This is a genomic window from Staphylococcus sp. NWU MK-U1 (genome assembly GCF_033283505.1).
Lineage (GTDB): Bacteria > Bacillota > Bacilli > Staphylococcales > Staphylococcaceae > Staphylococcus > Staphylococcus haemolyticus.
In genome coordinates this window covers 461,371-519,041 of the sequence record NZ_JAVSMG010000001.1, presented here as the reverse complement: position 1 = coordinate 519,041, position 57,671 = coordinate 461,371, and the positions used below count along the sequence as shown (strand labels likewise).

The 57,671-nt window shown below is 32.0% G+C and carries 55 protein-coding genes and 3 pseudogenes (2 of these 58 only partly in view); 38 read left to right on the top strand and 20 right to left on the bottom strand.

Features of this window, described 5'->3' with window-relative positions:
* A protein-coding gene (locus SBL16_RS02650; RefSeq protein WP_162838998.1) for a YwhD family protein crosses the window boundary here: on the top strand, positions 1 to 210 show its final stretch. The gene continues 327 nt to the left of window position 1, outside the view; only the last 210 of its 537 coding nucleotides appear in the window; its start codon lies beyond the left edge, outside the window; its stop codon occupies positions 208 to 210.
* A gap of 129 nt (positions 211 to 339) precedes the next feature.
* Here the strand turns inward: SBL16_RS02650 and larC are convergent, their stop codons facing one another.
* From larC to larA, 4 genes are read right to left on the bottom strand one after another with little or no spacing between them, the layout of a single operon-like run.
* Positions 340 to 1,530, bottom strand: coding sequence for a nickel pincer cofactor biosynthesis protein LarC (larC, locus tag SBL16_RS02645; RefSeq protein WP_107611795.1), 1,191 nt, complete (start codon positions 1,528 to 1,530; stop codon positions 340 to 342).
* Positions 1,531 to 1,545: 15 nt separating this feature from the next.
* Entirely contained in the window at positions 1,546 to 2,304 is a 759-nt protein-coding gene (larB, locus tag SBL16_RS02640; RefSeq protein ID WP_053017138.1) for a nickel pincer cofactor biosynthesis protein LarB, read from the bottom strand.
* A 12-nt stretch (positions 2,305 to 2,316) separates the two neighbouring features.
* Positions 2,317 to 3,144: an ATP-dependent sacrificial sulfur transferase LarE gene (larE, locus tag SBL16_RS02635; protein ID WP_182703531.1), complete on the bottom strand. Its 828-nt coding sequence runs from the start codon at positions 3,142 to 3,144 to the stop codon at positions 2,317 to 2,319.
* A gap of 17 nt (positions 3,145 to 3,161) precedes the next feature.
* Entirely contained in the window at positions 3,162 to 4,430 is a 1,269-nt protein-coding gene (larA, locus tag SBL16_RS02630; protein ID WP_107611794.1) for a nickel-dependent lactate racemase, read from the bottom strand.
* 296 nt (positions 4,431 to 4,726) lie between these two features.
* Between larA and adhP the strand changes: the two genes are divergently transcribed.
* The 3 genes from adhP to isaB all read left to right on the top strand — a co-directional run bounded on the left by adhP (position 4,727) and on the right by isaB (position 7,163).
* Positions 4,727 to 5,737, top strand: coding sequence for an alcohol dehydrogenase AdhP (gene adhP, locus SBL16_RS02625; RefSeq protein ID WP_317952635.1), 1,011 nt, complete (start codon positions 4,727 to 4,729; stop codon positions 5,735 to 5,737).
* Positions 5,738 to 5,841: 104 nt separating this feature from the next.
* A complete protein-coding gene (locus tag SBL16_RS02620) occupies positions 5,842 to 6,363 on the top strand; it encodes a VOC family protein (protein WP_053041195.1) in 522 nt (173 codons plus the stop codon).
* A 257-nt stretch (positions 6,364 to 6,620) separates the two neighbouring features.
* Positions 6,621 to 7,163: an immunodominant staphylococcal antigen IsaB family protein gene (gene isaB / locus SBL16_RS02615; RefSeq protein WP_107611792.1), complete on the top strand. Its 543-nt coding sequence runs from the start codon at positions 6,621 to 6,623 to the stop codon at positions 7,161 to 7,163.
* Between the two features lie 205 nt (positions 7,164 to 7,368).
* On the opposite strand, the gene SBL16_RS02610 is transcribed toward isaB, so the two are convergent.
* Positions 7,369 to 8,040: a type 1 glutamine amidotransferase gene (locus SBL16_RS02610; protein ID WP_107611791.1), complete on the bottom strand. Its 672-nt coding sequence runs from the start codon at positions 8,038 to 8,040 to the stop codon at positions 7,369 to 7,371.
* 167 nt (positions 8,041 to 8,207) lie between these two features.
* Between SBL16_RS02610 and SBL16_RS02605 the strand changes: the two genes are divergently transcribed.
* On the top strand, positions 8,208 to 8,876 hold the full coding sequence (locus tag SBL16_RS02605; RefSeq protein WP_107611790.1) for a DUF5079 family protein: 669 nt from the start codon (positions 8,208 to 8,210) through the stop codon (positions 8,874 to 8,876).
* A gap of 608 nt (positions 8,877 to 9,484) precedes the next feature.
* On the opposite strand, the gene SBL16_RS02600 is transcribed toward SBL16_RS02605, so the two are convergent.
* A complete protein-coding gene (locus SBL16_RS02600; RefSeq protein WP_107611789.1) occupies positions 9,485 to 9,586 on the bottom strand; it encodes a type I toxin-antitoxin system Fst family toxin in 102 nt (33 codons plus the stop codon).
* A 361-nt stretch (positions 9,587 to 9,947) separates the two neighbouring features.
* On the opposite strand from SBL16_RS02600, the gene SBL16_RS02595 reads away from it, so the two are divergent.
* The 12 genes from SBL16_RS02595 to SBL16_RS02540 all read left to right on the top strand — a co-directional run bounded on the left by SBL16_RS02595 (position 9,948) and on the right by SBL16_RS02540 (position 20,776).
* The gene (locus SBL16_RS02595) at positions 9,948 to 10,364 is read left to right on the top strand and encodes a DUF1934 domain-containing protein (protein WP_016930880.1); all 417 of its coding nucleotides are present in this window, start codon (positions 9,948 to 9,950) and stop codon (positions 10,362 to 10,364) included.
* Entirely contained in the window at positions 10,361 to 12,022 is a 1,662-nt protein-coding gene (gene argS / locus SBL16_RS02590; protein ID WP_107611788.1) for an arginine--tRNA ligase, read from the top strand. The genes SBL16_RS02595 and argS overlap by 4 nt, the downstream gene beginning before the upstream one ends.
* Positions 12,023 to 12,115: 93 nt before the next feature.
* Positions 12,116 to 12,763, top strand: coding sequence for an endonuclease III domain-containing protein (locus tag SBL16_RS02585; RefSeq protein ID WP_317952629.1), 648 nt, complete (start codon positions 12,116 to 12,118; stop codon positions 12,761 to 12,763).
* Between the two features lie 88 nt (positions 12,764 to 12,851).
* Positions 12,852 to 13,616, top strand: a complete 765-nt coding sequence (locus tag SBL16_RS02580; RefSeq protein WP_317952628.1) for a MerR family transcriptional regulator — start codon at positions 12,852 to 12,854, stop codon at positions 13,614 to 13,616.
* 65 nt (positions 13,617 to 13,681) lie between these two features.
* Positions 13,682 to 14,179: a DUF805 domain-containing protein gene (locus SBL16_RS02575; RefSeq protein ID WP_053017164.1), complete on the top strand. Its 498-nt coding sequence runs from the start codon at positions 13,682 to 13,684 to the stop codon at positions 14,177 to 14,179.
* Between the two features lie 228 nt (positions 14,180 to 14,407).
* Positions 14,408 to 15,274: an ABC transporter substrate-binding protein gene (locus tag SBL16_RS02570; protein ID WP_182477439.1), complete on the top strand. Its 867-nt coding sequence runs from the start codon at positions 14,408 to 14,410 to the stop codon at positions 15,272 to 15,274.
* A gap of 303 nt (positions 15,275 to 15,577) precedes the next feature.
* A complete protein-coding gene (locus SBL16_RS02565) occupies positions 15,578 to 16,531 on the top strand; it encodes a FecCD family ABC transporter permease (protein ID WP_107611783.1) in 954 nt (317 codons plus the stop codon).
* Positions 16,532 to 16,629: 98 nt separating this feature from the next.
* Entirely contained in the window at positions 16,630 to 17,334 is a 705-nt protein-coding gene (locus SBL16_RS02560) for an HAD family hydrolase (RefSeq protein ID WP_053017166.1), read from the top strand.
* 1 nt (position 17,335) lies between these two features.
* Positions 17,336 to 18,130, top strand: coding sequence for an alpha/beta fold hydrolase (locus SBL16_RS02555; protein ID WP_011276544.1), 795 nt, complete (start codon positions 17,336 to 17,338; stop codon positions 18,128 to 18,130).
* 153 nt (positions 18,131 to 18,283) lie between these two features.
* Positions 18,284 to 18,790 carry an SA0570 family protein gene (locus SBL16_RS02550; protein ID WP_107611782.1) on the top strand — a complete coding sequence of 169 codons (507 nt, stop codon included), beginning with the start codon at positions 18,284 to 18,286 and terminating at the stop codon, positions 18,788 to 18,790.
* Positions 18,791 to 18,973: 183 nt separating this feature from the next.
* Positions 18,974 to 19,690 (top strand): hypothetical protein, encoded by a 717-nt coding sequence (locus SBL16_RS02545; RefSeq protein WP_053017168.1) that lies wholly within the window; start codon positions 18,974 to 18,976, stop codon positions 19,688 to 19,690.
* A 276-nt stretch (positions 19,691 to 19,966) separates the two neighbouring features.
* Positions 19,967 to 20,776 carry an alpha/beta fold hydrolase gene (locus SBL16_RS02540; protein ID WP_053018601.1) on the top strand — a complete coding sequence of 270 codons (810 nt, stop codon included), beginning with the start codon at positions 19,967 to 19,969 and terminating at the stop codon, positions 20,774 to 20,776.
* 244 nt (positions 20,777 to 21,020) lie between these two features.
* Here the strand turns inward: SBL16_RS02540 and sarA are convergent, their stop codons facing one another.
* From sarA to SBL16_RS02515, 5 genes are all read right to left on the bottom strand, one after another.
* The gene (gene sarA / locus SBL16_RS02535) at positions 21,021 to 21,395 is read right to left on the bottom strand and encodes a global transcriptional regulator SarA (protein ID WP_053017170.1); all 375 of its coding nucleotides are present in this window, start codon (positions 21,393 to 21,395) and stop codon (positions 21,021 to 21,023) included.
* 323 nt (positions 21,396 to 21,718) lie between these two features.
* Entirely contained in the window at positions 21,719 to 22,654 is a 936-nt protein-coding gene (locus tag SBL16_RS02530; RefSeq protein ID WP_241958627.1) for an efflux RND transporter periplasmic adaptor subunit, read from the bottom strand.
* Positions 22,655 to 22,794: 140 nt separating this feature from the next.
* Positions 22,795 to 23,721, bottom strand: coding sequence for a DMT family transporter (locus SBL16_RS02525; protein ID WP_107611933.1), 927 nt, complete (start codon positions 23,719 to 23,721; stop codon positions 22,795 to 22,797).
* Positions 23,722 to 24,032: 311 nt separating this feature from the next.
* Entirely contained in the window at positions 24,033 to 24,254 is a 222-nt protein-coding gene (locus SBL16_RS02520; RefSeq protein WP_011276537.1) for a DUF2922 domain-containing protein, read from the bottom strand.
* A 34-nt stretch (positions 24,255 to 24,288) separates the two neighbouring features.
* On the bottom strand, positions 24,289 to 24,495 hold the full coding sequence (locus SBL16_RS02515) for a hypothetical protein (protein ID WP_011276536.1): 207 nt from the start codon (positions 24,493 to 24,495) through the stop codon (positions 24,289 to 24,291).
* Between the two features lie 142 nt (positions 24,496 to 24,637).
* Here SBL16_RS02515 and SBL16_RS02510 point away from each other — a divergent pair, with 142 nt between their 5' ends.
* From SBL16_RS02510 to SBL16_RS02475, 8 genes are read left to right on the top strand one after another with little or no spacing between them, the layout of a single operon-like run.
* Positions 24,638 to 25,195: a tyrosine-type recombinase/integrase gene (locus SBL16_RS02510; RefSeq protein ID WP_107611934.1), complete on the top strand. Its 558-nt coding sequence runs from the start codon at positions 24,638 to 24,640 to the stop codon at positions 25,193 to 25,195.
* Positions 25,196 to 25,223: 28 nt separating this feature from the next.
* Entirely contained in the window at positions 25,224 to 27,626 is a 2,403-nt protein-coding gene (locus tag SBL16_RS02505; RefSeq protein WP_107613336.1) for a DUF4040 family protein, read from the top strand.
* Positions 27,613 to 28,038 (top strand): Na+/H+ antiporter Mnh2 subunit B, encoded by a 426-nt coding sequence (mnhB2, locus tag SBL16_RS02500; protein ID WP_011276533.1) that lies wholly within the window; start codon positions 27,613 to 27,615, stop codon positions 28,036 to 28,038. The genes SBL16_RS02505 and mnhB2 overlap by 14 nt, the downstream gene beginning before the upstream one ends.
* On the top strand, positions 28,035 to 28,385 hold the full coding sequence (gene mnhC2 / locus SBL16_RS02495) for a Na+/H+ antiporter Mnh2 subunit C (RefSeq protein WP_011276532.1): 351 nt from the start codon (positions 28,035 to 28,037) through the stop codon (positions 28,383 to 28,385). Before mnhB2 ends, mnhC2 begins: the two co-directional genes overlap by 4 nt.
* Positions 28,375 to 29,874, top strand: a complete 1,500-nt coding sequence (gene mnhD2 / locus SBL16_RS02490) for a Na+/H+ antiporter Mnh2 subunit D (protein WP_107611936.1) — start codon at positions 28,375 to 28,377, stop codon at positions 29,872 to 29,874. The genes mnhC2 and mnhD2 overlap by 11 nt, the downstream gene beginning before the upstream one ends.
* Positions 29,871 to 30,353, top strand: coding sequence for a Na+/H+ antiporter Mnh2 subunit E (mnhE2, locus tag SBL16_RS02485; protein WP_011276530.1), 483 nt, complete (start codon positions 29,871 to 29,873; stop codon positions 30,351 to 30,353). The genes mnhD2 and mnhE2 overlap by 4 nt, the downstream gene beginning before the upstream one ends.
* The gene (gene mnhF2, locus SBL16_RS02480) at positions 30,350 to 30,652 is read left to right on the top strand and encodes a Na+/H+ antiporter Mnh2 subunit F (protein ID WP_011276529.1); all 303 of its coding nucleotides are present in this window, start codon (positions 30,350 to 30,352) and stop codon (positions 30,650 to 30,652) included. The genes mnhE2 and mnhF2 overlap by 4 nt, the downstream gene beginning before the upstream one ends.
* The gene (locus SBL16_RS02475; protein WP_053017178.1) at positions 30,627 to 31,148 is read left to right on the top strand and encodes a Na+/H+ antiporter subunit G; all 522 of its coding nucleotides are present in this window, start codon (positions 30,627 to 30,629) and stop codon (positions 31,146 to 31,148) included. The genes mnhF2 and SBL16_RS02475 overlap by 26 nt, the downstream gene beginning before the upstream one ends.
* Positions 31,149 to 31,640: 492 nt before the next feature.
* On the opposite strand, the gene SBL16_RS02470 is transcribed toward SBL16_RS02475, so the two are convergent.
* The 4 genes from SBL16_RS02470 to SBL16_RS02455 all read right to left on the bottom strand — a co-directional run bounded on the left by SBL16_RS02470 (position 31,641) and on the right by SBL16_RS02455 (position 35,140).
* On the bottom strand, positions 31,641 to 32,246 hold the full coding sequence (locus tag SBL16_RS02470; RefSeq protein ID WP_107611938.1) for an FMN-binding negative transcriptional regulator: 606 nt from the start codon (positions 32,244 to 32,246) through the stop codon (positions 31,641 to 31,643).
* Between the two features lie 274 nt (positions 32,247 to 32,520).
* Complete coding sequence (locus SBL16_RS02465; protein ID WP_053017181.1) at positions 32,521 to 32,760, bottom strand: DUF3923 family protein; 240 nt, start codon at positions 32,758 to 32,760, stop codon at positions 32,521 to 32,523.
* 98 nt (positions 32,761 to 32,858) lie between these two features.
* A complete protein-coding gene (locus SBL16_RS02460; protein WP_107611939.1) occupies positions 32,859 to 34,100 on the bottom strand; it encodes an ArgE/DapE family deacylase in 1,242 nt (413 codons plus the stop codon).
* A gap of 134 nt (positions 34,101 to 34,234) precedes the next feature.
* Positions 34,235 to 35,140, bottom strand: coding sequence for a phosphatase PAP2 family protein (locus tag SBL16_RS02455; RefSeq protein ID WP_107611940.1), 906 nt, complete (start codon positions 35,138 to 35,140; stop codon positions 34,235 to 34,237).
* Positions 35,141 to 35,555: 415 nt separating this feature from the next.
* Here SBL16_RS02455 and SBL16_RS02450 point away from each other — a divergent pair, with 415 nt between their 5' ends.
* Complete coding sequence (locus SBL16_RS02450) at positions 35,556 to 37,598, top strand: cation:proton antiporter (protein ID WP_053018616.1); 2,043 nt, start codon at positions 35,556 to 35,558, stop codon at positions 37,596 to 37,598.
* A 172-nt stretch (positions 37,599 to 37,770) separates the two neighbouring features.
* Positions 37,771 to 38,418, top strand: coding sequence for a metal-dependent transcriptional regulator (locus SBL16_RS02445; RefSeq protein ID WP_107613339.1), 648 nt, complete (start codon positions 37,771 to 37,773; stop codon positions 38,416 to 38,418).
* A 77-nt stretch (positions 38,419 to 38,495) separates the two neighbouring features.
* Here the strand turns inward: SBL16_RS02445 and SBL16_RS02440 are convergent, their stop codons facing one another.
* The gene (locus SBL16_RS02440; RefSeq protein ID WP_107611942.1) at positions 38,496 to 39,239 is read right to left on the bottom strand and encodes a M50 family metallopeptidase; all 744 of its coding nucleotides are present in this window, start codon (positions 39,237 to 39,239) and stop codon (positions 38,496 to 38,498) included.
* 219 nt (positions 39,240 to 39,458) lie between these two features.
* On the opposite strand from SBL16_RS02440, the gene tarA reads away from it, so the two are divergent.
* The gene (tarA, locus tag SBL16_RS02435) at positions 39,459 to 40,220 is read left to right on the top strand and encodes an N-acetylglucosaminyldiphosphoundecaprenol N-acetyl-beta-D-mannosaminyltransferase TarA (protein ID WP_107611943.1); all 762 of its coding nucleotides are present in this window, start codon (positions 39,459 to 39,461) and stop codon (positions 40,218 to 40,220) included.
* A 442-nt stretch (positions 40,221 to 40,662) separates the two neighbouring features.
* Here the strand turns inward: tarA and SBL16_RS02430 are convergent.
* The 3 genes and pseudogenes from SBL16_RS02430 to tagH all read right to left on the bottom strand — a co-directional run bounded on the left by SBL16_RS02430 (position 40,663) and on the right by tagH (position 43,511).
* Positions 40,663 to 41,689 (bottom strand): annotated as a pseudogene (locus SBL16_RS02430) (NAD-dependent formate dehydrogenase).
* 254 nt (positions 41,690 to 41,943) lie between these two features.
* Entirely contained in the window at positions 41,944 to 42,306 is a 363-nt protein-coding gene (locus tag SBL16_RS02425; RefSeq protein WP_233641300.1) for a DUF2294 domain-containing protein, read from the bottom strand.
* Positions 42,307 to 42,716: 410 nt separating this feature from the next.
* The gene (tagH, locus tag SBL16_RS02420; protein WP_053041177.1) at positions 42,717 to 43,511 is read right to left on the bottom strand and encodes a teichoic acids export ABC transporter ATP-binding subunit TagH; all 795 of its coding nucleotides are present in this window, start codon (positions 43,509 to 43,511) and stop codon (positions 42,717 to 42,719) included.
* 326 nt (positions 43,512 to 43,837) lie between these two features.
* Here tagH and SBL16_RS02415 point away from each other — a divergent pair, with 326 nt between their 5' ends.
* From SBL16_RS02415 to tagD, 4 genes are all read left to right on the top strand, one after another.
* On the top strand, positions 43,838 to 44,650 hold the full coding sequence (locus SBL16_RS02415) for an ABC transporter permease (RefSeq protein WP_037548273.1): 813 nt from the start codon (positions 43,838 to 43,840) through the stop codon (positions 44,648 to 44,650).
* Positions 44,651 to 44,759: 109 nt separating this feature from the next.
* On the top strand, positions 44,760 to 45,848 hold the full coding sequence (gene tarB / locus SBL16_RS02410; protein ID WP_107611944.1) for a teichoic acid glycerol-phosphate primase TarB: 1,089 nt from the start codon (positions 44,760 to 44,762) through the stop codon (positions 45,846 to 45,848).
* Positions 45,845 to 46,909: a glycosyltransferase family 2 protein gene (locus SBL16_RS02405; RefSeq protein ID WP_107611945.1), complete on the top strand. Its 1,065-nt coding sequence runs from the start codon at positions 45,845 to 45,847 to the stop codon at positions 46,907 to 46,909. The genes tarB and SBL16_RS02405 overlap by 4 nt, the downstream gene beginning before the upstream one ends.
* A gap of 98 nt (positions 46,910 to 47,007) precedes the next feature.
* On the top strand, positions 47,008 to 47,406 hold the full coding sequence (gene tagD / locus SBL16_RS02400; protein ID WP_011276515.1) for a glycerol-3-phosphate cytidylyltransferase: 399 nt from the start codon (positions 47,008 to 47,010) through the stop codon (positions 47,404 to 47,406).
* A 187-nt stretch (positions 47,407 to 47,593) separates the two neighbouring features.
* Here tagD and pbp4 read toward each other — a convergent pair.
* A pseudogene (gene pbp4, locus SBL16_RS02395) lies at positions 47,594 to 48,886 on the bottom strand (penicillin-binding protein PBP4).
* Between the two features lie 140 nt (positions 48,887 to 49,026).
* On the opposite strand from pbp4, the gene SBL16_RS02390 reads away from it, so the two are divergent.
* The 6 genes and pseudogenes from SBL16_RS02390 to SBL16_RS02365 all read left to right on the top strand — a co-directional run.
* Positions 49,027 to 50,754 carry an ABC transporter ATP-binding protein gene (locus tag SBL16_RS02390; protein WP_107613328.1) on the top strand — a complete coding sequence of 576 codons (1,728 nt, stop codon included), beginning with the start codon at positions 49,027 to 49,029 and terminating at the stop codon, positions 50,752 to 50,754.
* 168 nt (positions 50,755 to 50,922) lie between these two features.
* Positions 50,923 to 52,422 carry a glycosyltransferase gene (locus SBL16_RS02385; protein WP_107611947.1) on the top strand — a complete coding sequence of 500 codons (1,500 nt, stop codon included), beginning with the start codon at positions 50,923 to 50,925 and terminating at the stop codon, positions 52,420 to 52,422.
* A gap of 19 nt (positions 52,423 to 52,441) precedes the next feature.
* Positions 52,442 to 54,610, top strand: a complete 2,169-nt coding sequence (locus SBL16_RS02380) for a bifunctional glycosyltransferase family 2 protein/CDP-glycerol:glycerophosphate glycerophosphotransferase (protein ID WP_107611948.1) — start codon at positions 52,442 to 52,444, stop codon at positions 54,608 to 54,610.
* Between the two features lie 220 nt (positions 54,611 to 54,830).
* Entirely contained in the window at positions 54,831 to 56,063 is a 1,233-nt protein-coding gene (locus SBL16_RS02375; protein ID WP_011276509.1) for a NupC/NupG family nucleoside CNT transporter, read from the top strand.
* A 491-nt stretch (positions 56,064 to 56,554) separates the two neighbouring features.
* Positions 56,555 to 57,387 (top strand): annotated as a pseudogene (locus tag SBL16_RS02370) (YitT family protein).
* 207 nt (positions 57,388 to 57,594) lie between these two features.
* Positions 57,595 to 57,671, top strand: the 5' end (the start) of a protein-coding gene (locus SBL16_RS02365; RefSeq protein WP_053017195.1) for an ABC transporter ATP-binding protein. 721 nt of this gene lie beyond the right edge of the window; only the first 77 of its 798 coding nucleotides appear in the window; its start codon is at positions 57,595 to 57,597; the stop codon falls past the right edge of the window.

Below are 57,671 nucleotides of genomic sequence, written 5' to 3'. Positions count from 1 at the left end.
GCATGTTATTTATTAGTTAACAAAAGTATACGACGTGGTTATAAAAGTATGCCTGAACATGTTAATATGATGGATAAATCTATGAAACATAAAATTATCATTGACCACATTGGCGAGGAAAATAAAAAAGTTTTAGCAGACTTTTTAAAATCTCATAATGAAGAGATGTGGAATAATTCTAGTGAGGAATTATTCAAAGCTTTTGAATAATATAAACAGTATTAGGAGTAGGACACTACGCTTAAAATAGCCAGTAAGTGCATTTGTATAAATGTACTTACTGGCTGTTTAAATTAAGATCTTTTGTTTCAATTAAATCTGGTTATGAATACTCAGTAATTATTTTAAAGGTTCACCAATGTGATATTCACTATCTATCGTGCTCATTACGGTGTTATACACTTGTTGTAATGGTATGTTTTTGTGTTCACTGATTGATTTAATATCTTCAAACTCGGGTTTCATTTTTAAGATTTGCCCATTTTTTAATGCGAATTTGACTTTAATTTGACCATATGGTGTATCTACATCACGAAAGGCTCTTGTTAAAATATGTCTATTCACCGTGTAACTTCGAATGCCTAGGGATGATGTATGTGTTAATACTAAGTTCTCCATGGTTTCTTTATCGTTAACTTTACATAGAACTGTCAATTGAATCGCAGGGCGGTTCTTTTTCATTGTAATGGGTGTATAGTAAACATCCAATGCACCATGATTGAGAGACTTATCCATAAAGTGACCTAACATTTCAGGAGTCATATCATCAATTTGGCACTCCATTACCTGTACTTTGTCGTGAGAAGATTGTTGATTATCTTGAAATTGGATGAAACGTAAAACATTTGGGAAATCAAAGTCTTTATTACCAGCTCCATATCCAATTTCCTGCATAGTTGCAGATGGAAAAGGACCAAATTGTGTGACTAAACTTTTAGCAAATGCAGCTCCTGTAGGTGTAGTTAATTCGCTTTGTACATCAAATTCTGCTAACGGAATATTTTTTAAAATTTCAGCAGTAGCAGGTGCTGGTATTGGATAAATACCATGTGCAATATTAATTTTCCCATTACCTGTAGGGATTGGTGAACAATAAAGTGTATCGATACCAAGTTGTTCAAGTGCGATACAACCACCTATAATATCTATAATTGAATCCATTGCACCGACCTCGTGAAAATGAACATCTTCTATTGTCATACCATGGATTTTAGCTTCTGCATGAGCGATAGTATTAAAAATAGCTTTACTACGTTGTTTAACACGTTCGGATAATCGACTATCATCTATTAACTTAAAGATATCAGAAGCTTTACGATGATGGTGATGTTCATGAAAATCAATGTTCAATGTCATAGCGTTAATACCCTGTTTAACTTTCTTTTGAAAGTGAAGGGCAAAGTCATCAATAGGTAGTTGTTTTAATTCACTCTCGATTATTTTAGGATCGGCACCTAAGTCAACCAGTGCAGAAAGTAGCATGTCACCAGCAATGCCGGCATGACAATCTAAATATAAAGCATTACTCATAATTGTAGCTCCGTTCTATTGATTTTCTAGCATCTTAATAATCATTGCAGCGTTATAACCTGCGCCAAAACCATTATCTATATTAAGTACACTTGTTCCTGGTGCACATGAATTAATCATTGATAGTAGCGTTGTTATACCATTAAGATTGGCACCGTATCCAACACTAGTAGGTACAGCATAAACAGGGTGATCAACTAAACCACCGACCACACTAGCAAGTGCGCCTTCCATACCAGCAATTACAATCGATACTTTACCATTGCGAATATCCTGGATTTGTTCAAATAGACGATGGATACCAGAAACACCTACATCATAATGACGTTTAACTTGAATACCCATTACTTCAGCTGTGATTGCAGCTTCTTCAGCGATAGGTAAGTCGGATGTGCCGGCACAAAGTATTGAAATATAGTGATGTGATTTTTCAATTGATTCAAGAGAAGTGCAGACTATATTTGCTTCGGTATAGTAGTCTAGGTTTGGATGATGTTGTAATACATAAGATGCTTTTTCTGGATTAATACGTGTGACCAAAATCCTATTGTGATGATTAGACAAACTTGTAATAATTTGATTGATTTGTTCTTTTGTTTTACCTTGCCCAAATATTACTTCAGGAAATCCTTGGCGCTTTGCTCTATGTAAATCAATTTTAGCAAAGCCCAATTCGTCATAATGACTGAGTTGGGCTTTAGCTTCATCAATTGATATTTGATTTGATTTTACACCTTCGAGCAAGTCTTCAATAAAGTTAGAATCTTTACTCATGGGTATACGTCCTTACACTAATTTTGTCGCTTTTGTATCAATGACTTCGTTCATACTACCAGTTCTGTATCCTTCTAAATCAACAGTTACATAGTCGAAACCAAGTTCTTTTAAGCGTAATGTAATCTTGTCTTTATTTTTAATTACAGTTGTTAAGTCATCTTCTGATACTTCAATACGTGCAATATTTTGATGGTAACGTACACGCACATTATTAACGCCTAAACTTAAAATATGTTTTTCAGCTTCATTTACTTTATTCACTTTTGTGAAACTTAATTCTTCACCGTAAGGAATACGTGAAGCCAGGCTACATAAAGCAGGTTTATTCCACACTGGTAAATCGTGTTGTTTACTCAATTCTCTAATTTCTGATTTATATAGTTGTGCTTCTTGTAGCACACTACGTACATCATATTCATCTCTTGCTTTTAAACCTGGGCGGAAATCTTCTAAATCATCCATAATCATTCCGTCTAAGACATAATTGAAACCTAAATCTTCTTTGATTTGAGTTAATTTGCTATACATTAAACGTTTGCTATAGTACCAACTTTCAGGTGTGTTTTTAACGATATTGGCATCTTCTAATTCCGCCATTTCAGTTTCCATTACTCCTATACCTAATTCATGACCTAAAGAAATAGCTTGATCAAATTCTTCGTTTCTGAAAAGTTCAGACTTAACAACCACAGGTTTAACATGATCTATGCCTAAAACGTCAATAGCTTTTTTAAGTACTAAACTACTATCTACACCACCTGAAAAAGCGATTACTACACTACCCATATCTTCTAATAATTGATTTAATTTGAGTTCTTTATTTTGTAATTCAGTCATATTTATCAATCCTTTCATTATGCTTCATCTTCTACGTAAGGAATAGTTAATGGACCTTGAGGCATAACACCAATACTTAATTTTCTGCCATATTGTTTTTCTAAATCAGCAATTGTTTGTTCGATGTCTGATGTTGGATTCAGCATAGAATCTTTAAGTTGTTGGTCTGTTAGCTCTGAATACACATATACATTTGCGAATGTTTGAATGCTTGCTTGTTTTTGAACTTGCCATTGATCTACTTCTGAAAAGTTAGGATCATGAATCAAGTCTAAAATGCCTTGTGGTGTGTCAGCCATTTTGAATATCTCGGCGAATTTACCGTGATCAGGGAAACCATCCGCGCACTCAGATACCATAATGATATTGCCGCCTTCTTTCACAACTTTACTAGCAGCACTCATACCTTTAACGGTTTGATATAAGTTTTGATCAAGAGGGTAGCCGGAATTTGAAGCTATAACGACATCGAAGCGGTCATCACATTTGAACATTGCGTGTTCTTTAACGTAAGCACAGCCTTCTTTATGCGCTTCAAATACATCACCACCAAATGCAGCTGTAATGTGTTTATCTTTATTTAATGCCACATTTAACATGAAGTCTGGTTTGCACATCGTATTGACTTCACGGGCCATATCTTGAACAGGATTATCTTCTAAATTGCCCCATGTTGATCGTGGATCGCCAATCATTTTGACATTGTGGAAGGTCTTAATGGTTTCAAGACCTGCTATACCAGGCATGATTCCTTTAGGTCCTCCAGAGAATCCGGCAAAGAAATGAGGTTCGATAAAGCCAATCACAATTTTGAAATCAGATTCGACATAATCTTTATTTAAATAGGCATCACAACCATACTTACTATGTCCAACTTTGACTAAACTTTCTTTTTCATCGCAGTGGTTATGAACAATTTTTACGCTATCAACAATATCTTCACCTAACATTTGAATAAGCTCGTCACGTGTTTGATCACGATGCGTACCCGTACCGTTAATAATTACAAAATTCTCACGTGGAACATGGCTTAATTCTTCAATTAGTAATGGTACTAGAATATGATTAGGTGTTGGTCGAGTGATATCACTAATGACAATTGAAACAATGTCATCTCTTTTAACAATTTCTTTGAGTGGTTTAGAGCCAGTTGGTTGTCGCAAAACATTTTGAATTGCTGAAGTATAATCATCTAATGCTTCGATTTTTTGAGGTTCTATTACTGTACTATCATCAGGAACATTGACTTCTACTTCAGACTTCCCGTATAGGACATGTGTTTTCACTGAAAATCCCTCCATAAGTCTTGATGCAATCGTTAATATAAAGTAATTATATAATTGTTATATGTAAAATTATAGCATATCTATATAGAGATTCTAAATGCAATACGTGGAGTTATAATGTGTTGAAAGTAAGTGATATCAGCAATTTGATAAATTTAAGGAATTGAAACTTAAAGATTTAAAAAATTAAAAAAATTATAAGATAAAGTATTTCCATTTTTGAAAGCGATTGCATATAATAAGTGTAGATTTACAGATTCATCATTAAATGTTAATTGAACAAGGAGTGATTTACCATGAAGGCAGCAGTAGTAACACATGATCACAAAGTGAGTGTAGAAGATAAAGAAGTACGTGACTTGAAACCCGGTGAAGCTTTAGTTCAAACGGAATATTGTGGTGTATGTCATACAGATTTACACGTTAAAAATGCAGACTTTGGTGATGTTACAGGTGTAACATTAGGCCATGAAGGTATTGGACGTGTCATTAAAGTTGGTGAGGGCGTTGAATCTCTTAAAGAAGGGGATCGCGTTTCGATTGCTTGGATGTTCGAAAGTTGTGGACATTGTGAATACTGTACGACAGGTCGTGAAACATTATGCCGTGATGTTAAGAACGCAGGGTATACAGTAGATGGTGCTATGGCTGAACAAGTTATTGTTACAGCTGATTATGCAGTAAAAGTGCCTGAGAACTTAGATCCTGCAGCAGCATCTTCAATTACATGTGCTGGTGTAACGACTTATAAAGCTGTAAAAGTAAGTAATATTAAACCAGGTCAATGGATTGGTGTATTTGGTATTGGCGGCTTAGGTAACTTAGCTTTGCAATACGCTAAAAATGTATTTAACGCTAAAGTTGTGGCATTCGACATTAGTGATGAAAAATTAGATTTCGCTAAAGAATTAGGTGCTGATGCCGTTGTTAATACTAAGCACCAAGATGCCATTGAAGAAGTAAATAAATTAACTGATGATAAAGGATTAGACGCAACAGTTATTACAGCTGTAGCAAAAACACCATTTAACCAAGCGGTTGATGTTGTGAAAGCAGGCGCACGAGTAGTAGCAGTAGGTTTACCTGTTGAAAAAATGGACTTAGAAATCCCTCGTTTAGTGTTAGATGGTATTGAGGTTGTAGGTTCATTAGTAGGTACGCGTCAAGACTTAAAAGAAGCGTTCCAATTTGCGGCTGAAGGAAAAGTAATTCCTAAAGTGCAAACACGTGAATTAGAAGAAATTAATGATATCTTTGAAGAAATGGAACAAGGTACAATTACTGGACGTATGGTAATTAAATTTTAATAAATACTATAAATAGTCGAGAGAGTGAGTTCAATTTGAATTCACTCTCATTTTATTTCCATTAATTTAGGGTAAATAAATATTGAAAAGAAAGGAAGATGTTTATGAGTCATATTAAAGGAATCAATCATATTGGTTTAACAGTACTAGATATTGAAGAAGCAACAACATTTTTAAAAGAAGCATTCGGCGCAAAAATTGCATACGATGCATTAACTTACGAAGATGAACCGAGAGAGGGCGCAGAAGTTGAACGTATGTTAGGTTTATCGAAAGGTGCTAGAATTGTACGTCAAAGAATGATTGTCATTGGAAATGGTCCAAATATTGAAATGTTCGAAGTAGAAAGTAATAATCAAAAAGATCCACTTAAGTTAGAGGATTTAGGATTTAATCATATCTCATTAATGGTGGATGGCATTGAAGATGTACTAGAAGATGCTAGACGTGCAGGTGCTGAACCTTTATCTGAAACACATGATAATTCAACTTATGAAGATTCAGAAGGTAGTAAAAGTGTTTACGTTAAAGCACCATTTAATGCCTTAATTGAACTACAAGCTATACCAAATGGTTATTATTATCCTGAAGATAGTGAAGCTAAAGTGTTTATACCAGGGGAGTAATATTGCCATTAGCAACTACTTAACTATTTGAAATTTTAAAAGCTACTCTATAAATACTATGGAATAGCTTTATTTTGTGTATGAAGATATTTAGTTTATTAGCGTTTACCCTAGATTGCAATAATAGTTATTAACAAACTGAAAAAATTTATAATTAATGTAAAATTGCATTTTAAGTAATATTGTTGTAATATTGTAATCGAATCGTAACATGTTAAATGTAAGGCGATTCGATTAAAGATGAGAGGAAGATTCATATGAATAGAACTGCCAAAGCAATTGTTAGTGCAACTTTAGCCATGGGAACAGTATTCGGAGTCGGAGCCTCAGTAGAACAACCACATCATAATCAAGCACATGCAGCTACTACACCATATTATACTTATAGTGGCTACGTTAATAACGATGGGTCATTTTTATTAAACAAGACATTTAAAAATGCTGTTAAGTATGGAAATGTTACTTTTAATGGAACGAAAATTGTGCCGCAATCAGGTACTAGCAGTAAATTGAATAATTTCAATAAGTACGATCAATCATTCTTCTCAGTGAAGTCCGGGAAAAAGACTGCAACATCTGTCCAAATTAAAGTGAATAACGTAACTATTAAACAAATAAAATCTGTATATGGTAAAGATTTAGTAGAGCAAGCAGATGTTCACGGTCATAAAAATCCTAATACTGATGTATACAAATTAGTTGGCGGTCAAAATGGTAATTATCATACGCCAGTAACATTTGTACAAAAGAACGGTAAAGTTCAATCAGTTAATATTGGATTTGAAGGCTCAGGGGCTTAGAATGTGTGTAAAATATAATGTCCATAAATAGTTGAAGTAACTACATTTTTCTATAATTTAGTTAACATGGAAACTAGCATAGATGCAGAAATTCCCTCACTATTGGTGTAGTGAGGGGATTTGTTAGTGTAGCTAAAGTCGCATATTTTTAATTATTAATATTTTATTTTTTGAAGTGATTGTGTGAAAAATACTTAAAATTAGTCTATCTACCAGTTATATGATCAAGTAATTTAAACATAACTTCTTTATTCTCTTTAGGAACTTCGCGTTCAATAATTTCTTGTGGAGTTTGGTTTAATACAGAATCAACCGCATAAGAAAAATCATTAGTTACAATTTCTTTAACTTCAAAAGGCCCTGGTTCGAAATGAAATTGCAAACCAATAACATTGTTATTTAACAAAAACCCTTGATTAGTTAAATATTCACTAGAGAAAAGTAATTCTGCATTTTTAGGTATTTGGAACATTTCTTCATGCCAATGCAATGCCATTAATTCTTTTGGTAAGTCTGGTATTGTATTTGTTTCAAGATATACTTTATCCCAACCTACTTCTTTTACTGGTGCCTTACTTACTGTATACCCAATTGCTTTCGTTATTTGTTGAGCACCAAAACAAGCGCCAAATATTGGCTTTTTCTCTTTTAACAATACTCTTATCAATTCTCTTTCTTTAAGAATCCAATCATCTAAATCATTCGGACTCATAGGACCGCCTAAAATGATAAGTAAATCTGTTTCTTCTGCTTTCGGTAGAACACCATTATAAAAATAAGGGTGATAAATATATAAATCATGCCCATTCTCTTTAGCCCAATCTCCAATAGCGCCTACACCTTCATTAGGTGTGTGTTGTAAAACGTTGATTCTCATTTCCTTAACTCCTTAAAATAATAACTAATTATACAGTAGGATATCTTTTATTACTATGGTTTAATTATTTATTGATGATGAGTATCGAAATAACAATTGAGCAAAATGGCAATGATACTTATTATAAGTATAGATATTTTGAAATTGATAAATGAAAGGTGAATATTATGGAGAAAAATCTACAAAAAAAAGCAATAGAATCAATTCAACATTCACATTTAATAGGATTGTCATTAGTGAATTTCATTATTTTCGCATTTTACTATTTTATATATACAGGTCCAGGTATAAAAGGGCACATGCCTCTATATATGAAAATATATTTAATAGGGTCATTATTATTATGGTTGCTTCTTTATTTACAAGAACGCGAGTATATTTTTAAAAATTATAATCGAAAAAATTATAAGTTTAGAGTTGCAATATATATGACTATCAATCTACTTTCAGGATACAATATTCCATTTTTAATTAGTTCTGCTTATGCTTTTTATTTTGCAGATTCTAGAGACGATACTTTTACATATTGGTTGTTAATTTGTGGGATCATAACGGTCTCTGCTATAGGACTCTTCTTCTTTTGTTTAGGCGAATTTCAGATGTTTGGTATCCAAAAGGGTAGTTTTATTAGAATGATTGGAATTTTAATTGTTTTATTATCATTTGGACTGTTGTTGTATGTATCATTAATTGTTCCTGTTGATTCTGAAGAAAATAGAACGATTTGGATGGGAATGATAATGTTATTTTGTAGCCATATGCTTATTGTACGAACATATTTTTATTTAGGTCTTTTAGATTATGACATTAGAGAAGATGGGGTGAAATTACAATAGAATTAAGTATGCTCATATTATCCAATAGCGTCAAAATAACATTTGAAATTGATAAAGAAGAAAATGGGTTAGAAAGTTTAAATATGATAAGTGGATTTTTTAATTGTTAAATATAAATACCTAATTGGATCTATAGCATTTTCAAGAGTGCTAGTATGGAATAATGAGTATCAGTATACAGTATTTATTTCTTTAAATGATTAATTGCAACATATCCCTGAATTAAACATAGAATATATTGATATGTTAGAAGTTGGATCTACTCTATTAAAAATATTTTAATATTTGAAATATTAATTTTGCTATAACACAATTAGAATTAGAAGAAAGAATGGATTTGGATGTTTTTGCATCAGTAAAATTAAGAAAAGAAATACACAATATTAAAATACGCAATCTTATCTAGTATCGAATATATCGCACATCTCAATTTCTACCGTTGTTTAATATGTTTCTTCTCATTAGTTGAGTCATTGTGTGAAATCATTTTGCATTTCTCCACTCACCAGTGTTATAATTTAGCTAACAAGAGCTTCGTGCATTATATGCACCAATCCCCTCACTATTGCGAGTAGTGAGGGGATTTTTTAGGTGGTGGCTAATATCGCCTATTTATTCTTATTGTTACGTGTACGTAGCCAATGCGTAAATAACGCAACAATACAACCACTGATGACTGTGGTCGTGATGTGAACAAGAGCTTCGACCATCTGATATGCACCTCCTCTCTGCGCCTAAATTGACGCCTGAGAGATAGGCGACCTATATATTATAGCATCTCCGAATATACGATGATCGCTAACTTCTGATAAGTCATTTTATGTGAATATTTATCAAAATAAAACCTATCTGTAATTTCTTTAATCCGTGTTTATTAAAATAGATGAAGATCGTTGAATATATCCTTGATTAATTACTACTAAGTCATAATTCATACTCAATTTATATTTTGCTTAAGGGGTATAATAATGTTTTCAAAAATGCTCTAAAACTGAGAAGTATCACCTACATGCACTATCTAATTTATGCTATAATGTGGTGTATTATTTAGAAGCTAAGGTGAGGCAAACGTTGAATAAGAATATAGACGTTCAAACGAAACAAGTTCTAAAACAAAATGGCGAAAAACAAAAATTTGAATTTACTGCTCAAGGTTCATGGCAAAAGAAAAACGCAGATTATATTCGATACCAAGAACAAATTGAAGATGCAGTCGTTAATGTAACAATTAAAATTGAGGAACGCGGTGTTAAATTAATACGCAAAGGCGACATTAATATGAATCTTCACTTTGTGGAAGGTCATGATACGACTACACTTTACGATATACCAGCTGGTCGTATTCCTTTAACTGTTAAAACACGTAGCATCCTGCATTTTGTGAATGAAAATGGTGGAAAATTAAAAATTCAATACGAGTTACATCAGAACGATGAAAAGATGGGCTCATATCAATATGAAATTAATTATAAGGAGATAAGCGAATGAATATTATTGAAAAAGTAAAATCAACTTTAATAGAAGAAATTAAAGCAAGTATTGAAAAAGCTAATCTGGCTGAAGATATTCCCGAAATTAAAGTAGAGATACCAAAAGATACTAAAAACGGGGATTATTCAACGAATATTGCAATGGTATTAACTAAAATTGCAAAACGTAACCCACGTGAAATTGCTCAAGCTATCGTTGATAACTTAGACACAAGTAAAGCGAACGTGAAGCAAGTAGATATCGCTGGCCCTGGTTTCATCAATTTCTACTTAGATAATCAGTATTTAACTGCAGTTATCCCTGAAGCTATCAATAAAGGTGACAAATTCGGTTATGCCGAAGAATCTAAAAATACGAATATTTTATTAGAATATGTATCAGCGAACCCAACTGGTGATTTGCACATTGGTCATGCTAGAAATGCTGCTGTAGGTGATTCATTAGCTAATATTTTAATTGCTGCAGGTTATAATGTAACACGTGAATATTATATTAATGACGCGGGTAATCAAATTACTAACTTAGCACGTTCTATTGAAACACGTTTCTTTGAAGCACTTGGTGATACAAGCCATGAAATGCCAGCAGATGGTTATAACGGTAAAGATATTATCGAAATTGGTAAAGATTTAGCTGATAAACACCCTGAAATGAAAGACTACTCTGATGAAGAACGTCTTAAAACATTCAGACAATTAGGTGTCGATTATGAAATGGATAAATTAAAAAAAGATTTAGCTGATTTCAACGTCCACTTTGATAACTGGTTCAGTGAAACATCATTATATGAAAATGGTGCCATTGATAACACATTAGCTAAAATGAATGAACTCGGCTATACGTATGAAGCGGATGGCGCGACATGGTTACGTACATCTGATTTTAAAGACGACAAGGACCGTGTATTAATTAAAAAAGATGGTAATTACACTTATTTCACACCAGACACTGCATACCACTACAATAAAATTAATCGTGGAAATGATATTTTAATCGATTTAATGGGTGCCGATCACCATGGTTACATTAACCGTTTGAAAGCTAGTCTTGAAACATTTGGTGTAGATAGCGATCGCCTTGAAATTCAAATTATGCAAATGGTGCGTTTAATGCAAGATGGCGTTGAAGTGAAAATGAGTAAACGTACAGGTAATGCGATTACTTTACGTGAAATTATGGATGAAGTAGGTATTGACGCTGCACGTTATTTCTTAACAATGCGTAGTCCTGACTCTCACTTTGACTTTGATTTAGAACTTGCGAAAGAAAAGTCACAAGACAATCCAATTTACTATGCTCAATACGCACATGCACGTATTTGCTCAATCTTAAAACAAGCGAAAGAACAAGGTGTTGAAGTTACTGCTGAAGCTGACTTTTCAACAATTACGAATGAAAAAGCAATCGACTTATTGAAGAAGGTTGCTGAATTTGAACCAACTATTGAAAGTGCAGCAGTAAGTCGCGCACCACATCGTTTAACAAACTATATTCAAGATTTAGCTTCTGCATTCCATAAATTCTATAATGCTGAAAAAGTATTAACAGATGATGCAGAAAAAACAAAAGCACATGTTGCTTTAGTAGATGCAGTTAGAATTACGTTACACAATGCTTTATCATTAGTAGGTGTATCAGCACCTGAAACAATGTAAATAATTATGAAATAACATAGATATCAATTATCATATTACCCTCATAAATTTCAATTTGTGAGGGTATTATTATGTAAAGATTGGAGTGAGAGTATGCCAACGCTTACGACAGAAGCACTTTACGAAACTTTATTAGAGCATATGGGACCGCAACATTGGTGGCCCGCTGAAAGTCCGGAAGAAATGATGCTCGGTGCTATATTAGTCCAAAATACGAATTGGAAAAATGCAGACATGGCTTTACTTCGGTTAAAAGAAGAAACAAACTTTGATCCTCAAAAAATTTTATCGTTACCATTAGCTGAACTACAGGAAATCATCCGTTCAAGTGGTTTTTATAAGAATAAGGGAAAGGCGATTCATGCATTATTTCAGTGGTTAAATCAATTTAATTTTGATTATGAAAATATTGCTCAACATTATGGAGATAATTTAAGAAGAGAATTACTAAAAATTCGAGGCATTGGTAGCGAAACAGCTGATGTTTTACTCGTCTATATCTTTGAAGGTATCGAGTTTATTCCTGATAGTTATACGAGACGTTTGTATAGTAAGTTAGGTTACGCCCATACAGAAAGTTACGATAAATTTAAAAAACAAATTTCATTGCCTCCTCATTTTACGAATCAAGATGCTAACGAGTTTCATGCCTTATTAGATAATTTTGGGAAAAACTATTTTAATGGAAAAGAGACTCAAAAATACACATTTTTAGAAGATTATTTTAATAGGAATGATTGACTTTAACGTTACGTCATAGCCCATACTCCTAAATAGATGAATGAGGTATTAATGATATTAAAAATAAAGTAAAGTGGAGAATAAAATAATGTTAAATCATGAATATTTTACACCTAATGAAGTGAGCAAAGTGACGTCGGTTAGTACAAGAACTCTACGTTATTATCATGAGATTGGTTTACTTGTGCCTAGTTATATTGATGCTAACGGGTATCGCTTTTACCATTCTCAAGATATAACAAAATTACAAACAATTTTATTTCTTAGACAACTCAATTTATCGCTTGAGAACATTCAAGACTATTTTCAGCAAAGTATTACTGATAAAAACGCAATATTAGAAGAAAATTATGCTCAAATTATTCATCAACGAAATCACCTGAATCAAATCATTGATTACCTCAATCATCATCTAATTAATCATAGAAATGAGGAGATTAATATGGACAAATTTAATCAATTTGATGTGAATGAACAATATGATAAAGAAGCGGCGCTAAAATATGGTGATACAGATTACTATCAGTCATATAAAGATAATAGAACTCAATTCAATGATTCAGAGAAGCAGGATAATGATGACCATACTAATCAACAATTTAATGATTTTTTCAATTTAATGAACCAATTCTTGGAAGAAGGCTATTCTGCCAATGAGGCACATGTGAATCAGCATATTGCAGACTTGAAAAATATACTTCGAACACAAGTGCCTAATGCGGATAATCAATTTTTAGAATATATGGCGCTTACTTATGAAAATGATGAACGTTTTGCTAAAAATATCAATAAAAATCGTAATGATCATTTAAATCAGTATATTCCAAGAGCGATTCGAGCTTATATTAAATAAAGTATTTTCTTCAATCTTTTATTGTGTAATGATTATAGTGAATCATATTTAAAGGAGACGCTATAATGATTGAGTCGTATCAGCTATTCTGGAAAAATTATTTCAATGTACAAGGTCGAACTCGTAGACGACATTATTGGTATGCAACATTAGCTAATATCATCGTACTAGTATTATTAAGTTTACTTGCCGACTTACTTAAATGGGTGTTTGGCGGTGGAGATACGTTTTTTAACATTGTGTACGAAACGATTGATGTCATCATTGTAATAGGGACATTTACTATGTCAGTACGTCGATTTCATGATGTTGGGCGCACAATGTTAATTCCGTTAATTATGTTAATATCGATGCTGTTACGAGGATTAATTGTATTATTAGAAACAATATCTAACGTGTATTTGAGTGATTTTTATTCTGACGTATCGTTAATGATTGCAACGGTAGTTGTGTTAGTTATTTCGATCGTATTATTAATTGTATCAATTTTCGCATTGATTTATTGTGTTACAGATAGTGAAAAAGGTACAAATGAATATGGACCTAATCCCAAAGCACAGTAAGTGTTAAGCAAAGCATTGAGTATTTCTAATTATAGAGATATTCAATGCTTTTTAATATTTAAAATTTTCCATGAAACAAATAATAATATAAAATTACACAATTAAATATAAAAAACTTAAATTAATATTTAATATTATTTGTTATGATATATGCATACATATACATAATATAGAAAGGAATGTGTGAACGTGTTAAATAAAAAGTTATGGATACTACTTAGTTTAGTCATGTTGATTCTTGTCGCTTGTGGACAAAACGACCAAGATAGACAAGAAGATAAACAAAGTAATCAATCTGATTCCAATTCGAAAGAGCATTCATACAAACGTATCGTGTCGCTTATGCCAAGTAATACGGAAATTCTTTATGAATTGGGTCTCGGAAAAGATGTTGTAGGTGTTTCTACAGTGGACGATTACCCTAAAGATGTTAAAAAAGGGAAAGAACAATTTGATACAATGAATTTAAATAAAGAAGCCTTATTAAAAGTCAAACCCGATTTAATTTTAGCGCATGAATCTCAAAAAGGAACGTCAAAGAAAGTGTTAGATAGTCTTGAAAAAAATGGCGTAAAAGTAGTTTATGTGAAAGATGCACAATCATTGGATCAAACGTATGAAACTTTTAAACAAATAGGTAAAGTAACAGGACGTGAACATGAAGCTAACGAACTTGTTGATGAGACGAAGCACAATGTTGAAAAAGTAATAAAGTCGGTGCCAAGACATCATAGGTCACAATCTGTTTTTATGGAAGTATCTTCTAAACCTGAAATATATACAGCGGGCAAACATACATTTTTTGATGACATGTTAGTACAATTAGATGCTAAAAATAGCTTTTCAAATATAGAAGGTTGGAAACCAGTGGATAAAGAAAGTATCATTAAAAAGAATCCAGATATCCTCATTTCTACAGAAGGTCTATCTAAATCAGATTACTATAAAGTGATTAAAAAACGTGATGGTTTCCGTCAAATTAAAGCTGTGAAAAATGGACGTATTGAAACAGTGGACGGTGACGAAATTTCACGTCCAGGCCCTCGTATTGATGAAGGTTTAAAACAATTAAGAGACGCTATTTATAAAAGATAATTCATATGAATTAAATAGTTATTGTAAAAGTGAGATTAGTACAATTTTATATTGAAAGGTTACATTACAAATCCCCTGTAGCTGACTGAACTGAGAAGGGCTTTAAATCAAGTTTTTCTCAGTTCTAATTATTTTTGTGACTATGCAACTACGGGACCTAGCAAAAAGAATCTTATATAGAAATGCTATAACTAATGCAAGCTGAGTCTACGAATTTAAAAGAATGCTGGCCCCAGTCCCATTCTTTTATATCATCAGTTATAATAGAAGAAATAATAGAAAGATTATTGATGAGTTGATAAAATGACAAGAAATATATATTTAACATTTCTAAGTTGGTGCATATGTTTAATCGGTGCTATAGGACTTTATTTACTATGGCACATGGGGAGTTTAACGGATTCATTTAATCAAATGATATTGCTCAAAGTTCGGTTGCCAAGAATTATTGAGGCCTTATTAACAGGAGCAATATTAACACTAGCAGGTCAGATGTTTCAGACTGTTTTAAATAATCCTCTGGCCGATAGTTTTACATTAGGACTGGCAAGTGGTGCTACATTCGGTTCTGGATTGGCGATATTTCTAGGATTATCTTTTGTTTGGGTGCCCATTTTTTCAATTAGCGCTAGTTTAATCGCATTATTGATCGTCTTAATGATTGCTGCAAAAATCTCACGTGGTTATCCACTTAAAATTCTTATTATTACTGGTTTGATGATAGGTGCACTCTTTAATGCATTATTGTATATTCTAGTTTTAATTAAACCTAATAAGATGAACCAAATAGCTAACTACTTTTTCGGAGGATTTGCAGCGGCGGAAACGCGAGAGGTCATATACATCGGTCTAATAGCTATACCTATTATATTGATTTTATTTAGCATGGTGCCAGCGATTAAGTTATTACAATTAGGTGAATTGAAGAGCCAGTCATTAGGTTTAAACGTCCAACAAGTCATGTTTTTGATACTAACACTAGCATCTATAATAACAGCAGTCGCGATAGCATATACAGGTATTATTGGTTTCATCGGCATGATAGTGCCTCAACTGATAAGACGCTATTATTGGAGATTTACGCTAGGCATTCAAATGATATTAAATATTTTAATCGGTGCTACAATGATGTTGATTGCAGATTGGATTGGTAGTGTGTTAATTCATCCTGTGCAAATACCAGCTAGTATTATTTTGGCTTTAATAGGTATTCCAACATTATTTTACATTTTGCTTAAGCAATCTAAAGATGTTTAAACATACATTTAACTGTATCACATGGATGTTACGCTATTATTTTATGGAAAACTTTTTGATAAAATGAGAATAATTATAGAGTTAAGAGGGAATTGACAATGGACTTAAGTCATATAAAAGCAATCGTGTTTGATTTAGAAGGTACATTATTAGATAGAACAAAATCTCGAGATAAATTCATTGAGGAACAATATGAACGATTTCATGATTACTTCGTACATGTTCAATTAGCAGATTTCAAACAAAAATTTATAGAATTAGATGACGATGAGGATAATGATAAACCTGATTTATATAAAGCAATTATTAAGCAGTTCCATATTGATCGTTTAACATGGAAAGATTTATTTAATGATTTTGAAATGCATTTCTATCGTTACGTATTCCCTTATTATGACACGCTATATACTTTGGAGAAATTATCGCAAAATGATTATGTTTTAGGTGTTATCGCAAATGGTAAATCTAAAATTAAACAATTTCGTTTACATTCATTAGGATTAGGGCATGTAATCAATTATTTATCAACTTCTGAAACTGTAGGATTCCGTAAGCCTCATCCTAAAATATTTGAAGATATGATTAATCAATTAAATGTTCAACCAGAAGAGATAATGTATGTGGGCGATGACGCTTTAAATGATGTAGCACCAGCTCGCGCAATGGGCATGGTAAGTGTGTGGTTTAAACATGATGACGCTGAATTAGAACCTTTAGAAGAAGAGGTTGACTTTATTATTACTACAAGTGAAGAGTTATTATCAATATTACCGATTCATATAAAACAAGGAGGAGATTCATAAGATGGATTTATTTACTAGAAAAGGTGGTTTATCCTTACATTACAATACGATGGGTGAGGGATATCCTGTTGTCTTAGTACATACAGCATATGAAAATGCTTCTATATTTCAAAATTTAGCAAAAGAATTGGCAAAATCTTTTCAAGTAGTTTTACTAGATTTGAGAGGACATGGCTATTCAGATAAACCGAGACAAATTGATTTCAAAGAATTTGCCGATGATATCATACAATTACTAGATTATTTGTATATTGATGAATCAGCATTAATAGGTCATGAAATGGGCGCAGCCATAATTGCGGATTTGGCAGAACGTTATCCTAATTATGTGTCATCCCTTATAATGGTAACACCAACATCTATTGAGGGTGAATTACCTGAAGAACGTTTATTCAGAAAATATTCACATAAAATTAGAAACTGGGATGACGAAAAACAAAATAAGTTTTTAGAAAAGCATCGTTATCATAAGCCGAGAAAAGTTAATAAGTTTTTAAAACATGTTGAGGATACGAATGCAATTTCTACAAAAGAGGAGACACAAGCGATTGAAGATGTGTTCAAAGAAACTGCGATTTCAAGCGTATTTGAACATGTAACGAAACCGACGTTAATTATTGCGGGAGAACATGGTGAGCGTATTACAACACTTGAATCTAAAGAAGTAGCCGATTTAGTTAAAGAGTCACAATTTGATGTGTATGCTCAATCAAGTTTATATCCTTTTGAGGAAGAGAAAGATAAGTTTATTGAGGATGTAACACCATTTATTAAGAAATATATGCCTGAACACTAATTGTTGATAGGACAAATTCAGTCGCCACTCTAATTTGTTACATAAAACAACTTAATTTGTAATATTTTTGTAATAATACTGTTATTTTAGTAATAAACGGGGTATACTATGAATAAGCACAAGCCGAGAAACGAGATAAAGGAGAGAGTGCTTATGAAAAAATTAGTAGCGGCATTTTTAGTCTCTGGACTAGTAATGACAGGAGTAGGCGTTAATCATGCTGAAGCAGCTAGCGGTAACACAATTCAAACAGTTCAACAATTAACTCAAGGTGATAAATCACTAGAAAATATTACACTTGGCGAATCAATCAAAAATGTTTCAAACAAATATGGTACACCGATTTATTCTAAAAATCCAAGCAACAATGAAAGTTATTATGAGTATCGCACAAATAAAGGTCTATTAGTTGTAACCGCAGTAGGTAAAAAGAACCAAGGTTATGTTACTAGAGTTTCTATGACTTATAATGAAGCTAATGGCCCAACTTATAATCAAGTTAAGAAAAGTTTAGGCCAAAATACAGTGGCACGAGTTCAATATAATAAAGTAAGCGGCAATTTTGGATATATTCAAAAAGGTAAAACAAGCTATCAATTTGGCTCAAATTCACCTCAAGATAAAAACTTAAAATTATATCGTATTGATCTTGCTAAATAATAAAAATAACAAATTTTATGATTCCATCACTAGGAGCATGACGTTAAATTCTAACTTTTGAATAACGTCATGCTTTTATTTTTCGTCATTAAACAGAAAATAATGTCAATGTATGATAAAATTTTAAATTGAACAATTAACAAATCGTATAGATGTTATTAAACCATAGCAAAGGAGTAACTCATGAGAACCAACGATAAAGTGTTACTTGAAAATATTAACGATTACTTTAGCCACAAAGGGATGGCACCTAATTTAATCGATGATATAAAAGAAAATTTGCGCAATGATTTGAAAAAGTCTGAATCAAAAGATGAAGATTATTTAGATTATCGTGGCAAATCTCCAGCACAAATCATTTTGATTATTCAACGAAATTTATTCGGTTTACAAACGAATCCTGTTATTTTCTTTATTATGAATTTTATCTTAATATCATATCTTTATGATAAGCAATATGTGCCATTTCAAGCGGCTACAGCAATTTCTATATTCTATTGTATAATCATTTTTCCATTAACGATTTTTATTAATATTCGTATTGATAAGAAGAAATTTCTATATAGCAATCGTTTTGAAATGATACTAGGGTATATCGTTGCGATAATTGCACTAATTTTAATCATTATGCGTGCTTTTAATCTAAATTGGGGAATCATTCCCATCACTATTTATAGTCATCAAGTCGTCTTTTTTATAGGTATTATACTAAGCTTAATTGGTGTCTTTTTTAAAAAAATAGAGTACACAGCAATTGGTTTATTATTCTGTCAAAAGACGATAGATGCAGTAGTGACAAAACCTGAAATTGCACAAATCATTTCTCTTATTATATGGATCATGATAGTGGCATTGATCGTTTTTTATACAATTAAATTATCATCAAGAACGAGGGTGTAACGTTTAATTAACATAAGCTTGAAATAAATATTATTTGAGTTTACATTTCCAGTTCAAAATAGATAAGTAAATTAACTTGAGAGTAGAGCCTGGGACATCAGCAATGTCTCAGGCGTTATTATATTGGCAGTCATTGACTGAGTTAAAAAGCACTTGTTACAAGTGCTTTTTTAATTTAAAAAATATTTATATAATAATAATTTTAATAAAGTTAAGAACATTCATAGCGTAACTTTTAATGAAGTGGGTATAGTAACAATTAAGGGAGGTGCCAATATGAAAAAAATCGAAACGTTAAACCAAACAAAATTAGCTTATCAAGATGAAGGACATGGCAGCCCCGTTATCTTAATTCATGGCTTAGATGGTAATTCGGCAGCGTTTGATTTATTAAACAAACAACTCCAACAAAACTATAGAGTGATTGCGTATGATGTTCGAGGACATGGTAAATCGTCACGTCCTGATTCATACAACTTAGAAGATCATGTGAAAGATTTATATGTACTTATCGATAAATTAAACTTAAAGAAAGTGCATCTATTAGGTCATGATATGGGAGGGATAATTGCTAGAGAATTTACCGAAAAACATGAAGACCATGTATTATCTTTAACAATTATCTCTTCAAAAGCTGAGGATATCGTTCATGGTTTTACGAAATTAATGATTGAGCACCAAGACGAAATTGCAGGGTTTAATAAATCGGAAGCATTACTTTTACTATTCCCGTATATCTATAAAGAACAAGAATCAGCAATGAAATGGATTCAACGGCAACGCTTATACAGTAAACAAAATTCCGAGGATAGTGCTATAGCAAGCAGAGCACTTTTAGATACGGCTTATGCGAATAAAGGGTACACGCATTATGTTAAAGTTCCTACATTAATTATAAACGGACGCTATGATCCAATTATAAATGATAAGAATCATTATAAAATAGAAGAGCGATATCAAAATGTTGAGAAGGTTTTATTTGAAGAATCTGGACATGCACCCTATGTTGAAGAAGAAGATAAGTTTCTAGTCTTATATTTAAGTTTTTTAGAAAATGTTGAACAGATAACAGAAGTGAATCATTAAATGATATCAGTAATTTTTATAAGTGGATGTCTGTTTGATGAATCATGAAATAAAGCTTCTACATTAATATATTAGATAAAAACATTTTAATTTAAAATACATTTGTAATACGTCATATGATATACAAAAAAGCCAGTAAGTGAAATTTACGAATTTCACTTACTGGCTTTTTTATTTAAAAATAATATCTCAGGGTTATAAATTCATATCGAAAACGAATAAAATTAGAAAAGCCACAAAGAAATTATAATTCAGTTTCTTTGTTAGCTTCTTCAATACGTGTATTTACTTTATTTAATAATGAATCGATTTTTTTACGTTGTGTACTATTTACGAGAATTAATACAGTTCTTTCATCGTGTTCATTACGTTTTTTATCAAAATAATCTTCTTGAGATAAATTTTTCACTGCTTTAACTACTTGTGGTTGTTTGTAGTTTAAGTGATTAATGATATCTTTTAAATAATATTCCTCTTCTTTACTTTGACTAATATATGTTAAAACTGCGAATTCTTCAAAGCTAATTGAAAATTCTTTTTTGATGATGTTTTTTAATTTATCTGCATATGTGATCATTGCTAATAATTCGAAACAATCATTGATTTTTGAAATTGCCATTTTGAAACCTCCCCAACTAATTGTGCGCTTTTTCTATTTTGCCCGTTAAATTATATATAACGTCTTATAATAGTTAAAAATACTTAAATAATTTAGATTAAAAGAATTTTATTAAATTAATTTAATGCTATATTATTTAGTTAATTATAACTAAATGAAATTAAGAAGTAAACAAAAAAGTACTTAATAAAACAATATTTTGATTATTATATTCTTTGTTTGAATTTCAAAGCAATTTATAAAAATCAATTAATTAAGAACAATTATTATTTCGCTCTATATAATAAATTTTATTATGAATATACAATTGCAAAAATTCACTGCTATTTTTGTAGTAGTGATGATGAAGGATGCACAATCACTTTATCTCCAATATTTAATCCATTGGATACCATAATATACCCATTTTTTTGACTTTTAGTATATTCTATTCTTCTTTTAATAATTTTGTTATTTTGTGTAATTAAAACATAATAATTTTCATAAATTGAACTTATAGGTAGTTCTATTTTAGAAGTTCCAACATCGATATCAAAGTGGCGTCCAAGAGGATATTGATCTTGAGTCGAAATATCTACTTGATAAATTGATTCACCTTTTTCTACTTTATAAGGGATTTGAATGATAGAAAGAATTTTACCAGTAAATAATTTGGAGTGATTTCTTGTAACGTTTACATCTTGATTCGCTTTAATATGTTCCAATTGAGATTCAGTTATATTAGCACGAATAATATGTTTTTCGCTATTAATTTGCATTATTTTTGTATTTAATTTAGAAGGATGTGCTTCTAGGATAGTTACTTTTCCAGAAATAGGGGAATTAATGCGTGTTTGAAGTCTACTTTGGAGTTCTAATATTTGGCTGTTTAGCGTTAACTGTTGACTAATTGATTGTTTCGGTGAATGGTTGATAAGTGAGGATAGGGCCTTCTTTTTAGCTACAATAAGCTTTTCAAGGGGCGGATTGTAATACTCTAATAAAGGTGTATCAGATTGGATGATTTCATCATTTTTGACAAGTAAGGACGAAACATTTCCTAAAGATGGATTGAAATATAAAGTGAAACTTTCTTGAGGTTGTTGTTCGCCAATGAATGAGAGAGAGTATTGAGGTTTTGCTGTAATGGTTTCTATTTTAGATGTGTCAGGTTCTGTTGGAATTTTTGCATAAATATAACATACAAAGGATATGACGAGGAGGGTAAGCGTGGTAATTAAAATTCTTAACGGGGTAAAAAATGTCTTCAATAAGATCACCTCTATAAAATTTTTATACAACTATTATACAATGGCGATATAACGAATATGTGTAATATCGTATAAATAAAAAAATGTCTTCTCAATTACTAAGAAAAGAAGACATTTTAAATAAAGATATTAATATAGTGTTGTAAAAACTAAAAGAGGCGTAACAGAATAATCCCTATAGCAATGGCAATTAGCCCACTAAACTTGCGAAGTGTTATTGGATTCTTGCGAACGCCTAAACCAAAATGATCAATGATAACGCCCATTAACATTTGACCTAACATTGCGACGATAGTTGTCAGTGCTGCACCTAAAAACGGCATCAGAATTATATTTGATGTGACAAATACAACGCCTAGAACACCACCAATAAAATGTATTGGCTTGATTTTACCGATATCAGGGTGTGTGATTTTAATTTTAAGACTTCTGTTAAATATTAACGTTAAAATAAATAATGCTAATGTACCAACAGTGAAAGATACGAGTGCGGCAAATAGCGAATTATGCATTTGCTGAGCTAGACCACTGTTAATTGTTGTTTGTAATGGTGGCGCAAACCCAAATATAAAGCCGATGATAAGCCAAACATAAAACATATGATTTGTTTTTTCTTGGAGTTTATTTTTAGGTATATAGTTCATTAATAAGATACCGAAGAATAGGATTATGATGCCTACTGCTTTTAGGAAAGTAAACGAATGATTGCTTGCGCCAAGTAGTCCGAAAGTATCTATGAAGACCCCCATGATGATTTGACCAGCTACTGTCATGACAACAGTTAACGCTGCGCCTAAACGAGGCAGTAATAATAAGTTTCCTGTTAAGAAACAAACACCTAGTAGACCACCAACCCACCAATGATAGTCAATTGTATGTCCACTATAAAATGAACCATCAAATAATTTAGGATTAAAAATCATATTTAAAATAAATAAAAATAGTGTACCTACGAAAAATGAAATGGTAGATGCATAAAAAGATGATTCAGTATATCGTCCAAGGCGAGAATTGATTGAGGTTTGGATTGGGACCATCATACCAGCCACAATACCGATTATAAATAAAAATGCCACGATAGACCCCCTATATTTTCTTTCATAACTAAAACATCATTATTATGCGCATTTTAGTTTCCGATTTCAAAATACGAATATCAACGCGCTTTACTAATAGTGGGCTCAGAATATAAATTATTGAAGTATTAGTTATAAAAAAGAAGCTAGGACAGAATTCTTTTCGAATTCTTCATCCTAGCTTCGCAAGGTTGACTAGAAGTGAGAGAAGCTTGATTTAAACGTCTTATCAGTTTAGTCATCTATTACGAATATATGCAGTAGTCATGAAACATTTTTTTGTCTCACACTTAATGAAACATCAGAATGTGTTATTTAGTTTCAAATAGAGTAGTACTCGTAACGTCTATTAATTTAGCAGAAGTGGCTTTAATAGGTGTGCCAGCTGTAGGTTGTAGAATATTAAGTTTAATAATATTATCCATCGCAGCTTTAGCATCAGCCTCAGATACAGCAACGTTAACTTGTGGGAATTGCAATTTAGCAGTTTTATTTAAATTTGTTTTAAAAGCAAGTTCTAAAGTCTTTGACATGTGGAATACCTCCTTTCTTAATTTTTAAGTTAAATTAGGCTAAAACTTGTGTTTTAACCACCTCAACTTTATCGAATGTTTCATTAATCAGATGTGCAATGATATTGACGAATGATCTGATTTCTGAATCTGTAGCTTTAGTGTTTAAGTTAGTAAAACGACGTTTTGTTTCTTTCGCTTTACCACTTGCGTCGTGAGTGATATGCGTACAAACAACAGATAATTGTGAAATTTCATTCATATGTTTGTCACCTCCTTTCACTCTATATATCGAAATCCATTCAAAAAAGGGACACATTTATTTAAAGAAATTTGAGCAAAAACATTTAATGTTACTAAAATATGGTTTATCATTAAATAAGAAACTTTTATGAGGTGGATAGATGAATCAAGTTGAACCGATCAGAAATAAAGATGATATAAAAAAGATGTATGATGTATTAAAAAAGAAATCTGATAGAGATTATCTTTTATTTAAATTAGCTATACATACGGGTATACGTTTAACAGATTTATTAAATCTAAAAGTGAAAGACGTCAAAATGATTGATCAAGATGAAATAAAATCATCTTGGATTGAGTCATGTGCGCCTGCAATCAAAATCTTGTTACCAAACGATTTACGTGAAGAGGTTAGAAGATTTATTGAATATAATAAGCTTATGGAAGATCATTTATTATTCCAATCGATAAGAACACATAAAGAGTTATCTAGACAACAAGCTTACCGAATCATTCATCATGCCGCTGAAGAGTTAGGTTTGTGTCATATTGGATTGACCACTTTGCGAAAAACATTTGCTTATCATGCTTATCAATCGGGTATTTCTATTGCAATCATACAAAAATATTTAGGTCATCAGACAACTCAAGAAACGGTGAAATTTATCGGGTTGTCTGCCGATGATGAACTTCATACAATTATCGCTTTAAATTTATAATTGATTTTTACTGAAAAGGAGGCTTTTGATGAGCTTAGTATATTTATTAGGTGGACTAATAGTTATTATGCTAATCGTCTTAATGACGCTGTTTATTAAGTCATTGAGACGGTTCGCTGGATATATTGCTTTGTTAGCACCTATTTTAGCTTCGGGATATTTCTTAGCCCAAATTCCTAATGTTCTACATGGAAAATTTGTAGAATTTAAAATTCCATGGATGCCCGCTATTGATGTTAATCTGGATTTTCGATTAGATGGTCTAGGATTAATGTTTGGATTAATTATCTCCATTATAGGGGTGGCAGTATTCTTCTATGCTACTCAGTATTTATCTGTTAATAGAGATAACTTACCGCGTTTCTTCTTATATTTATTGTTATTCATGTTTAGTATGTTGGGTATTGTAGTCTCAAATAACACTATCTTAATGTATGTTTTCTGGGAATTAACAAGTGTATCGTCATTCTTATTAATTTCATACTGGTATAGCAATGCCGAAAGTCAATTAGGCGCCATTCAGTCATTTATTATCACTGTTTTAGGTGGTTTAGCCTTATTAACAGGATTCATTATGTTGTATATCATTACTGGTACAAATACGATTTCAGAATTACTTACTCAAAGTCATAGCATTAGTGAACATGCTCTATTTATACCAATGATGATAATGTTGTTAATAGGTGCATTTACGAAATCAGCTCAATTTCCATTCCATATTTGGCTACCTAAAGCCATGGCTGCACCAACCCCTGTAAGTGCCTATTTACACTCAGCTACTATGGTTAAAGCTGGTATCTTTTTACTATTTAAATTCACGCCTATCTTAGGTTTAAGTGATAGTTATATTTATATTGTTACTTTTGTAGGTTTGATTACAATGATATTTGGCTCTGTAACGGCCTTAAGACAATATGATTTAAAAGGTATATTAGCGTATTCAACAATTAGCCAATTAGGAATGATAATGTCGATGGTTGGTCTAGGTGGAGGTATTGCGCAACATTCATCAGGTCCAATGGCAGAGACGTATACATTAATTTTATTCGCCGGTTTATTCCATTTAATGAATCACGCAATATTTAAATGTGCTTTATTTATGGGTGTCGGAATCATTGATCATGAAGCTGGTACGAGAGATATTCGCCGATTAAGTGGAATGCGTAAATTCTTCCCGAAAATGAATTTAGTTATGACACTTGCTGCGTTATCAATGGCAGGTGTGCCGTTGTTAAATGGTTTCTTAAGTAAAGAGATGTTCTTCGATTCTTTAGTTAGCGCAATCGAACTTCAACAATTTGGTTTAACGTTAACGATTATTGTTGTAGCTATTGGTGTTATAGCAAGTATCTTTACTTTTGTGTATGCAGTTTACATGCTTAAAGAAACTTATTGGGGAGAATTTGACGAAAAGAAAGTGCCAAAGAAACATATTCATGAACCTTGGTTGTTCAGTTTACCTGCAATAATCTTAATGGTTATGATACCAATCATTTTCTTTATTCCCAACATTTTCACTGAGCATTTAGTATTGCCGGCACTACGAAATGTTACCAATTTGGGTAGTAGCGTAGATGCAATAGCACCGCATGTTTCTCAATGGCATGGTGTTAATTTGCCACTCATTTTTAGTGTGATTGTTATTATAGTTGGTCTCATTTTAGCGTTAAAAGTAAACTGGAAAGCTATTACGCATCAAGTCATTAAATATGCTTCTATTACAAATTCTTATCGCAATGTGTATCGAGGATTTGAACGTTATTCAGGTCAAATGATTCGAGGTTTAATGAATAATAGATTAAACCATTATAATATTATAACGGTTCTTATTTTCTCTATATTAATTGCATATGGCATATTCCAAGTAGGTTTGCCAAAGTTACATCAAATAGAAGTTTCAGAATTTGGTCCATTGGAAGTTATTTTAGGCATTATGATTAGTGTTGTCGGTATAGCGTTAGTGTTTATTCGACAACGTTTAACAATGGTCATTTTAAATGGCATTATTGGTTACAGTGTTGCATTATTCTTCTTATTAATGAGAGCACCAGATTTAGCGTTAACTCAATTAGTAGTAGAAACAATTACGACCATTCTCTTTATTGTAAGTTTCTCTAGATTGCCAAATATCGCTCGTACAACAGCGAACATGAAAAAAGAAACAATCAAAATTATCGTATCATTTATTATGGCTGGAGCCGTAGTAACGCTCATATTTATTGCGCAACAAGGTGATGGTCTAGAGTCAATTTCTAAATATTATACGAATGCCTATGAATTGACTGGTGGTAAAAATATTGTAAATGCTATTTTAGGAGATTTCAGAGCCTTAGATACAATGTTTGAAGGTATCGTCTTAATTATTGCCGGTTTAGGTATTTATACATTATTACATTACAAAGATAGGAGGGGCCAAGATGAAAGAAAATGATGTTGTGTTAAGAACCGTTACTAAAATCGTCGTATTTATTTTATTAACATTCGGCTTTTATGTCTTCTTTGCGGGACATAATAATCCTGGTGGCGGTTTTATAGGTGGTCTTATCTTTAGTTCGGCCTTTATCCTAATGTTCCTAGCTTTTGATGTACATGAAGTATTAGAAAGTTTACCTATTGATTTTAAAAAGTTAATGATTGTTGGTGCCATAATCTCAGCACTTACTGCAATCGTTCCAGTTTTCTTTGGTAAATCGTTCCTATACCAAAGTGAAGCATACATTCATTTTCCATTATTAGGTGAATTACATGTAACGACAATTACATTGTTTGAATTAGGTATACTGTTAACAGTTGTCGGCGTCATCGTAACAATTATGTTGGCCTTGAGTGGTGGTAAATCATGAATTTAATATTATTACTTGTGATAGGATTTTTAGTATTTATAGGAACGTACATGATACTATCACTCAACTTAATTCGAATTGTTATAGGTATTTCGATTTATACGCATGCGGGAAATTTAATTATTATGAGTATGGGTCATTATAGTAATAAAATGACGGAACCTTTAATCCACGGCTCTAATACTAATTATGTGGATCCATTATTGCAGGCTATTGTTTTAACTGCGATCGTTATCGGTTTTGCAATGACTGCCTTCTTACTAGTATTAGTTTATCGAACATACCGTGTTACTAAAGAAGCAAATATTGATGTATTAAGAGGAGAGGAGGATGAAAATGAACAGTAATTTATTAGTCCTTCCAATCCTATTACCATTGTTATGTGCATTAGTCCTTGTTTTTACTAAAGAAAAGAACAGGCTATCTAAAATTTTGTACATAGGAACAATGTCTGTTAATACAATTATTTCATTATGTTTATTGATATACGTCTTACAACATAAACCTATCACGCTTGATTTTGGTGGTTGGGCAGCACCTTATGGTATCCAATTCTTAGGTGATTCACTGAGTTTAGTTATGGTTACAGTGGCGTCATTTGTTGTGACACTCATTATGTCATACGGATTTGGTCGTGGGGAAGATGGTGTTAATCGATACTACTTGCCTACTTTCATCTTATTCTTAACAACAGGCGTTATTGGCTCTTTCTTAACATCTGATTTATTTAACCTGTATGTTATGTTTGAAATCATGTTACTAGCTTCATTTGTATTAGTAACGTTAGGACAATCTGTCGAACAATTAAGAGCAGCCATTATTTATGTCGTACTGAATATCGTAGGATCATGGTTATTCTTGCTAGGTATTGGTTTATTATACAAGACGGTTGGAACATTAAACTTCTCACAAGTTGCTTTACGCTTAGATCAAATCCATGATAATAAAGCGATTATTATTATTTCAATTGTATTTATAGTGGCCTTTGGTTCGAAAGCTGCCTTAGTACTATTTATGTGGTTGCCTAAAGCTTATGCAGTGCTTAACACTGAACTTGCCGCTTTATTTGCAGCGTTAATGACGAAGGTAGGTGCATATGCACTCATTCGTTTCTTTACACTTCTATTTGATCAACATACGGGTGTGACACATCCATTGTTAGTATTTATGTCATGTATCACAATGCTTATAGGCGCTTTCGGTGTTATTGCATATCGTGATATTAAGAAAGTGGCTTCATATCAAGTTATATTATCGATAGGTTTTGTCATTTTAGGTCTAGGTTCCAATACCTTTGCAGGTGTACATGGTGCAATCTTCTATCTAGCGAATGACATTATTGTGAAGACAATGTTGTTCTTTATTATAGGTAGTTTAGTTTATATGTCTGGTTACCGCGAATATAAATATTTATGTGGATTAGCTAAGAAAGAACCATTCTTTGGTGTTGCATTTGTTGTTATGATATTTGCGATTGGAGGCGTACCGCCATTTAGTGGTTTCCCAGGAAAAGTACTCATCTTCCAAGGTGCGATTGAAAATGGTAACTACATTGGCTTAGCATTAATGATTATCACAAGTCTATTAGCAATGTATAGTCTGTTTAGAATTTTATTTATTATGTACTTTGGAGACAATGATGGTGAACAGGTTGATTTCAATCCGCTACCTAAGCACCGTAAAACGATTCTGGGTATTTTAGTTGCAGTCGTACTTGCAATGGGTATTGCAGCGCCAGTTGTGATGAATGCTACTGAAAATGCAACAAAATTGAATATGGATGATAATTATTTCCATAGCATTGTCAATTCACATTTGAAGGAGGGGAATAAATGAGACAAGTTGTATTGAACATATTAATCGCATTTTTATGGGTACTGTTTCAAGATGAAGACTCATTTCAATTCTCTACCTTCGTATCTGGCTTCATCATTGGTTTGATAGTAATTTATATATTACATCGTTTCTTTGGGCAAGCTTTTTATCCTAAGAAGATATGGATTGCTATTAAGTTCTTAGGCGTGTATTTATACCAATTAATTACTTCTAGTATTAGTATTATTAATTACATTCTATTTAAAACGAGACATATGAACCCAGGGTTATTAACATATGAAACGAATTTAAAAAATGATTGGGCAATTACGTTTTTAACTATTCTAATCATTATTACGCCTGGTTCAACAGTTATTCGTATTTCGAAGACTACCAATAAATTCTTTATACACAGTATAGATGTTTCAGAAAAAGAAAAAGAAAGTCTGCTTAAAAGCATAAAACAATATGAAAACTTGATTACGGAGGTGTCACAATGATTGAAACGCTCACGAATTTTTTTATTACAAGTGCATTAGTATTATTTGGCATAGCGTTCATAATTGGATTATTCCGTTTAATCAAAGGACCTACTACAGCTGATAGGGTTGTGGCATTCGATGCTTCCAGTGCTGTCATCATGTGCATTATAGGTATAGTTAGTGTTATTTATAATACTGTTTCATTCCTTGATTCCATAATGCTTGTTGCAATTATTTCATTTGTAAGTTCTGTATCTATTTCTAGATTTATAGGGGGAGGTCGAGTATTCAATGGCACAAATAAACGAAATCATTGATTTGATTGCCGCTTTCCTCATATTTCTAGGCAGTATTATTGCCGTCATTAGTGCAATTGGAATTGTAAAATTTCAAGATGTCTTTTTACGAAGTCATGCATCTACCAAGAGTTCTACGCTATCTGTCTTACTAACATTAGTGGGTGTATTAATTTACTTTACGAATGAACAAAGCTTCTTTAGTGTTAGATTATTATTATCAATTGTTTTTATTAATTTAACATCACCGGTAGGTATGCATTTAGTTGCCAGAGCAGCCTATCGTACAGGTGCATACATGTATCGTAAAGATGATGCACCAAGTCGATCTTCCATTTTATTAAGTTCTAAAGAATACAATTCTACAGAAGAACTTAAAAATCGAGCTCGAATTCGAGAAGAGCGTCGTGAAAAAATTTATTACGATGTTCAGAAGCAGCGACAGAAAGAAAAAGAAAAACAGCAAGAAGAAAATATCGAAAGTTTATCAGAAGCTAGAAGAGAAACTAAAGATTGATTAAATCAATGAGATTGAACATGAATGAGTAATAGTTAAGACTACTACTTTGAAATGCTCAATCTCATTTTTTTAAATTTATATAAGAAACTAGTGTCATTAACACGGTCAATATACTTAAATAAATGTAAAGAAGTAGGAAAGGTATGGGTGACGTCGCGATTATAAAATAAATAACCAATAAAAAGATTGGCGTTACTAAACTAAGTAATAAAAATAACAAGTCCATATAAGACCAGTGTTTAGTTGTAAAAAGATAAAAGATTTCTAAAAGCCATATAATCGGAAATAAAACTGGGTACGCAATTATAGATGGGACAAACACAACCATTTGTGCCAATGCATTCTCGCCTTCAAGTTCAGACAATGGTGGCAGAAATAATGTCCAAAAGAACAAGGTTGCAATCATTAGTAAAAAAGAGCATATAAGAAGAACTAATTTAAATTTATTCATAATAAATGACCTCTATATAATATGACATGGATTTGATTCTAATTCGTATCTATTTCTTTAGATAAACTTTTATGCATCGTGTTACTACTATCTGAAAGGTGTCTTGTAATATTCTCCCTGTCTTTTTGGGGGCGATTTTGACTCAATTTGTATGAAGCTTCAATTTTGTTAACCTTAACTTTAAAACCAACAATGCCGTGAATTTGTTGCTTAGTTTGGGCAGAAATATTATTCCATGTTGCGCCATTATCACGATGTTGTTCATATTTATACAGCAACTTGGATAAATCAGTGATAAGCGTTTCTTCATCTAATAACTCACCACAGCCATAAGCATGTACACTTTGATAATCCCATGTTGGTACATCCTCTGTTTCATACCAAGTAGATGAAATATAGGCGTGCGGACCGTGAAATATCATAAGTATATCTTCATTATTTTTAATCGATATCCATTGCTTATTTTTCTTAGAAAAGTGCCCAGACACATATAAATGATTATCGTGTTCCTCGACGATAACAGGTAAATGCGTGGCTATAGGTACAGAATTGTCAGTAGTGATAATGGTAATGAAATTATGTTCTATCATAAAGTGCTTAATTTGTTTGAAGTCCTTCATTTCATAATATTTAGGAACATACATTCTTTACACCCCTTATTTAAGATAATAAGTATATTAAAAGTAGACAGTTGTATTTTTATATTATTTGTTGAATCATACCCTATTTCTAATGATTTAAGTAAATTCATGAGAAAAAATTAGTGAAACAATTAAAGAGATAGAAGGGGAAATGTAAAAAGAAGAGGGTTCAGAACAAGGTTGATTAAATAAAAAGAGGAGGGAGTTGGACAGAATGTTTAGATTCATTGCCTTACTCCCTCACATCTACTTAATTTGCGTTAACTTAATAAATAAACTAAATTGTTGCTTGTTTACGTTTTGAATAAATGAGATTAACAATTAGCCATACGATTTGTATCAAGAATGGAATTAGATATGCTAATCCCAATACAGCAATATTAATCCATTTGACTTCGGTAGTTTGTATGACACCTGCTGCATCTACAGATCGTTGCCAAAGTAAAAATGCAAATCCAAAAAAACTTAAAACTTCAAACACACTTATTATCCACCAAAAAATCCATGAAATTTTCATGATATCCTCCTATGAATGTAAGACTCAACTAAAGGATAACATACACGTTTAAACATAAAGTTTTCTCAGTATAAATATTAGTTTAAAATGATCGCTAGTTACTTATATTCCTTTAAATAAGTTATAAGCAATTCCTTATAGTAATCGATAAAACGAAGATATTTCTCTTTTTCGACATATTCATTTATTTGATGAGGTACTGTTCCTGGTCCAAACATTAGGAAAGAAAAGTGTTCATCTTTATCGCGCAATAAATTGGAAGCATCTGTTACACCAACGGTTGGTGATGCGACAATATCCTCTCCAAATATTTGTTTAGCTACGCGTTGCCCAATCTTAATTAATGGATTATCTCCAGTTGTTAATACTGGATCTAAATCTAAGTATAAATCTTCTTCTAACTGTCCGCCTTGCTTATTAACTTCTTCCAAATACGTTTTGAATAGTGATTTAACTTTTTCGTTATCATATTCTGGAATCGTTCTAATATTAAATTCAGCAGTTGCAGTATCAGGAACTGAATTGACTTGGTTCCCACCATGTAAAATAGTATTGCTAATGACAAGTCCAGAAATCACACGTTCAACTTCTTCTTCATCTAGATTGTTTTCTTGTTGTAACTGTGATTGAATGCGTTTGATAAGATGTGAGAAATCTAGCTTTTCGCTTTTTAATTCTTTCGAAATACGTTCATATTCTGTATCGATATCTTGTATAAATTGAATTAATGGTTTAATTGCATTAAATCCTACGACAGGTACAGAGCTGTGTGCGGCTTTTCCTTTAGAAGTGATTTTATAATCCATTGATCCTTTATGAGCATAAACAATATTTGTTTCAGATGGTTCGGCAATTATCAAAGCATCAACATTATTCATATAACCTTTCTTATACAATTGTGCGGAACCAAGTTGTTCCTTTTCTTCGCCGGCAGTTGCCATAAATTTTATCGTACCATGAGGTAGTGCATCGTTCTCTTTCAACTCAATCATCGTAATAGCTAAAGCCATAAGTCCAGATTTCATGTCTGAGGTACCACGACCGAATAATCGATTATCTTTTTCAGTCATTTGAAATGGTGGATAGTCCCAATCGTTTTGATCACCTTCCGATACAACATCCATGTGACCTGAAATTGCTACAACTGGACTACCACTGCCGATTGTAGCAATTAAGTTAGCACGTTTACCTTCAATAACATCAATTTCTGCGTTAATATGATGCGCTTCAAATAAGTTCTTCAAATAAGTTGCAACTTCAATTTCATTATCATTCACCGAATTAATTTCTACGATATCTGACAATAATTTGAGTTTTTCCTTTTCTGAAAATGTATTCATAACTTTAACTCCTTAAAATAGAATTATTATACAGTTAAAATTTTAGTAAAGATTAAAAATACGTCAACTGTAGTTATTTCTAATTTAGAACGTAGCAATTAAATCGATGATGATACGTCCGTCATCATGCCACATTATTGCTGATTAGTATTTGAAGTCATCTTGTGTATAAGAAAGTCTGACATCACCATAAGACCAAACATAATGATTAAACTCATGGTTACATCGCTAGTAAAATGCGCACCGATTCGAATTCGGCTTAATGCCATTAATACACTATAAAATAGACCAATTGCGAACATAATTTTTCGTGAGCGAAGCTTATGGAAATAGAAAGCTAAAAACATGAGAAAGGCACCATTACCCGTATGTCCTGATGGGAATGAACTATGCCCTGTATTGCCATTAATGGTAAGCCAATTGGTAAAATGTGCCCCTTTGTCGCTAAGTTCATATGGTCTAACACGTCCCCATAATTCTTTCATATTGTCAACAAGTTCTAAGCCGATAAATAGTACGATAAAGCTGATAAGTGACACTTTAAATAATCTAGTTAATTCAGCAGTATTTGTGTTTTTTAACCAAAAATAATAACAAACAAATGCGATTATTAATAAAAAGATTAGTGATATAAACATACTCCAACCTAAGGGTAAAGCGGTACCTGCATTTCCTTCATTATTTGCCATACCCATAGGCTTATGGTGCTTTATATTATTTGATGTTGATAATATGTATTGAACAGTTTCTGATACTAGTGCGTTCGTTTTAATTAATGTGAATACAGCGGTCATAACTAAGATGATTATCTTAGCAAATCGATGATTAAACGTTGTGAATACATAATAATTTAATATAATAACAGAAATAATGAGTACTAACGTAGGCGGGAATAACCCATAATTTTGAAAGAGTGTGCCAAATAAATCATTTTGATTCATCAATGCATTTGATATCGCTTGATCTGAGACTGTTGCAATCAACATAATTAAGAGTAAAATGCCTAATACTGTCACAGTAAGTCTTTTTGAAATAATCATGTATAATCCTCCTAAAATGTTTTCAATTAAAGCACCCGATTGTTTAAAACGGAATGATTTCATTTTGAACATTTCTAACTAAAGCATAGTAATGAATGTTTAATTCAATGTTAGGGGATAGTAAAAATTTTATTAAAATCTAAATGGAAGTCTTATTTGCTATAAAGGTGATTGTTATAAGTGATCAAACAAATGAATGGTTAGAAGTAGATTGGAATGCTATCAATTTAATAAAAATGGATTAGAAATGAATGCAAGTTAGTTAATTCATTGTAACTTTAATGGTAAAATTATAATTAACCGATTGTGAGTTTAAGATGTATTTATCAGGATATAAATAGACATAAAACTTATTTTTATATTAGGCAAGTCTTATTTCTCCAATTAAATATGAAGTATAAAATGGGGTGGAAGTTTGGAAATATTTGAAACGATTCTCATATTTCTAGCCGTAGTTATTGTAAGCTCCTTTGTTCATACTTTTTTACCCAAAGTGCCTCTGGCATTCATTCAAATTGCTTTAGGAATGCTCCTCTTTTTAACGCCAGTACCTGTAGAATTTAACTTCGATTCAGAACTCTTTATGGTAGCAACGATTGCACCGTTACTTTTTGTGGAAGGTGTTAACGTTTCGAGAGCTCATTTACGTCGTTATATTAAACCAGTGATGTTAATGGCTTTAGGACTCGTTATTACAACTGTTATTGGTGTGGGTCTATTTATTCATTGGATTTGGCCGACACTTCCTATTGGTGCAGCTTTTGCCGTAGCCGCAATATTATGTCCAACTGATGCTGTGGCAGTGCAAGCTATTACAAAAGGTAAGGTTTTACCTAAAGGTGCTATGACTATCCTTGAAGGTGAATCGTTACTTAATGATGCAGCAGGTATCATCTCATTCAAAATAGCGGTAGGTGTTTTAATTACTGGTTCATTCTCATTATTTGAAGCGGTGCAACAATTTCTAATCGCGTCAATCGGTGGTGCGATTATTGGTTTACTTATTGGTATTGCGCTTGTTAGATTCCGTTTAACACTTACAAGACGTGGCATAGAAAACATTAATATGTTTACCTTTTTACAACTATTAACGCCATTTGTTACTTATCTTGTTGCTGAAATGTTTCATGCGTCAGGTATTATTGCTGCCGTTGTAGCAGGTTTAGTACATGGTTTTGAACGTGATCGTATCGCCCAAACTCGTACTCGACTTCAAATGAGTTACAATCACACTTGGAACATTCTAGGATATGCATTGAATGGTTTTGTTTTTTCAATATTAGGATTTTTAGTTCCAGAAGTAATTGGAAATATTGTAAAAACTGAACCACACAATTTATTGTTCTTAGTTGTGATAACAGCACTCGTTGCGTTAGCGGTATACTTATTTAGATTTATATGGGTGTATGTGCTCTATCCTCTATTCTATTTATCTGTCAGTCCTTTCCAAAAATTAATGAATGAAGAAGGAGAAGACAAGAAGAAAGAGAAACCACCTAAACGAAGCATGTATGCGCTTATCATGACACTATGTGGCGTGCACGGAACTATTTCGTTAGCAATCGCATTAACATTACCATACTTTTTAGCAGATCATCATGCGTTTACATATCGTAATGATTTACTATTTATTTCATCAGGTATGGTTATTATAAGTCTTGTGATTGCACAAATTGTATTGCCGTTTGTAACATCTAGTGCACCTAAGGCTAAGATTGGAAGTATGAATTTTAAAGAAGCTAGAATATATATTCTTGAACATGTCATAGATTACTTGAATCATCATTCATCATTTGAAACAAGTTATCGTTATGGTAATGTCATTAAAGAATATCACGATAAATTAACGTTCTTGAAATCTGTTGAAAAGGATGATGAGAACTCAAAAGAACTCGAAAGATTACAGAGTTTAGCTTTTAAGGTTGAAACGAAAACACTAGAACGACTTGCCGATGATGGTGAAATAACTGCGAGTGTATTAGAAAACTACATGCGTTATGCAGAACGTACACAAGTGTATCGTCAAGCGTCATTGATACGTCGTATGATTGTTGGTGCGAGAGCTGTACTATTAAAACGTCGTATACGTACACGTACCAATGCGGCATCATCATTAAGTGTTACTGATAACTTAATGGAACTTTCTAAAATCAATAAGATTGTTCATTATAATGTTGTGAGTCGTCTTGTAGATGAAGCGAATGAAGATAACAAATTAGAAGTTGGTATGATTTGTGACGGTTATCTTATGAGAATAGATAACTTATCGCCATCTAATTTCTTTAATACGCGTGCCGAAGATTCAATTACGAAGATAAAATTAAATGCTTTAAGAGAACAACGTCGTGTTTTATCTAGTTTAACTGACGATGGAGAGATTACTGAAAGTACGGCATTGAAATTAAGAGAAGCGATAAACTATGATGAAATGGTTATCGTTGATAGCTTAACTGACTAACTTAATAAATATGATTGAAGATATAATAGAGTGTGGTCGGGATAATGAATTCAAATAGAATTCTATCCTAGCCTCACTTTTTTTATTAAGGTACAGTTTGTTTAAATAAGGTGAATAACATTCGTTATCAATTCATGATACAATAAAGTGAATGTATGGGTGAGGTGAAATGATGTTAACTGAAGAAAAAGAGGATTATCTAAAAGCAATATTAGCCAATGATGGAGATACATCCTTTGTCTCAAATAAAAAGTTATCTCAGTACTTAAATATAAAACCTCCTTCAGTTAGTGAAATGGTTGGACGCTTGGAAAAAGCTGGTTATGTTGAAACGAAACACTATAAAGGTGTGAAACTCTCAGATGAGGGCTTGAAACATACGTTGGATATCATTAAGCGTCACCGCCTGTTGGAGTTATTTTTAATAGAAGTTTTACAATATAATTGGGAAGAAGTCCATCAAGAAGCAGAAATCTTAGAACATCGCATTTCAGATTTATTTGTAGAACGCTTGGATAAGATACTTGATTATCCTGAAACATGTCCACACGGAGGTATTATCCCCAGAAATCAGCATTTTGAAGAGAAATTCACGGTATCTTTATTAGAATTTGAACCTGGTGATAAAGTGACGATTAAGCGAGTACGTGATAAGACTGAATTACTTGTTTATCTCTCAAGCAAAGACATATCGATTGGGAATGCAGTTGAAATAATGACGAAGGATGATACTAATAAAGTCATTATCGTTAAACGTAACGATGTTATTACGATTTTAAGTTATGATAACGCGATGAATATCTTCGCGGAACGTGCATAAATAGAAATAAAAAATCTCCAATAAGGACAATGTGATGTTAAATCCTTATTGGAAATTATTTTATGGAAAGTCATCGATTAAAGTATGAATTGAAACATGAGATAAATCGCGAATAGATTAATCGCAATCCAAATTGTGCTATATATGATAGTTGGAATGTGTGTGATTTCTGATAAAGTACTTCCATCCCAACTAGGTCTTGGTCTTTGAAAAGTAAGCTTGAATATCGTCCAACTTGATTGGAGTACTTCGCCAAGTAATACGCCTAAGATAAGATGGTAAAGTAAAACAACTAAGTAATAGAACATCATTTGATTATCATGTTGTACTAAAAAATATAACAATGCAATAAGTATGATAAGCACCACAATAGGTGACAGTTTACGCGAAGTAAGTACTAAATAATAGATAAAAATAAAAATATAGGACACGAGAAAGAGACTTGGATGACCATAATGTGCAACACTGATACCAATTAGTAGCATGATAGGTGGCATAACATAACCACCTAAAGTAGTAATGAATTGCCCAATCAGACCTTTAGATTGAGTGATAGCATAACCTTGTTGCATCGTTTGAAGTCGTTCCGAAGGCCGTGTGACGATGACTAAATCTTTTGCGCGACCACCACTAAGTTTATTAAACAATACATGACCGAATTCATGTGTGAGAACTGGGATATAATTGAGATAGACATCTAAATATTGATTTATTTGACGATGTCTATTTTGGTGAATCATAATATAAATAATCGCAATAATAATGATTAAGTATATATTTAACGTAATGATTGTTGTAAAGAAATTTTCTAAATAGACCATAGTTGACCTCGCCTGGATAAGGATTATAGTATCTATTATAAGTCAAAAGAGGTGCGTTGGCGTTTGGACTTTAGCCTTATTTTCTAGAAACTTGAAATGTAACGTAAAGATGAGTTAGCTTTTTCTAAAATTTGTAAAAAGAAATTAGTATGTATTTTTGTTATATTTTCATATAATAGATGCATATGAAATTGTATGGACAGTAAGGAGAATGCTTAAATGCATAATCAAAAAGAAACAACAAACAAAGTAGATATTTTAGGTGTTCAATTTGACAATGTAACTATGATTGAGATGATTGAGTACGTTAAGTCATTTTTCGCTCAAGATGCTAAAGACAATTTATTTATCGTGACTGCTAATCCTGAAATTGTTGATTATGCAACGGAACACGTGAGTTATAAACAGCTGATTAATAGTGCGGATTATGTCGTTCCAGATGGTACAGGTGTCATTAAAGCTTCTAATCGTTTGAAAACACCATTAAAGAGACGTGTGCCTGGAATTGAATTGATGGATCATTGTTTGAAAATCGCACATACGAATTACCAAAAGGTTTATTTACTTGGAGCAAAAAGTGAAGTTATAGAACTGGCATGTGATAATTTACGTCATAAATATCCTCAAGCTGAATTTGATTATCACCATGGCTATATTAACTTAAATGATGAAACAGTTATCAAACGTATCCAGCGTTTTAATCCTGATTATATTTTTGTGGGAATGGGTTTTCCTAAACAAGAAGAATGGATTCAAAAGTATCGTCACATATTCAATCAAACAGTATTGATGGGCGTTGGAGGATCATTTGAAATATTTAGTGGTACTAAAAAGCGTGCACCAAAATTATTTATCAAACTCAATATCGAATGGGTTTATCGTTTGTTAATAGATTGGAAGCGTATTGGACGTTTAAGTAGTATACCTAAATTTATGTTTAAAGTATTTAAAGTAGAAAGAAAAATGAAAAAGAAAAAATAGGAGAAGATGGTCAGGGGTTACCATCTTCTCCTATTTTGTTTAAGGGGGAGAACAATTCATCATCACATTTGAACAGGGATAATATGTGATGATGACTATTTTTGTGATTGCAAATCATGTTATGATTTTTGATCTTTACCGAGCTTCGATTTGAACAGGGATAAATCGAAGTATATATTTTTTCATTTAAGATATGCGTGTTTTCAAACTTATTAAGTCTATTCTGACACCTAACAAGCTATAACACTTAGATAAATTTTATATTTAAATTTTTAGGGTTGTTTTCTACTATAAATGAGATTAAGCAAATATAGGCATACATGAATTCAGGGATAGTCTTGTAATACTATATAACTTGCTCTAATAAGAAATCTTTACGAATAATCAAGGTCTATTTTAAGCGTTGTGCTTATGATTAAACTTTTAACGTGTATAAATGCTATTATTTAGCAGTGTAACTTGAACTAGAGATTTTACCACTAGAAACAATAACATCTTTATCTTGGAAAGGTTCGTTATTAAAGAAGCGGTTTAAAAATATCTTTTGTACCATCTTCAATACGTTTTTGAGATTCTAAAGTCATACCAGAATAATGAATGGTCATAGCGTTTCTTGGCATAGTTCTCCAAGGGTGATTTTCTGGGGCAGGTTGTGGGTACCATACATCACCAGCGTATCCCTGGATGTGACCACTGTTAACAGCTTGTACTAAAGCTTCAGTGTTAACAATTTTACCACGTGCTGTATTTACTAAATAGCTTCCTTCTTTCATTTTACTTAAAACGTCTTCATCAAATAAGTTATCTGTTGAAGGTGTAAGTGGTGCATGAATTGTAATGGCATCACTAGTTTTAATTAATGTGTCGAAGTCAACAAATTTAGAATTTTCATTGTCTTTTTGATTGATTGGATCATAATGTTGAATTGTAACGTTAAATGGTTTTAAGCGTTCGGCTACTAATTGACCGATACGACCAAAGCCGAAAATACCAATTGTTTTATTTTGTAATTCACGTGCTTGGTTACCTACTTTAGATAAGTCCCATTCGCCTTCGACAGATTGACGATGACCTTCCATGAAGTTACGTAACACAATTAATAGATCCATAACTGCATGTTCAGCAACACTTACTGTATTACTACCTGTTACTTCAACAACACCAACATCATGTTGACTTGCTGCTTCAAGATCTACGTGGTCAGAACCAACACCAGCAGTAATCGCTAATTTTAAGTTTGGTGCTTTTTCAATACGTTCTTTACTCATATAAGCAGGATAGAACGGTGCACTTATAATAATATCCATATCACTTAAGTGTTTGTCTAAATCTTCTTCACCATCTTTTAAAATAACTAATTCATGTTCAGTGTCTTTTAAGAATTCTCTTAAACCAATTGCTTTTTCAGTGTTAAGTAATTGATTATCTAAACCTTTATCTGTTTCTGGGAATAATGCTACTATTTTCATAAATATACACTCCTAAATTTAGAATTTTTCTAGTTTTTCTAGTAATTCTGTGTTGAGAGCACTTATAACGTTAAAAAAACTCGATACTTGATTTGCGTAACCACCTCCTTTAAGTGAATAAAAATTCAATAGAGAGGGTTAGCAAACAGCACCGAGTACCTTACACCAATCCCATAAAATAATGATGTGTAATGTTGCATCATCTTTTAATGTTCAATGTTATTAAATTATGTATCATATATAAAATTGAAGTATTAATCTTCAATTGATTGATCAAAAACAAAAATTGAAATTACTTCATCGTTTTCTAAGTCAAGGTCAGTAAATAATTTCACAAATTTAGCGCCAACAAGCTCTTCCATTTCTGTGGGAGGTTGACGTTTATATAAATCTTTTATTTCTTCTGTACGTCCTTGTTTAAGCATACTCTCGAAATTTTTGTTTTGCAAATAAAAATTCTCAACTTTGCTTAAACTACCGGTCATATGACATATAGCCCAATTATCCTTAAAGAAAACTTTAATATTTTCTGGACCTTTACCAATATATGATTTTCTATAAGCACGCACCAAATTCGCAAATTGTTGTGTCTTATTATTTGAGGCTATAATCGTCACCTTCTTTAACTATAGCAATAAAATTTACTGTCTATATTTATAGTATAACGGATAGTTTAATTTTTAAAGTATTTAACTCACAAGATTAATGATATTTTTTAAAAAATTGAGTATTTATTCATTCTTATGTGATTTGAAAATTGATTAGATTAAATTTAACGAGTTACATAAATCAAATTGATTATAAATTGGTAGAAAGCGATTGGAACAAAATTCTTCTGAATGCGTTGTCCCCAGTTTATTTAACTTGAAGAATTTCTTAGTGAAATACTGCTCCGCCCAAAAAGAAGACTAGAACTGAGAAAAGCTTGATTTAAAGCATATTCTCAGTTCTAGTCAGCGACTGTGCATTTGCAATGTAGCCTTTTAATATAAAGTTTTTCCAAATGCTTTGTGTATCATCTTATATTTTATTTCACAATAAAACGTTTTTCGTCTAATTGTTTTCTAAAAGCTTTTTGATCAGCTTTTGATTTTTTCTTGAAGTCCTTTAAGAATTGCTCATATTTAGGAAGAACCTCTTCTAAATCTCCGTATTCTTTGAGCTTTCCGCCTTCAATCCAAGCAATCTTAGTACAAAATTCACGGACTTGGCGAATATTATGACTTACGAAGAAAATCGTTTTATTCGCTTCTTTGAATTCATAAATTTTATCTAAACATTTTTGAGTGAACGTTTGGTCACCAACTGATAAAGCTTCATCGATAACTAGAATATCAGGATTAATTGTAACGTTAATCGAGAATCCTAATTTAGCACGCATACCACTTGAATAATTTTTAACAGGTTGATGGATAAATTCGCCGAGTTCACTAAATTCTATAACTTGAGGCATAAGTTGCTTGATTTCTTTTCTTTTGAATCCCATGCATAACATTTTAAATTCGATATTTTCTACACCAGTTAAACGACCATTCAGACCTGCATTGATTGCGATGACACTGACTTCACCATTACGTTCAATATTTCCAGAAGTAGGGGAAATAGAACCGCCAATCATATTACTTAATGTAGATTTACCTGAGCCGTTAATGCCGACTAAACCTATGACATCACCTTCGTGAGCTGTTATAGAGACATCATCTAAAGCGAAAAATGTATTATTTTTATTTTTAGGGATTAAGGCATCTTTAATGCGTTCTTTATTATTACGATAAATGCGATATTCTTTTGTCACATTATTTATATTTACAGATACGCTCATGATATTTCCTTCCTTATAAATACTTATATAGATTATAATACATCATACAATAGTTGTTAAATTTATTAACCTAGTGTAAAGTGTATAAGAGATTTTGAATAACTTTTTGTAAACAATAAGTAGATTTTACTTTTTTTGGAAAATTAAGTCCATAGTTATGGTTCTTATTTTCTAGTAATCTTCTCTACAATATAAAATAATACTATATGTACGTAATAATTATATTAAACTTTTCAGAAATTGTTATATATAATGTAGTTATCCTAATTTTAAATAAAAAATGTAAACACATTGTGGATATTTAATTGAAAGCGTGGTTAATTTCAATGTCGGCAGTAGGATCTGTTTTTAAAGAACATATCAAGAATTTTTACTTAGTACAAAGACTTGCACAATTCCAAATTAAAATAACGAATACGAATAACTATCTTGGTGTAGCTTGGGAGTTACTGAATCCAGCATTACAAATCATGGTTTACTGGTTTGTATTTGGTATGGGGATTAGAAGTAACCAACCTATTCATGGCATACCTTTTATTTATTGGCTACTTGTAGGGATTAGTATGTGGTTCTTCGTAAACCAAGGTATTCTTGAAGGTACTAAATCAGTATCTATGAAGTTTAATCAAGTGGCGAAGATGAATTTCCCACTTTCTATCATACCTACTTACACTGTAACCAGTCGTTTTTATGGTCATATAGGTTTATTGTTAATTATTATAGGAATTTGTATCGTTAATGGTATTTTCCCTTCAATTCATATTGTACAATTATTAATTTATGTACCAATGACATTTTTCTTTACAGCATCTGTTGCATTATTTACGTCGACACTCGGCATTATTGTGCGGGATACACAAATGATCATGCAGGCTTTGCTAAGAATTTTATTCTATATGTCTCCAATTCTATGGGTACCTAAAGATTCAGGTATTGGTGGAACAATTGGTGAAATTATTAAATTTAATCCAGTTTATTTCTTGGCTGAATCATATCGTGCAGCAATTTTATTCCACGAATGGTACTTTATAGAACATTGGAAATTATTAATTTATAACGTGATAGTTATTTTAATTTTCTTTGTGCTAGGTTCAATTTTACATCGAAGATATCGCGATCATTTCGCAGATTTCTTATAATTTAAAGTCCTTGATAAATGTTGATGCGTTTATCAAGGATTTTGTGTATACAGCATAATGACAATTTTTGATTTATAATTTTTATAATGAAAATATGAGGGGTAAATGTATGCGACTAATTATTAAAAAAGTATATATGTTGATGATTACATTATTGAATTTTATTTACAAAGGGAGACAAGTTGATAAAAAGCAAATTACGGTACTCATGACATTTCCTGAAGATGTCATTCCGATTATTAACGAATTAGACAATAAAGGTTACAAAATAACTGTAATTGCAAAATTTGAAGAACAATATAGGCTGAAACATCTTAACAACATTACTTTCATACCAGCAGGAAACAAATATATCGTCAAACATATAAAAGCATTAAGTAGTTCAAAAGTCATTTTAATCGATACGTATTATTTAATGCTAGGTGGTTATACTAAGAAGAAGGCACAAACGATTATTCAAACGTGGCATGCATCTGGCGCACTGAAAAATTTTGGGCTGACTGATTATCAAGTTGATTTGACTAATGTAACTATGGTTAGACAATATCAACGCGTGTATCAAGCGACTGATTATTATCTTATTGGTGGTAAAGAGATGGGAACATGTTTTAAAGAGTCATTTGAAGCTACTGAAGAACAATTATTGCCACTCGGTTTACCACGTATATCACAATATTTAAAATTCAATCTTAAGGCCGAGCAAGAACGTTTGAAAAAGCATTATAATATTCATAAAAAATTGGTGGTCTATGTTCCTACTTATCGTGAAGGTTCTGAAAACAATAGACAATTAGATGTTGCTCGCTTTGAAGAAGCGCTACCTGAGTACACATTGATTAATCAATTACATCCATCTATTTCAAAAAGTCAATCTATAGCCACTACACAAGAATTGATGATTATGGCGGATGTGATTATTAGTGACTATAGTTCACTACCTATTGAGGCGAGTTTATTAGACAAACCAACATTATTTTATGTGTACGACGAGCATAAATATGATAAAATTCGTGGCTTAAACCAATTTTATAAAGCAATTCCACAACAATATAAAGTAACAACAGAAGAAGAATTAATTTTAAAAATAAGAAATGATATTGCCTTGTTCAAACCTTTATTTAAAAATTGGCATAAGTATAATCGTGAAGATAGTGTTCGACGCGTTACAGAATTTATTGAAAAGATGGTGAAAAGATGAAAATAGCTATCATAATACCTGTATATAATGCAGAAAAGACAATACGTAGAGCAATCAAATCTATCGATACAACACATGAGGTTGAAATCATTTGTGTAAATGATGGTTCTACAGACCATTCGAGACATGAGCTCACTCAATTACAAAAAGAAGTTAAAAATATCATGATTTACAATCAAGATAATCAAGGTGCAGCTGCAAGTAGAAATTTTGGATTAGCTGCAATGTCTGATGATGTTGAAGCATTTATGTTTTTAGATGCAGATGATCAATTTTTACCGGGTAGACTAGATAAGATGATAGGTTACTATGAACGTAATCAAGAGGTTGATATCGTCATTGGTCAAATTGGTAGAGGTGTCCAAGGAGATTGGAAAATTGTACCTACACATGAGGAAATGAATCGTGAATCACTAGTATCTTTAGCTCAAGCGCCTGAAATTTTGCAATCTATTGGGCCTGGTGGAAAATTATTTAATTCTAAATTTAGTGCATTACGTTTTGATGAAGACGTTGTATTTTGTGAAGAGCATACCTTTGTCACACGAGCTTATTTAACCGCGCGTGATATCCAATTACTACCACTCATTATATATGGCTATAATGACCAAGAAGGTTCAATCACAGATAAACGAGCTGATACATTTATATCTTATATTGAAGATGCTCGACGAGTACGTCAGCGCGTCATGGAGATGCTACTTTTAACAAATGAGAAAGCATACTATAGTTATCGAATGGATGATTTAATTGTTAGTTATCTTATTCAAGCTTACTTATTAAAATGTAGTAAAGTTACACCCGAATTTATTGATAAGGTCACGCATTACATTAAAGATATGCAACATACGAATTACTCAGGCGATGCGCTGTTTAGAATCATTCAAGCAGTTGAGCAAGGTGCAACAAATTGGACACGTGATACTTACGAGAAGTGGCGTCAAACACTTATCGATGTTGGTATTGGAAGACCAGGATATTTTCGTTTTCAAGCACAAGTTATGCCCAAAAAATTTGCATTTAGCAGTAAACAGTTAGTTAAGCGTACTTTAAAGAGATAGTGTAGTATAACTTATAAAATTAATGGTATGTAAATTTTATTTATGCTAAATTAAGATTATGAAAAAATGTTAAAAACTATGTTAAGGAGATAGCGTTTATGAGAAGAGTTATTACTTATGGTACTTATGACTTATTACACTATGGTCATATTGAATTACTAAGAAGAGCGCGTGAAATGGGCGATTATTTAATTGTTGCTTTATCTTCAGATGAATTCAATCAAATTAAGAATAAAAAGTCATATTATGATTATGAACAACGTAAAATGATGTTAGAATCAATTCGTTATGTTGATTTAGTTATTCCTGAGAATGATTGGGGTCAAAAAGAAATCGACGTGGATCGCTTTGAAGTAGATGTCTTTGTAATGGGACATGACTGGGAAGGTGAATTCGACTTCTTAAAAGATAAATGTGAAGTCGTATACTTAAAACGTACTGAAGGTATTTCAACAACTAAGATTAAACAGGAATTATACGGCAAAGATGCTAAATAATTAAAATATAAGGTTTTAATCCTATTAAAAGAGCCAGCAAATGAATTTTTATGAGTTCATTTGCTGGCTTCTTTGTATAACTTAAGTTGCTTCGCGTTCCTGGGATGACATCTCTATAGCAGTTCTTTAAAGTAATTCTAAAAGTAAAAGATATTGTTACTATATAGTCAAAGAGTTATCTATCACTTTATTTACGTTTAAATAATAAATGAATAATTGAACGTACAATAAGTATAAATGCAATTGCTAATAATGCTAATGCGACAAAGGTAACCACTGGATGCTCTTTCCACGTCGTTTGAGCAATGGTATTTGCTTTGTGCAATAGAGGTTTCGTTACTTCAACTTTTGGAGGTCCATCATCTTTTGTAAGAAATTGGCGATTGTAGTCAAGATGAATTGAACCATCTTTAACGATAAATTTATAATCTTTTTTATTCATACCTTAAGGTACTACATCATATAAGTTATCTTTGATATAGTATTTTTTGCCATTGATTTTATGTGTGCCTTTTGAAAGTACCTTTTTATAACTGTATTGATCGAAAGAACGATTCATCATGGCATTTCCCATCATATTACGTTGCTTTTCTCCACCTAAATTCACGTAATCTCCTGCTCCCATAATAACTTGGTTAATGCGGAAGTTGTTACGTTTAGTTGTAATCGTGTGATTATAATCTGCAACATCACTTGAGCCAGTCTTTAAACCATCTGTACCTGGCAAACTCATTTTGGCTCCTTCTAATGAATGATTGAATGTATAATATGTGACACCGTGTTGTGTAGGAGCAAGTTGTTTAGTGAAATGTAATATCTTAAGAGTCTCTTTGATAACATGGTGATCTAGAATTGCAAAGTCTTTCGCAGTGGAAGTAGTATTGTCTTGGTTTTTATATTTTGATGGCGCAAATTCTTTTAATTGCTTGTTTTCAGCACCTGTTGGGTTTACGAAATGTGTGTTTGACATGCCTAATGCTTTAGCTTTCTTATTCATTAAATCAGTAAAATCATTCACATTTCCCGAAACCTCATCAGCTAAAATTAAAGCTGCAGCGTTACTTGAGTTAGAAACTGTAATTTGGAGTAGCTCGCTAATTGTATATGTTTCACCAGCATATAATTTCGTATTACTTAATTCTGGTAAAGTTGACATGCGATAATGCTTGTCCGTAATATGTACTTTGTCATTTAAAGAAAGCTCACCTTTATTCACGGCTTCAAGTGTAAGATACATTGTCATTAGCTTCGTCATTGAAGCGGGGTACCATTTTTGGTTAGATTGATAGTCGTACAAAATTTGCCCGGTTTGACTTACATTTATGCTACCTTCAGGTTGATAGGCATCTGTTACATTCGGGTAACCATATTGTCTAGCAATTTCAGTAGGTGTTGGTTCATATTCGGAAGCGTAGGAGTTAGGTGCTATAATAACAATGGTTAAAAGTAGAGCAAAGGTAATTATTAAGCTTCGTTTCATTCTTATCTTTCCTTTTTCAAAATTTCAACTAAAATATTTTATCATATAAATTTGATAATATGAATTTATTTGTTAAAGCTTTATACTTGGAAAATAAGATAATTAAATTTTTAAAATGAATATAAAAAGAGGGCTAATTTATGAAAGGACAAAATCCGTTATTTTTCTTATTTAAACGATTGTCGTGGCCATATGGACTGATTATTGCGGCAATCATTATTTCTTCGCTAGGGAGTATTAGTGGTCTGTTAATTCCGCTATTTACCGGACGATTAGTTGATAAATTCTCAACAAGTAGTATCAACTGGAATATCGTTCTTTTATTTGCAGGAATATTTATAGCTAATGCACTACTAAGTGGTATTGGTATTTATCTACTAAGTAAAATTGGTGAAAAAATGATTTACGATATTCGATCAATACTTTGGGAACATATCATTAAATTAAAAATGCCTTTTTTCGATAAGAATGAAAGTGGGCAGTTAATGAGTCGTTTGACAGACGATACTAAGGTTATAAATGAATTTATTTCACAGAAATTGCCACAATTACTTCCCGCAGTAATTACACTCATTGGATCCATAGTTATGTTGTTTATTATGGACTGGCAAATGACATTATTAACATTTTTTGCAATTCCGATATTTATGGCAATAATGATTCCATTAGGTCGCAAAATGCAAAAGATATCAATGAACACACAAACTGAAATTGCTAACTTTAGTGGTTTGCTAGGTCGTGTGTTAACTGAGATGCGTTTAGTAAAAGTATCGAATACAGAAAGACAAGAATTAAATAACGCGCATAGTAATTTACGTGAGATTTATAATTTAGGTCTGCGACAAGCAAAAATTACAGCTGTCATTCAACCTATTTCAAGTGTGATTATGTTATTAATGATTGCAGTTATATTAGGTTTCGGTGCGATAAGAATAGCTACAGGTGCGATAACAGCTGGTGCGTTAATTGCGATGATTTTTTATGTGATGCAGTTATCGATGCCATTAATGAATCTTTCAACCTTAGTTACAGATTATAAAAAGGCAGTTGGTGCAAGTAGTAGAATCTTTGAAATCATGCAAGAACCTATTGAACCAATGGAAGATTTACAACCTATAGAAGATATCTCAATTAACGATGGCGAATTGTCATTTGAAAATGTTGATTTTAAATATGATATTAAAACGATTCTTAGCAACGTATCTTTCCGTATACCTCAAGGAGAGGTGAGCGCATTTGTTGGTCCGTCGGGTTCAGGAAAAAGTACAATTTTTAATTTGATTGAACGTATGTATGACATTGAATCTGGAGATATTAAATATGGAACGCAAAGTATTTATGATGTTCCAATTACAAATTGGCGAAACAAGATTGGTTATGTAATGCAATCGAATTCTATGATGAGTGGTACGATACGTGACAATATTTTATATGGTATAAACCGTGAAGTGTCGGATGAAGAATTGGTTAAGTATGCTAAGTTAGCGAATTGTCACGACTTTATTATGCAGTTTGATGATGGCTATGACACGTTAGTAGGTGAACGTGGTCTGAAGTTATCTGGCGGTCAAAGACAACGTATCGATATTGCACGCAGTTTTGTGAAAAATCCTGATATTTTATTATTAGATGAAGCTACCGCAAATTTAGATAGTGAGAGCGAACAAAAAATTCAAGAGGCATTAGAAATTCTTATGGAAGGAAGAACAACTATTGTTATTGCACATCGTCTCTCAACTATAAAAAAAGCAGGCAAAATCATATTCCTAGATCAAGGTAAGGTAACAGGTGAAGGAACACATGCTGAATTAATGCAAAATCACGAAAAATACCATCAGTTTGTTACTACTCAAAATTTAACCGAGTAATGAATATTAGGTAGTTGGGACTTATGTTAGTTCCAACTACTTTTTTAATAAGAAAAATGAAGGATATGTTTTGTCTTATGTAGTTAACTGTGAAATAATCATCAATAATTAAATGACGTATGTGAGTATACAGTCTCACACTTTAAAACTTAAGATTGGAGCATAATTATGTTATATACAATAACTTCCACTTTACCTCCTACACATGGTGGAAGAACTAAATCATTGTTACATAGAGTAAAGTTTTTAGAAACTCAATTGGGAGAAACTTCTACAATTATAACGACGAACTATAACGCTAATTATAAAAATGTATATCGAATTTTTAGAAATAAAGAATTAATAACCGAGAATACAAAATTAGACAACATATACGATTGGCTTGCGAATTATAATTTATTAGAGGAACCAGTTGAACCCAGATTATTTAGAAAGTTACCAATTCAAACTAAAGTTAAAATACGTGGGTTAGAGGCCATTCAAGAAGACGATAACGTAAAATACTATAAATATAATGTTTATGTGTTATTTCGCAAATACTATGCGAATAGACAGGTTATGAAGTTTGAAGATACAATCAATCCTAATTCACAAAAGGTATCTAAACGTAAGGCATTCACGCTAAATGGCAGATTACATAAAATTGATTACTTTGATGATGTAACGGCAATCAAAACAATGGAAGAATATTATGATAAAAAGGGTAACGTGTACTTAAAGAAACATTTTACGAACGATGAAGAGAACAAATTGATTGATATTCAACATCTATCAATGCACGGTGAGCCGCGCACCTTTAATAATGAAAAAGCTTTATTTACTTATTACTATAATCATGTTTTACCTAATGGAAGTGTTGTATTTAATGATGCACGCTTACTCGACAGACCATTGATTGATTGTGAAAATGACATTAAGCGCATATTAATGTTTCATAGCAATCATTTACAAGGGAATAGAGTTCGTCATTCATATAAATTAGCACTAGATAAACAAGAAATAATCGATAAATATATAGTTTTAACAGAATACCAAAAACATGATATTCAATCACAATTTGGTATAGATGATAATAAAATAGATGTCATACCTCATTTTGTTAGTATAGCGCAATCGTATAGTCGAGATGATGTAGAAGATCAATTTTGCTATATTGGTAGATTGGCTCAAGAAAAACAAATTGATCATATTATCAAAGCGTTTGATATTTATTTGAAAAAAGGTTATTCATCTAAGTTGCTTGTATATGGAAAAGATAAAGAGGGTAATTTAAACAAATTGAAGCAATTGGTTAAAACACTTCAACTTGAAGATAAAGTAATATTCAAAGGACACACTAATCATCCTAAAGAAGTCTTTTCAAAAGTGATAGCTTCACTATTGACAAGTCGGTATGAAGGCTTTGGGTTATCAATTATGGAAAGTATTAATTATGGTTGCCCTGTTATCTCATATAACGTACGTTATGGACCGAGTGAGTTAATTACTAATCATGAAAATGGTATACTTGTGAAAAAAGATGACATCGAAGGGTTTGCGGTTGCAATGGAAATGGCTAGAAATATTCATTTCAAAGATGTAAAATTAAGTGAAAAATTTAGTGTAGAACAAGCGTCAAACAATTATCAATCACTCATCGATGACGTAACACATGCGGAGAATAAATAGAAAATTGGAGAGAAATATATTGAATAAATTATCGATTATTATTACGTATTTTAATAATGAAGATTATATTAGTGAGTGTATTCACAGTTTGAAAAGCCAGAGAAATCAAGATTTTGACATTATTGTTGTCGATGATGGATCAACTGATCGCTCAACAGAAATCTTACAAGAAGCATTAAAATCATATGATAAAGACGTTCACTTCATTCAATTGCAAGAGAATACTGGACACGCACATGCACGAAATGTAGCTTTGGAACAAGCACATGGTCAATACGTACTATTCCTAGATGCCGATGATCAATTGGCCTCATATGCTGTTGATTACTATCTTCAACATGTGAATGGTTTAGATACACTGATTGCACCAATTCATAAATTTAGAAGTCAACGACCACAGTATGTAGATAAAGATAAAGTGCGTTTGCAATATGCTTCTCATCAAAAAAGTCCAAATGCAATCTTGAGAAAAGAATCAGCATGTAATATTTTATTTAAAAATGCCATTATTAAAGCACATCAGATTCAATTTAATGAATCATTAGATATTTATGCTGATACGTCATTTGTGCTTGAGTATTTAAAATATGCGGAGCGTTTTGTTAGAATTACCAACTTCCCATTCTATTATCGTGGTGAGGTATATGATCCATTTTATGGTAATACATTAAGTGATCAAGATTTTACAAATAAATTTGAAGATCATGTTAATAGTTTCTTTGATGCTATGCAAAGAACGAATGATAAGCGAATTAAAAATTTCCTAATTCAACGAATGAAAAATGAAATTAAAAGTGGATTCGATCCTGCACTTAGAGATATAAAATCTCGATATGTGTCACTTGAAGATGCGCTTATTAAAATTGTTAAAGCTTTAAAATGGAACATCCTAAAAGATGGGAAAGTATTATACAATTTAGAAATATTATTCTTATCAATGGATGATGTTGAAAATGCCAAATATGTTAATGACTTACGAAATAAAACGCGTTTAGTTAAAAATATTGTGTTAAATAGCAAGATGAAAGAACGCTCAAAATATCAACTGATTGATAATGAAGACTTAGTTGACCCGAACACAATTGTATTTGAAGCGTTTGGTGGTAAAAATTATAGCGATAGTCCTAAATATATTTATGAATACATGCAAAAACATTATCCTCATTTAAATTATATTTGGGTCTTTTCAAAACCAGAAAATAACAATATTCCAGGTAATGCTACTAAAGTGAAAAAAGGATCTCAAGCTTATTATGATGCCTATGCTAAAGCGAAATATTGGGTTACAAACGCTAGATTACCTTTATATTTAAATAAAAAAGAGAATCAAATGTATATCCAAACTTGGCACGGAACACCATTAAAACGTTTAGCTAATGATATGAAAGTGGTTAGAATGCCTGGCACGACAACTGCAAACTATAAGAAGAACTTCTATGCTGAAGCATCACGTTGGGATCGTTTAGTATCACCAAATAGATACTCTTCTGATATTTTTAAATCAGCATTTTGGATGGATGAAGACCGTATTTGGGAGATTGGTTATCCGAGAAATGATGTATTAGTTAACCGTCAAAATGACACTGAATATATTGAACAAATTAAGCGTGACTTGAATTTACCTGCAGATAAGAAAGTTATCATGTATGCTCCAACTTGGAGAGACGATGAGTTTGTGAAAAAGGGACAATACTTATTTGATTTGAAAATTAATTTAGCCAATCTTCAAAAAGAAATAGGAGATGAGTATGTCATCTTATTAAGAATGCATTATCTAATTGCGAATGCTTTAGATTTACATGGATATGATGACTTTGCAATTGATGTATCAAATTATAATGACATTTCGGAATTATACTTAATTTCTGATGCATTAATTACTGATTATTCTTCTGTTATGTTTGACTTTGGTATCTTGAAGCGTCCACAATTTTTCTTTGCATACGATATAGAAAAATATGATAAAGGACTTCGTGGTTTCTACATGGATTACATGAACGACCTACCAGGTGAAATTATTACAGACGAGTTTAAATTAGCTGAAGAGTTAAAACAAATTGATCAACATAAAGTGAAATATCAAGATAAGATAGAAGCATTTTATAATGATTTTTGTTCTATAGAAAATGGAAAAGCATCTCAATATATTGGTGATTATATTTATAAAGATATTGAGAAAAAATCATAATTAAAATGAAAGTAGAAAGCACTAGAGTAGTAAGTTTAACTCTAGTGCTTTCTATTGTACTATTAGAAAAATCTTTATTTTCTCGAACATTACCTCATGGTATAATTAAAAATATATTATTAACGGAACTTTTGGGGTTAATTAGTGAATAAAGTACGGTTCTGTTGTATAGACATGCTATGACATTAATGTCATAAAAAATTAATCAGGTAGGTGCCTTATGTTTTTATTGGTTAACATCATTGGATTACTTGCGTTTTTGGGAATTGCAGTTTTATTTTCAAGAGATCGCAAAAACATCCAATGGAAATCTATTTTAATTCTTGTTGTATTAAACTTGTTTTTAGCATGGTTCTTCGTCTATTTCCAAATTGGGAGAACGATTGTAGAAGGATTAGCTTCAGCAATCGCATGGGTAATTCAATCAGCACATACTGGAACAGGATTTGCATTCAGCAGTTTCACTAGCGGTAAACAGATGGATATGGCGATTAGCGCACTCTTCCCAATTCTACTTGTAGTACCATTATTTGACGTATTAATGTATTTCAATATTTTACCTAAAATTATAGGTGGTATTGGTTGGGTGCTAGCGAAAATTACGCGTCAGCCTAAATTTGAATCATTCTTTGGCATCGAAATGATGTTCTTAGGTAATACTGAAGCTTTAGCTGTATCAAACGAACAATTGAAACGTATGAATGAAATGCGTGTATTAACAGTGGCTATGATGTCAATGAGTTCAATCTCTGGAGCTATTGTTGGTGCATACGTTCAAATGATACCGGGTGATCTCGTATTAACAGCGATACCGCTAAATATTATTAATGCGATAATTGTATCTTCAATTTTGAATCCGGTAAGTGTTGAAGAACAAGAAGACATCATTTATAGCATCAAAAATAATGAAACGGTAGAACGTCAACCTTTCTTCTCATTTTTAGGTGATTCTGTACTTAATGCAGGTAAATTAGTATTAATCATTATTGCATTTGTAATTAGTTTTGTTGCTTTAGCAGACTTAATTGATCGCTTTATAAACTTAATTACAGGTCTAGTTGGTGGATGGATAGGCGTAAAAGGTAGTTTCGGTTTAAATCAAATTTTAGGTTTATTCATGTATCCATTTGCACTTTTACTTGGTTTGCCATGGGGAGAAGCATGGATTGTTGCTCAACAAATGGCTAAGAAGATTGTTACTAATGAATTTGTAGTTATGGGTGAAATTAGTAAAGTCGTTGATTCATATAGCCCTCACAGAAGAGCAGTTATTTCAACATTCCTAGTTTCATTTGCTAACTTCTCTACAATCGGAATGATTGTCGGAACATTAAAAGGGATTGTTGATCAAAAAACATCAGATTTTGTATCTAAATACGTACCAATGATGTTATTAGCAGGCATATTAGTATCATTACTTACTGCAGCATTTGTCGGATTATTCGCTTGGTAAGAAGATACATAACATGTTTAACAATTAAAAAGGATCGTGGAACATCATTCAATTTGAATTTTATTCCACGATTTTTTTGAATTATTTCAGTAGATTTTAGTTAACATGATAAAAACCAAGTATGTAGGGTGAGGAGACACTCTATATACTTGGTTTTTATGGGAAATGAATATTAATGTACTTGTAACGGTAAGGACTAGGTACTGTCACAGTACTTCGAGCAAAATTTGTTTTGTTACTATAAACAACACAAAGGAGATAACTTCTCTTATTAAGAAGTTATACACATTATAGCAAATGTAATTGACAAAGTAAACAAAAAATTCAGAAAATTTATATTTGTTTTTAAATTAGTTCACTTAAACATGGTGAAATAGAAATATACCTTGAAAATAATATAGATATAGACTATTTCTAAAATGCATATTGTAGCTTCACTAGTGATTGTGATAACCTTTTTAATGATATTACATTAAAAGGGGTTGGTGTATTTGAATAAAAATATTAAAGATTTACTTTTAGTTATACTAGGCTCTTTCATATTTTCAGCTGGAGTTAATGCATTCATTATCTCAGGTAATTTAGGAGAAGGTGGCGTAACAGGTATAGCCATTGTATTATATTATGCGTTTCACATTTCTCCAGCCATCACGAACTTTGTAGCAAATGCACTACTGATCATTGTAGGGTATAAATTTTTAAGTAAAAAAGTATGTTATTAACTATTGTGGCGACTGTACTTATCTCAGTGTTTTTAAGTTTAACTGAGTCTTGGCACGTCGAAACTGGAAATGTCATCATTAACGCTATATTTGGTGGCTCTTGTGTTGGGTTGGGCATTGGTATTATTGTTTTAGCTGGTGGTACAACTGCAGGGACAACGATACTAGCACAAATTGCTAATAAATATTTAGATGTAAGTACTGCATATGCGTTATTGTTTTTTGATTTGATTGTTGTACTCATATCATTAACTGTATTACCATTGCAGATGGCCTTAGTAACAGTTATCTCATTATATATAGGTACCAAAGTTATGGAATATGTTATAGAAGGTTTAAATACTAAAAAAGCAATGACAATTATTTCAAGTAAGCCTGACCAAGTAGCGAAAGCGATAGATGAACAAGTTGGACGAGGTCTCACAATATTAGATGGTCGAGGCTATTATAGTCGTGAAGAAAAAGACGTATTATATGTTGTTGTTGCAAAAACACAAGTGTCTCGAGCTAAGAAAATTATACGTAAGATTGATAATCAAGCCTTTTTAGTTGTGCATGATGTGAGAGACGTGTATGGTAATGGCTTTTTAGCAGATGAATAATGAGAATGAATAAGGTTAGGTGTTTCAATATATTGGTGAAGGTGATATGACGACATCAATTAATGAAATACCTAACCTTTGCTTTGTCGATTACAAATAGTCAGTTATTTACAAAGATGTTATAATACATCTATTGACTATGATAATTATTATCAATTGACAAAATCAATCGTACATAAAGTTATTTATTATGAAAGTAGGGAAAGCATGAATCGTTTAAAAGCGCAACAAGTGGAAATTGGATATGGGGATCATACGATTATTAACAATTTAGATGTAGAAAT

Bases quoted from the DNA above. Each gene is read 5' to 3' on its own strand.
- SBL16_RS02565 (WP_107611783.1), top strand. From the start codon at position 15,578: ATGACAAGAAATATATATTTAACATTTCTAAGTTGGTGCATATGTTTA.
- argS (WP_107611788.1), top strand. From the start codon at position 10,361: ATGAATATTATTGAAAAAGTAAAATCAACTTTAATAGAAGAAATTAAA.
- SBL16_RS02465 (WP_053017181.1), bottom strand. From the start codon at position 32,760: ATGAAAATTTCATGGATTTTTTGGTGGATAATAAGTGTGTTTGAAGTT.
- SBL16_RS02515 (WP_011276536.1), bottom strand. From the start codon at position 24,495: ATGAATGAAATTTCACAATTATCTGTTGTTTGTACGCATATCACTCAC.
- tarA (WP_107611943.1), top strand. From the start codon at position 39,459: ATGCATAATCAAAAAGAAACAACAAACAAAGTAGATATTTTAGGTGTT.
- SBL16_RS02460 (WP_107611939.1), bottom strand. From the start codon at position 34,100: ATGAATACATTTTCAGAAAAGGAAAAACTCAAATTATTGTCAGATATC.
- SBL16_RS02585 (WP_317952629.1), top strand. From the start codon at position 12,116: ATGCCAACGCTTACGACAGAAGCACTTTACGAAACTTTATTAGAGCAT.
- SBL16_RS02580 (WP_317952628.1), top strand. From the start codon at position 12,852: ATGTTAAATCATGAATATTTTACACCTAATGAAGTGAGCAAAGTGACG.
- SBL16_RS02375 (WP_011276509.1), top strand. From the start codon at position 54,831: ATGTTTTTATTGGTTAACATCATTGGATTACTTGCGTTTTTGGGAATT.
- SBL16_RS02570 (WP_182477439.1), top strand. From the start codon at position 14,408: ATGTTGATTCTTGTCGCTTGTGGACAAAACGACCAAGATAGACAAGAA.
- tagD (WP_011276515.1), top strand. From the start codon at position 47,008: ATGAGAAGAGTTATTACTTATGGTACTTATGACTTATTACACTATGGT.
- tarB (WP_107611944.1), top strand. From the start codon at position 44,760: ATGCGACTAATTATTAAAAAAGTATATATGTTGATGATTACATTATTG.
- mnhC2 (WP_011276532.1), top strand. From the start codon at position 28,035: ATGAATTTAATATTATTACTTGTGATAGGATTTTTAGTATTTATAGGA.
- SBL16_RS02445 (WP_107613339.1), top strand. From the start codon at position 37,771: ATGTTAACTGAAGAAAAAGAGGATTATCTAAAAGCAATATTAGCCAAT.
- SBL16_RS02510 (WP_107611934.1), top strand. From the start codon at position 24,638: ATGAATCAAGTTGAACCGATCAGAAATAAAGATGATATAAAAAAGATG.
- mnhD2 (WP_107611936.1), top strand. From the start codon at position 28,375: ATGAACAGTAATTTATTAGTCCTTCCAATCCTATTACCATTGTTATGT.
- SBL16_RS02610 (WP_107611791.1), bottom strand. From the start codon at position 8,040: ATGAGAATCAACGTTTTACAACACACACCTAATGAAGGTGTAGGCGCT.
- SBL16_RS02545 (WP_053017168.1), top strand. From the start codon at position 18,974: ATGAGAACCAACGATAAAGTGTTACTTGAAAATATTAACGATTACTTT.
- mnhB2 (WP_011276533.1), top strand. From the start codon at position 27,613: ATGAAAGAAAATGATGTTGTGTTAAGAACCGTTACTAAAATCGTCGTA.
- larB (WP_053017138.1), bottom strand. From the start codon at position 2,304: ATGAGTAAAGATTCTAACTTTATTGAAGACTTGCTCGAAGGTGTAAAA.
- SBL16_RS02470 (WP_107611938.1), bottom strand. From the start codon at position 32,246: ATGTATGTTCCTAAATATTATGAAATGAAGGACTTCAAACAAATTAAG.
- SBL16_RS02540 (WP_053018601.1), top strand. From the start codon at position 19,967: ATGAAAAAAATCGAAACGTTAAACCAAACAAAATTAGCTTATCAAGAT.
- SBL16_RS02560 (WP_053017166.1), top strand. From the start codon at position 16,630: ATGGACTTAAGTCATATAAAAGCAATCGTGTTTGATTTAGAAGGTACA.
- SBL16_RS02600 (WP_107611789.1), bottom strand. From the start codon at position 9,586: ATGGTCGAAGCTCTTGTTCACATCACGACCACAGTCATCAGTGGTTGT.
- SBL16_RS02620 (WP_053041195.1), top strand. From the start codon at position 5,842: ATGAGTCATATTAAAGGAATCAATCATATTGGTTTAACAGTACTAGAT.
- SBL16_RS02455 (WP_107611940.1), bottom strand. From the start codon at position 35,140: ATGATTATTTCAAAAAGACTTACTGTGACAGTATTAGGCATTTTACTC.
- SBL16_RS02440 (WP_107611942.1), bottom strand. From the start codon at position 39,239: ATGGTCTATTTAGAAAATTTCTTTACAACAATCATTACGTTAAATATA.
- SBL16_RS02385 (WP_107611947.1), top strand. From the start codon at position 50,923: ATGTTATATACAATAACTTCCACTTTACCTCCTACACATGGTGGAAGA.
- mnhE2 (WP_011276530.1), top strand. From the start codon at position 29,871: ATGAGACAAGTTGTATTGAACATATTAATCGCATTTTTATGGGTACTG.
- larC (WP_107611795.1), bottom strand. From the start codon at position 1,530: ATGAGTAATGCTTTATATTTAGATTGTCATGCCGGCATTGCTGGTGAC.
- mnhF2 (WP_011276529.1), top strand. From the start codon at position 30,350: ATGATTGAAACGCTCACGAATTTTTTTATTACAAGTGCATTAGTATTA.
- SBL16_RS02390 (WP_107613328.1), top strand. From the start codon at position 49,027: ATGAAAGGACAAAATCCGTTATTTTTCTTATTTAAACGATTGTCGTGG.
- SBL16_RS02575 (WP_053017164.1), top strand. From the start codon at position 13,682: ATGATTGAGTCGTATCAGCTATTCTGGAAAAATTATTTCAATGTACAA.
- tagH (WP_053041177.1), bottom strand. From the start codon at position 43,511: ATGAGCGTATCTGTAAATATAAATAATGTGACAAAAGAATATCGCATT.
- SBL16_RS02520 (WP_011276537.1), bottom strand. From the start codon at position 24,254: ATGTCAAAGACTTTAGAACTTGCTTTTAAAACAAATTTAAATAAAACT.
- sarA (WP_053017170.1), bottom strand. From the start codon at position 21,395: ATGGCAATTTCAAAAATCAATGATTGTTTCGAATTATTAGCAATGATC.
- SBL16_RS02405 (WP_107611945.1), top strand. From the start codon at position 45,845: ATGAAAATAGCTATCATAATACCTGTATATAATGCAGAAAAGACAATA.
- isaB (WP_107611792.1), top strand. From the start codon at position 6,621: ATGAATAGAACTGCCAAAGCAATTGTTAGTGCAACTTTAGCCATGGGA.
- SBL16_RS02415 (WP_037548273.1), top strand. From the start codon at position 43,838: ATGTCGGCAGTAGGATCTGTTTTTAAAGAACATATCAAGAATTTTTAC.
- SBL16_RS02555 (WP_011276544.1), top strand. From the start codon at position 17,336: ATGGATTTATTTACTAGAAAAGGTGGTTTATCCTTACATTACAATACG.
- SBL16_RS02550 (WP_107611782.1), top strand. From the start codon at position 18,284: ATGAAAAAATTAGTAGCGGCATTTTTAGTCTCTGGACTAGTAATGACA.
- adhP (WP_317952635.1), top strand. From the start codon at position 4,727: ATGAAGGCAGCAGTAGTAACACATGATCACAAAGTGAGTGTAGAAGAT.
- SBL16_RS02605 (WP_107611790.1), top strand. From the start codon at position 8,208: ATGGAGAAAAATCTACAAAAAAAAGCAATAGAATCAATTCAACATTCA.
- SBL16_RS02505 (WP_107613336.1), top strand. From the start codon at position 25,224: ATGAGCTTAGTATATTTATTAGGTGGACTAATAGTTATTATGCTAATC.
- SBL16_RS02475 (WP_053017178.1), top strand. From the start codon at position 30,627: ATGGCACAAATAAACGAAATCATTGATTTGATTGCCGCTTTCCTCATA.
- larE (WP_182703531.1), bottom strand. From the start codon at position 3,144: ATGACTGAATTACAAAATAAAGAACTCAAATTAAATCAATTATTAGAA.